The sequence below is a fragment of the Variovorax sp. Soil_C_33 genome, from assembly GCF_057656935.1.
Genome location: NZ_JBDGJK010000006.1, coordinates 222099 through 275038 on the forward strand (window position 1 = coordinate 222099; position 52940 = coordinate 275038).

The 52940-nt window shown below is 67.9% G+C and carries 60 protein-coding genes and 1 tRNA gene (1 of these 61 only partly in view); 38 read left to right on the forward strand and 23 right to left on the reverse strand.

Going from position 1 to position 52940, the window contains the following annotated elements; all coding sequences use genetic code 11:
- Positions 1 to 498, reverse strand: the 5' portion of a protein-coding gene (locus tag AC3A6B_RS11920; RefSeq protein ID WP_487836906.1) for a Smr/MutS family protein. Its footprint begins 159 nt before the window's first position; 498 of the gene's 657 nt are visible here — the first part of the coding sequence; its start codon is at positions 496 to 498; its stop codon lies beyond the left edge, outside the window.
- Between the two features lie 32 nt (positions 499 to 530).
- Positions 531 to 1208 (reverse strand): RadC family protein, encoded by a 678-nt coding sequence (radC, locus tag AC3A6B_RS11925; protein ID WP_487836907.1) that lies wholly within the window; start codon positions 1206 to 1208, stop codon positions 531 to 533.
- 63 nt (positions 1209 to 1271) lie between these two features.
- On the opposite strand from radC, the gene AC3A6B_RS11930 reads away from it, so the two are divergent.
- Genes AC3A6B_RS11930 through AC3A6B_RS11940 form a run of 3 tightly spaced genes read left to right on the forward strand, consistent with a single transcriptional unit; the run spans position 1272 to position 3660 of the window.
- Positions 1272 to 1727 (forward strand): FKBP-type peptidyl-prolyl cis-trans isomerase, encoded by a 456-nt coding sequence (locus AC3A6B_RS11930; RefSeq protein WP_487836908.1) that lies wholly within the window; start codon positions 1272 to 1274, stop codon positions 1725 to 1727.
- Positions 1728 to 1729: 2 nt separating this feature from the next.
- On the forward strand, positions 1730 to 2698 hold the full coding sequence (ispH, locus tag AC3A6B_RS11935; RefSeq protein ID WP_487836909.1) for a 4-hydroxy-3-methylbut-2-enyl diphosphate reductase: 969 nt from the start codon (positions 1730 to 1732) through the stop codon (positions 2696 to 2698).
- A complete protein-coding gene (locus AC3A6B_RS11940; protein WP_487836910.1) occupies positions 2695 to 3660 on the forward strand; it encodes a threonine/serine dehydratase in 966 nt (321 codons plus the stop codon). Before ispH ends, AC3A6B_RS11940 begins: the two co-directional genes overlap by 4 nt.
- Here AC3A6B_RS11940 and AC3A6B_RS11945 read toward each other — a convergent pair whose 3' ends face one another.
- Positions 3661 to 4071 (reverse strand): VOC family protein, encoded by a 411-nt coding sequence (locus tag AC3A6B_RS11945; RefSeq protein WP_487836911.1) that lies wholly within the window; start codon positions 4069 to 4071, stop codon positions 3661 to 3663. It abuts the gene before it with no gap.
- Between the two features lie 59 nt (positions 4072 to 4130).
- Between AC3A6B_RS11945 and serS the strand changes: the two genes are divergently transcribed.
- From serS to AC3A6B_RS11960, 3 genes are all read left to right on the forward strand, one after another.
- Positions 4131 to 5462 carry a serine--tRNA ligase gene (gene serS, locus AC3A6B_RS11950; protein WP_487836912.1) on the forward strand — a complete coding sequence of 444 codons (1332 nt, stop codon included), beginning with the start codon at positions 4131 to 4133 and terminating at the stop codon, positions 5460 to 5462.
- 45 nt (positions 5463 to 5507) lie between these two features.
- Positions 5508 to 5597, forward strand: a tRNA-Ser gene (locus AC3A6B_RS11955).
- Positions 5598 to 5779: 182 nt separating this feature from the next.
- Complete coding sequence (locus AC3A6B_RS11960; protein ID WP_487836913.1) at positions 5780 to 6073, forward strand: hypothetical protein; 294 nt, start codon at positions 5780 to 5782, stop codon at positions 6071 to 6073.
- On the opposite strand, the gene AC3A6B_RS11965 is transcribed toward AC3A6B_RS11960, so the two are convergent.
- A complete protein-coding gene (locus AC3A6B_RS11965; RefSeq protein WP_487836914.1) occupies positions 6070 to 6429 on the reverse strand; it encodes a hypothetical protein in 360 nt (119 codons plus the stop codon). The two genes, AC3A6B_RS11960 and AC3A6B_RS11965, sit on opposite strands and share 4 nt — an antisense overlap.
- Before the next feature lie 470 nt (positions 6430 to 6899).
- Between AC3A6B_RS11965 and AC3A6B_RS11970 the strand changes: the two genes are divergently transcribed.
- Together AC3A6B_RS11970 and AC3A6B_RS11975 are read left to right on the forward strand one after the other, a co-directional pair.
- On the forward strand, positions 6900 to 7334 hold the full coding sequence (locus tag AC3A6B_RS11970) for a hypothetical protein (protein ID WP_487836915.1): 435 nt from the start codon (positions 6900 to 6902) through the stop codon (positions 7332 to 7334).
- 148 nt (positions 7335 to 7482) lie between these two features.
- Positions 7483 to 7689 (forward strand): hypothetical protein, encoded by a 207-nt coding sequence (locus AC3A6B_RS11975; protein ID WP_487836916.1) that lies wholly within the window; start codon positions 7483 to 7485, stop codon positions 7687 to 7689.
- 19 nt (positions 7690 to 7708) lie between these two features.
- Here AC3A6B_RS11975 and AC3A6B_RS11980 read toward each other — a convergent pair whose 3' ends face one another.
- The gene (locus tag AC3A6B_RS11980; protein ID WP_487836917.1) at positions 7709 to 7837 is read right to left on the reverse strand and encodes a hypothetical protein; all 129 of its coding nucleotides are present in this window, start codon (positions 7835 to 7837) and stop codon (positions 7709 to 7711) included.
- Positions 7838 to 7893: 56 nt separating this feature from the next.
- On the opposite strand from AC3A6B_RS11980, the gene AC3A6B_RS11985 reads away from it, so the two are divergent.
- Positions 7894 to 8334 (forward strand): CBS domain-containing protein, encoded by a 441-nt coding sequence (locus AC3A6B_RS11985; RefSeq protein WP_487836918.1) that lies wholly within the window; start codon positions 7894 to 7896, stop codon positions 8332 to 8334.
- A 22-nt stretch (positions 8335 to 8356) separates the two neighbouring features.
- Positions 8357 to 8983 (forward strand): class I SAM-dependent methyltransferase, encoded by a 627-nt coding sequence (locus tag AC3A6B_RS11990; protein ID WP_487836919.1) that lies wholly within the window; start codon positions 8357 to 8359, stop codon positions 8981 to 8983.
- Here the strand turns inward: AC3A6B_RS11990 and AC3A6B_RS11995 are convergent.
- Complete coding sequence (locus AC3A6B_RS11995; RefSeq protein ID WP_487836920.1) at positions 8980 to 9996, reverse strand: class I fructose-bisphosphate aldolase; 1017 nt, start codon at positions 9994 to 9996, stop codon at positions 8980 to 8982. The genes AC3A6B_RS11990 and AC3A6B_RS11995 overlap by 4 nt on opposite strands.
- 117 nt (positions 9997 to 10113) lie before the next feature.
- Here AC3A6B_RS11995 and AC3A6B_RS12000 point away from each other — a divergent pair, with 117 nt between their 5' ends.
- From AC3A6B_RS12000 to shkS, 3 genes are all read left to right on the forward strand, one after another.
- Entirely contained in the window at positions 10114 to 14937 is a 4824-nt protein-coding gene (locus AC3A6B_RS12000; RefSeq protein ID WP_487837005.1) for an NAD-glutamate dehydrogenase, read from the forward strand.
- A gap of 111 nt (positions 14938 to 15048) precedes the next feature.
- The gene (locus tag AC3A6B_RS12005; RefSeq protein ID WP_487836921.1) at positions 15049 to 15252 is read left to right on the forward strand and encodes a hypothetical protein; all 204 of its coding nucleotides are present in this window, start codon (positions 15049 to 15051) and stop codon (positions 15250 to 15252) included.
- A 125-nt stretch (positions 15253 to 15377) separates the two neighbouring features.
- Entirely contained in the window at positions 15378 to 16814 is a 1437-nt protein-coding gene (shkS, locus tag AC3A6B_RS12010) for a surface-behavior sensor histidine kinase ShkS (protein WP_487836922.1), read from the forward strand.
- A gap of 126 nt (positions 16815 to 16940) precedes the next feature.
- On the opposite strand, the gene AC3A6B_RS12015 is transcribed toward shkS, so the two are convergent.
- The 7 genes from AC3A6B_RS12015 to AC3A6B_RS12045 all read right to left on the reverse strand — a co-directional run bounded on the left by AC3A6B_RS12015 (position 16941) and on the right by AC3A6B_RS12045 (position 23153).
- Positions 16941 to 17543, reverse strand: coding sequence for a response regulator transcription factor (locus AC3A6B_RS12015; protein ID WP_487836923.1), 603 nt, complete (start codon positions 17541 to 17543; stop codon positions 16941 to 16943).
- A 63-nt stretch (positions 17544 to 17606) separates the two neighbouring features.
- Positions 17607 to 18932, reverse strand: coding sequence for a tryptophan--tRNA ligase (locus AC3A6B_RS12020; RefSeq protein ID WP_487836924.1), 1326 nt, complete (start codon positions 18930 to 18932; stop codon positions 17607 to 17609).
- 10 nt (positions 18933 to 18942) lie between these two features.
- A complete protein-coding gene (locus AC3A6B_RS12025) occupies positions 18943 to 19614 on the reverse strand; it encodes a site-2 protease family protein (protein WP_487836925.1) in 672 nt (223 codons plus the stop codon).
- Between the two features lie 36 nt (positions 19615 to 19650).
- The gene (locus AC3A6B_RS12030; RefSeq protein ID WP_487836926.1) at positions 19651 to 20286 is read right to left on the reverse strand and encodes an L-threonylcarbamoyladenylate synthase; all 636 of its coding nucleotides are present in this window, start codon (positions 20284 to 20286) and stop codon (positions 19651 to 19653) included.
- 16 nt (positions 20287 to 20302) lie between these two features.
- A complete protein-coding gene (locus tag AC3A6B_RS12035; protein ID WP_487836927.1) occupies positions 20303 to 21247 on the reverse strand; it encodes a DMT family transporter in 945 nt (314 codons plus the stop codon).
- Positions 21244 to 22098 carry a 3',5'-nucleoside bisphosphate phosphatase gene (locus AC3A6B_RS12040; protein WP_487836928.1) on the reverse strand — a complete coding sequence of 285 codons (855 nt, stop codon included), beginning with the start codon at positions 22096 to 22098 and terminating at the stop codon, positions 21244 to 21246. The genes AC3A6B_RS12035 and AC3A6B_RS12040 overlap by 4 nt, the downstream gene beginning before the upstream one ends.
- A 26-nt stretch (positions 22099 to 22124) precedes the next feature.
- The gene (locus AC3A6B_RS12045) at positions 22125 to 23153 is read right to left on the reverse strand and encodes a transporter (protein ID WP_487836929.1); all 1029 of its coding nucleotides are present in this window, start codon (positions 23151 to 23153) and stop codon (positions 22125 to 22127) included.
- Between the two features lie 162 nt (positions 23154 to 23315).
- On the opposite strand from AC3A6B_RS12045, the gene ppk2 reads away from it, so the two are divergent.
- From ppk2 to AC3A6B_RS12090, 9 genes are all read left to right on the forward strand, one after another.
- The gene (gene ppk2 / locus AC3A6B_RS12050) at positions 23316 to 24233 is read left to right on the forward strand and encodes a polyphosphate kinase 2 (RefSeq protein ID WP_487836930.1); all 918 of its coding nucleotides are present in this window, start codon (positions 23316 to 23318) and stop codon (positions 24231 to 24233) included.
- A 59-nt stretch (positions 24234 to 24292) separates the two neighbouring features.
- Complete coding sequence (locus tag AC3A6B_RS12055; protein WP_487836931.1) at positions 24293 to 25339, forward strand: extracellular catalytic domain type 1 short-chain-length polyhydroxyalkanoate depolymerase; 1047 nt, start codon at positions 24293 to 24295, stop codon at positions 25337 to 25339.
- Between the two features lie 4 nt (positions 25340 to 25343).
- Positions 25344 to 26195, forward strand: a complete 852-nt coding sequence (locus AC3A6B_RS12060; protein ID WP_487836932.1) for a lipase family protein — start codon at positions 25344 to 25346, stop codon at positions 26193 to 26195.
- An 89-nt stretch (positions 26196 to 26284) separates the two neighbouring features.
- Positions 26285 to 27556 carry an urea ABC transporter substrate-binding protein gene (gene urtA, locus AC3A6B_RS12065; RefSeq protein WP_487836933.1) on the forward strand — a complete coding sequence of 424 codons (1272 nt, stop codon included), beginning with the start codon at positions 26285 to 26287 and terminating at the stop codon, positions 27554 to 27556.
- Positions 27557 to 27674: 118 nt separating this feature from the next.
- Positions 27675 to 29255, forward strand: coding sequence for an urea ABC transporter permease subunit UrtB (urtB, locus tag AC3A6B_RS12070; RefSeq protein ID WP_487836934.1), 1581 nt, complete (start codon positions 27675 to 27677; stop codon positions 29253 to 29255).
- Positions 29252 to 30463: an urea ABC transporter permease subunit UrtC gene (gene urtC / locus AC3A6B_RS12075; RefSeq protein ID WP_487836935.1), complete on the forward strand. Its 1212-nt coding sequence runs from the start codon at positions 29252 to 29254 to the stop codon at positions 30461 to 30463. Before urtB ends, urtC begins: the two co-directional genes overlap by 4 nt.
- Positions 30460 to 31335, forward strand: coding sequence for an urea ABC transporter ATP-binding protein UrtD (gene urtD / locus AC3A6B_RS12080; RefSeq protein ID WP_487836936.1), 876 nt, complete (start codon positions 30460 to 30462; stop codon positions 31333 to 31335). The genes urtC and urtD overlap by 4 nt, the downstream gene beginning before the upstream one ends.
- A gap of 2 nt (positions 31336 to 31337) precedes the next feature.
- Complete coding sequence (gene urtE, locus AC3A6B_RS12085) at positions 31338 to 32030, forward strand: urea ABC transporter ATP-binding subunit UrtE (RefSeq protein WP_487836937.1); 693 nt, start codon at positions 31338 to 31340, stop codon at positions 32028 to 32030.
- Positions 32031 to 32073: 43 nt separating this feature from the next.
- Positions 32074 to 33063: a rhodanese-like domain-containing protein gene (locus AC3A6B_RS12090; RefSeq protein WP_487836938.1), complete on the forward strand. Its 990-nt coding sequence runs from the start codon at positions 32074 to 32076 to the stop codon at positions 33061 to 33063.
- On the opposite strand, the gene AC3A6B_RS12095 is transcribed toward AC3A6B_RS12090, so the two are convergent.
- From AC3A6B_RS12095 to AC3A6B_RS12110, 4 genes are read right to left on the reverse strand one after another with little or no spacing between them, the layout of a single operon-like run.
- Positions 33037 to 34488: an MFS transporter gene (locus AC3A6B_RS12095; protein WP_487836939.1), complete on the reverse strand. Its 1452-nt coding sequence runs from the start codon at positions 34486 to 34488 to the stop codon at positions 33037 to 33039. The genes AC3A6B_RS12090 and AC3A6B_RS12095 overlap by 27 nt on opposite strands.
- Before the next feature lie 50 nt (positions 34489 to 34538).
- Positions 34539 to 35369, reverse strand: a complete 831-nt coding sequence (locus tag AC3A6B_RS12100) for an urease accessory protein UreD (RefSeq protein WP_487836940.1) — start codon at positions 35367 to 35369, stop codon at positions 34539 to 34541.
- Between the two features lie 30 nt (positions 35370 to 35399).
- On the reverse strand, positions 35400 to 35618 hold the full coding sequence (locus tag AC3A6B_RS12105; protein ID WP_487837006.1) for a SlyX family protein: 219 nt from the start codon (positions 35616 to 35618) through the stop codon (positions 35400 to 35402).
- A gap of 26 nt (positions 35619 to 35644) precedes the next feature.
- On the reverse strand, positions 35645 to 36157 hold the full coding sequence (locus tag AC3A6B_RS12110; protein ID WP_487836941.1) for a nucleoside deaminase: 513 nt from the start codon (positions 36155 to 36157) through the stop codon (positions 35645 to 35647).
- Positions 36158 to 36389: 232 nt separating this feature from the next.
- Here AC3A6B_RS12110 and AC3A6B_RS12115 point away from each other — a divergent pair, with 232 nt between their 5' ends.
- The 10 genes from AC3A6B_RS12115 (at position 36390) to AC3A6B_RS12160 (ending at position 44229) form a co-directional block, all read left to right on the forward strand.
- On the forward strand, positions 36390 to 37517 hold the full coding sequence (locus AC3A6B_RS12115; RefSeq protein ID WP_487836942.1) for an aromatic ring-hydroxylating dioxygenase subunit alpha: 1128 nt from the start codon (positions 36390 to 36392) through the stop codon (positions 37515 to 37517).
- 83 nt (positions 37518 to 37600) lie between these two features.
- Positions 37601 to 37963 (forward strand): Zn-ribbon domain-containing OB-fold protein, encoded by a 363-nt coding sequence (locus tag AC3A6B_RS12120; RefSeq protein WP_487836943.1) that lies wholly within the window; start codon positions 37601 to 37603, stop codon positions 37961 to 37963.
- Positions 37960 to 39105, forward strand: a complete 1146-nt coding sequence (locus AC3A6B_RS12125) for a thiolase family protein (RefSeq protein WP_487836944.1) — start codon at positions 37960 to 37962, stop codon at positions 39103 to 39105. The genes AC3A6B_RS12120 and AC3A6B_RS12125 overlap by 4 nt, the downstream gene beginning before the upstream one ends.
- Before the next feature lies 1 nt (position 39106).
- On the forward strand, positions 39107 to 39871 hold the full coding sequence (locus tag AC3A6B_RS12130; RefSeq protein ID WP_487836945.1) for an SDR family NAD(P)-dependent oxidoreductase: 765 nt from the start codon (positions 39107 to 39109) through the stop codon (positions 39869 to 39871).
- A gap of 9 nt (positions 39872 to 39880) precedes the next feature.
- Positions 39881 to 40687 (forward strand): enoyl-CoA hydratase/isomerase family protein, encoded by an 807-nt coding sequence (locus AC3A6B_RS12135; protein WP_487836946.1) that lies wholly within the window; start codon positions 39881 to 39883, stop codon positions 40685 to 40687.
- 22 nt (positions 40688 to 40709) lie between these two features.
- Entirely contained in the window at positions 40710 to 41705 is a 996-nt protein-coding gene (locus tag AC3A6B_RS12140) for a tripartite tricarboxylate transporter substrate binding protein (RefSeq protein ID WP_487836947.1), read from the forward strand.
- Positions 41702 to 42103 carry a PaaI family thioesterase gene (locus AC3A6B_RS12145; RefSeq protein WP_487836948.1) on the forward strand — a complete coding sequence of 134 codons (402 nt, stop codon included), beginning with the start codon at positions 41702 to 41704 and terminating at the stop codon, positions 42101 to 42103. Before AC3A6B_RS12140 ends, AC3A6B_RS12145 begins: the two co-directional genes overlap by 4 nt.
- Positions 42104 to 42123: 20 nt before the next feature.
- Complete coding sequence (locus AC3A6B_RS12150) at positions 42124 to 43347, forward strand: CaiB/BaiF CoA transferase family protein (protein WP_487836949.1); 1224 nt, start codon at positions 42124 to 42126, stop codon at positions 43345 to 43347.
- 29 nt (positions 43348 to 43376) lie between these two features.
- On the forward strand, positions 43377 to 43643 hold the full coding sequence (locus tag AC3A6B_RS12155; RefSeq protein WP_487836950.1) for a hypothetical protein: 267 nt from the start codon (positions 43377 to 43379) through the stop codon (positions 43641 to 43643).
- Between the two features lie 127 nt (positions 43644 to 43770).
- Positions 43771 to 44229, forward strand: coding sequence for a GAF domain-containing protein (locus AC3A6B_RS12160; RefSeq protein ID WP_487836951.1), 459 nt, complete (start codon positions 43771 to 43773; stop codon positions 44227 to 44229).
- Positions 44230 to 44253: 24 nt separating this feature from the next.
- Here the strand turns inward: AC3A6B_RS12160 and gcvA are convergent, their stop codons facing one another.
- Positions 44254 to 45150: a transcriptional regulator GcvA gene (gene gcvA / locus AC3A6B_RS12165; protein ID WP_487836952.1), complete on the reverse strand. Its 897-nt coding sequence runs from the start codon at positions 45148 to 45150 to the stop codon at positions 44254 to 44256.
- A 110-nt stretch (positions 45151 to 45260) separates the two neighbouring features.
- On the opposite strand from gcvA, the gene AC3A6B_RS12170 reads away from it, so the two are divergent.
- From AC3A6B_RS12170 to AC3A6B_RS12195, 6 genes are all read left to right on the forward strand, one after another.
- A complete protein-coding gene (locus tag AC3A6B_RS12170; protein WP_487836953.1) occupies positions 45261 to 46133 on the forward strand; it encodes a helix-turn-helix domain-containing protein in 873 nt (290 codons plus the stop codon).
- 51 nt (positions 46134 to 46184) lie between these two features.
- Positions 46185 to 47066, forward strand: a complete 882-nt coding sequence (locus AC3A6B_RS12175; protein ID WP_487836954.1) for an SDR family oxidoreductase — start codon at positions 46185 to 46187, stop codon at positions 47064 to 47066.
- Between the two features lie 33 nt (positions 47067 to 47099).
- Positions 47100 to 47708: a sulfite oxidase-like oxidoreductase gene (locus AC3A6B_RS12180; protein WP_487836955.1), complete on the forward strand. Its 609-nt coding sequence runs from the start codon at positions 47100 to 47102 to the stop codon at positions 47706 to 47708.
- A gap of 61 nt (positions 47709 to 47769) precedes the next feature.
- Positions 47770 to 48495 (forward strand): FAD-binding oxidoreductase, encoded by a 726-nt coding sequence (locus tag AC3A6B_RS12185; protein ID WP_487836956.1) that lies wholly within the window; start codon positions 47770 to 47772, stop codon positions 48493 to 48495.
- Positions 48496 to 48521: 26 nt separating this feature from the next.
- Positions 48522 to 48920: an OsmC family protein gene (locus tag AC3A6B_RS12190; protein ID WP_487836957.1), complete on the forward strand. Its 399-nt coding sequence runs from the start codon at positions 48522 to 48524 to the stop codon at positions 48918 to 48920.
- Positions 48921 to 49024: 104 nt separating this feature from the next.
- Positions 49025 to 49291: a hypothetical protein gene (locus AC3A6B_RS12195; protein WP_487836958.1), complete on the forward strand. Its 267-nt coding sequence runs from the start codon at positions 49025 to 49027 to the stop codon at positions 49289 to 49291.
- A 10-nt stretch (positions 49292 to 49301) separates the two neighbouring features.
- Here AC3A6B_RS12195 and AC3A6B_RS12200 read toward each other — a convergent pair whose 3' ends face one another.
- From AC3A6B_RS12200 to AC3A6B_RS12220, 5 genes are all read right to left on the reverse strand, one after another.
- Positions 49302 to 49616, reverse strand: a complete 315-nt coding sequence (locus tag AC3A6B_RS12200) for an EthD family reductase (RefSeq protein ID WP_487836959.1) — start codon at positions 49614 to 49616, stop codon at positions 49302 to 49304.
- A 72-nt stretch (positions 49617 to 49688) separates the two neighbouring features.
- Positions 49689 to 50186: a nucleoside deaminase gene (locus tag AC3A6B_RS12205; protein WP_487836960.1), complete on the reverse strand. Its 498-nt coding sequence runs from the start codon at positions 50184 to 50186 to the stop codon at positions 49689 to 49691.
- Positions 50179 to 50949, reverse strand: a complete 771-nt coding sequence (locus AC3A6B_RS12210; RefSeq protein WP_487836961.1) for an ABC transporter permease — start codon at positions 50947 to 50949, stop codon at positions 50179 to 50181. The genes AC3A6B_RS12205 and AC3A6B_RS12210 overlap by 8 nt, the downstream gene beginning before the upstream one ends.
- Positions 50946 to 51788: an ABC transporter ATP-binding protein gene (locus AC3A6B_RS12215; protein WP_487837007.1), complete on the reverse strand. Its 843-nt coding sequence runs from the start codon at positions 51786 to 51788 to the stop codon at positions 50946 to 50948. Before AC3A6B_RS12215 ends, AC3A6B_RS12210 begins: the two co-directional genes overlap by 4 nt.
- Positions 51788 to 52819: an ABC transporter substrate-binding protein gene (locus tag AC3A6B_RS12220; protein ID WP_487836962.1), complete on the reverse strand. Its 1032-nt coding sequence runs from the start codon at positions 52817 to 52819 to the stop codon at positions 51788 to 51790. Before AC3A6B_RS12220 ends, AC3A6B_RS12215 begins: the two co-directional genes overlap by 1 nt.
- Between the last annotated feature and the right edge of the window lie 121 nt (positions 52820 to 52940).

The window sequence follows — 52940 nt, forward strand, 5'->3', positions numbered from 1 at the left end:
GTGCACCACGCGCACGCAGCGCAGGCCCTGCTTGTAGGCATCGCGGATGAAGGCGCCGAGCGCCTCGCGCGCCTCGTCGCTGCGCATGCCGTGCAGGTCGATCTGGCGCTGGATCGCCCATTCGCCGGCGCGCAGCTTGCGCGTCACGTCGGTGCGGATGCCGGGGCGGCGGAAGCTCATCGCATCGTCGGCATCGAGCAGGGTCGTGACGTCGAACTCGTCGGACAGCGATTCGCGCAGCACGCGCTCTTCGTCCAGTTGATGCTGCACGGGAATCGGCGCCGGTGGCTCGGGCGCCAGCGGCACGGCGGCCTTGCGGCGCAGCGGCTGGGTGGCGCCGATCGCGCGCGTGAACAGGTCCTGTTCGGCCAATCGCTTCTTCTCGGCGGCTGCACGCGCAGCGGCAGCGGCGGCTTCGCGCTCGCGCTGTTCGGCCAGCCTGTGCTGCAGCGTCTTCAGGTCGGCGAGGCTCTTGATGGCTTTGGGTGGGAGCGGCATGGCGCTCAGGATAAGGCTTCGTCGCCTCGCGCTCAGACCAGGCCGCGCTCGGCCATCGACAGGGTCTGGCCGCGGGTGACGATCATGTGGTCCAGCACCCGCACGTCGATCAGCGCCAGCGCGGTCTTGAGCGTCTGCGTCAGCGCCTCGTCGGCGCGCGAAGGCTCGGCGCAGCCGCTCGGATGGTTGTGCGCCAGCACCACGGCCGCTGCGTGATGATGCAGCGCGCGCATGACCACTTCGCGCGGATACACGCTGGTCTGTGTCAGCGTGCCCCGAAAAAGTTCTTCCAGCGCGATCAGTCGGTGCTGTGCATCGAGGAAGAGGGCGGCGAACACCTCGTGCGGCCGCGCGGCGATGTGCAGCTGCAGGTAGTGCTTGACGGCCTCGGGCGAGTCGAACACCGCGCGCTCTTTCAGGCGCTCGGCCAGCGCGCGGCGGGCCAGCTCGAGCACGGCCGTCAACTCGGCGCGCTTGGCAGTGCCGCCCAGGCCCTTGATGCGTTTGAGGTCGTCGAGCCCCGCATGGAGCAGGCCCGCCAGCCCGCCGAAGCCGTCGAGCAGTTCCTGGGCCAGCTGCAGCACGTTCTTGCCGGCCACGCCGGTACGCAGCAGCAGGGCCAGCAGTTCGGCATCGCCGAGCGCTGCGGCGCCCTGCGCCATGAGCTTCTCGCGCGGGCGCGCCCCGGCCGGCAGATCCTTGAAAGACATGATTCATGCGGGCTCAAGGGCCCCTCCCTAAAATACCGGTCCAGACTATAGCGATCGCCCATCTTGTCCTCCACTACCACCGCCGTCGTCACGCCCGGCTCCTTTCTCACGCTGCACTACCGGCTGGCCGGGCCGGCGGGCGACATCATCAACACCTTCAACGACAAGCCCGCCACGCTGTCGCTGGGCACCGGCGAGCTCTCGCCCGCGGTCGAGCAGCGTCTGCTGGGGCTGGAAGAAGGCACGCACGCCACCTTCGAGCTGCCGGCAGGCGATGCCTTCGGCGAGCGCAACCCCGAGATGCAGCAATGGGTGGCGCGCAAGCTGCTCGCTCAGATGGGCGACCCCGACGAGCAATACGCGGTCGGCGACGTGGTGCAGTTCCCCACGCCCGACGGCACCGGCAGCTATGCTGGCGCGGTGATCGAGGCGAACGAGACCGCGGTGCGCTTCGACTTCAATCATCCGCTCGCAGGTCAGCCCGTGACCTTCGAGGTGCAGCTGATCGGCGTGTTGTGAGCATGAGCACCAAGGTCCAGGAAGTGATCCTCGCCGAACCGCGCGGCTTCTGCGCCGGCGTCGACCGCGCGATCGAGATCGTCGAGCGCGCGCTCGCCAAGTTCGGCGCGCCGATCTATGTGCGCCACGAGATCGTGCACAACACTTATGTGGTCAACGAGCTCAAGGCCAAGGGCGCGATCTTCATCGAGGACCTGGCCGAGGTGCCGCCGGGCTCTACGCTGGTGTTCAGCGCGCACGGCGTCAGCAAGGCGGTGCAGGCCGAAGCGCGCGAGCGCGGCTTCGAAGTCTTCGATGCCACCTGCCCGCTCGTAACCAAGGTGCATGTCGAGGTCGCCAAGCTCGCGAAGGAAGGCTACGAATTCATCATGATCGGCCACAAGGGGCATCCCGAGGTCGAAGGCACGATGGGGCAGCTGTCGAGCGGCATCCACCTGGTGGAGGACGTGGGAGACGTCGCGCACGTCTCGCCCGGGCAGACGGCCAAGCTCGCCGTCGTCACGCAAACCACGCTGTCGGTCGACGATGCGGCCGAGATCTCGGCCGCGGTGCGCGCGCGTTTTCCGCACGTGCGCGAGCCGAAGCAGCAGGACATCTGCTATGCCACCCAGAATCGGCAGGATGCCGTGAAGCTGCTGAGCCCGCAGGTCGACCTGGTGATCGTGGTCGGCAGTCCGACCAGCTCCAACAGCAACCGGTTGCGCGAGCTGGCGCAACGGCTGGGCACGGAAAGCCACATGGTCGATTCAGCCGCCGAGCTGCGGCCCGAATGGTTCGAGGGCAAGAGCCGCGTGGGCCTGACCGCCGGCGCCTCGGCGCCCGAGGTGCTGGTGCGCGAGGTGATCGAGCGCGTCAAGGCGCTCGGCGCCGTGTCGGTGCGCAAGATGGACGGCATCGAGGAAACGCTCAAGTTCCCGTTGCCCAAGGGCCTGAAGCTCGACGACATTCCCGCACCGGGCCATATCTCGTGAGCGGCGCCGCAAGCATCGACTGGCGCCGCGACATCGAGGCCGCAGCCCGTCGCCTTCACGAGCGTGCGCCGCATTTCCTGCGCGAGACGCCGCTGTGGAAGCTGTCGGGCCGGGCTTTGGGTGTGGAAGTGCCGGGCGTCGAGGTCTGGCTCAAGCTCGAGCATCTGCAGGCCAGCGGCAGCTTCAAGGCGCGCGGCATGATGAACCGGCTGCTGGCCAACGAGATTCCCGAAAGCGGCGCGATCGTCGCCTCGGGCGGCAATGCCGGCATTGCCACCGCGGCGGCTGCGCACGCGCTCGGCGTGCATTGCGAGGTGTTCCTGCCCGTGGTGTCGCCCGAGGCCAAGCGCGCGCGCCTGCGTGCGCTGGGCGCGACGGTGGTGGTGGGCGGCGAGATGTACGGCGACGCGCTCGCCGCTTGCCTGGAACGGCAGCGCGAGAGCGGTGCGCTGCTCACCCATGCCTACGACCAGCCCGAGGTGGTGGCCGGCGCCGGCACGCTCGGCCGCGAAATCGAAGAGCAGGGCGGCCTGCCGGATGCGGTGCTGGTCAGCGTCGGCGGCGGCGGGCTGATCGGCGGGCTCGCGGCCTGGTTCGAAGGGCGCAGCCGCGTGGTGGCGCTCGAGCCTGAGCGTGCGCCGACGCTGTACAGGGCGCGCGAAGCGGGCGAGCCGGTCGATGTCGAAGTCGGTGGCGTCGCGGCCGACTCGCTCGGCGCGCGGCGCATCGGTGCGATCGCCTGGGACATCACGCAGCGACATGTGCGCGATGCGCTGCTCTTGCCCGACGAGGCGATCCGCGCGGCGCAGCTGTGGCTGTGGAAGGAGCTCAAGCTGGCGGTGGAGCCGGCGGCCGCGCTGCCATTGGCCGCGCTGCAGAGCGGCGCCTACGCGCCGCGCGAAGGCGAGAGGCTGTGCCTGATCGTCTGCGGCGCGAACGTGGACCCGGGCAGCCTGAACTGATCAGGCAGGCTGCTGGTCGACGTTGACCATCCACGGCACGCCGAACTTGTCTTCCAGCATGCCGAAGCCGGGCGACCAGAATGTGGCGGCGTAGGGCATGGTGACTTTCCCGCCTTCCGACAGCGCCTTGAAGAGCTGTTCGCCTTCCTTCACATCCTTGGCCTGCACCGAGAGCGAAAAGCCCTTGTAGCCGTCGAAGGCCATGCCGGGCGGCAGGTCGGAGGCCATGATCTGCTTGCCGCGCGCTTCGAGGGTGGCATGCATGATCTTGTTCTTGTGGTCGGCCGGCGTTTCGGCGCCCATCGGGCTCTCGCCGAAGGTCATGCTGAAGAGGATCTTGCCGCCCAGGCTCTTGGCGTAGAAGGCCAGCGCTTCGGCCGCGTTTCCGTTGAAGGACAGATAGGCTTCCATCGATTCAATCTCCTTGGGTTAGGGGGGAAGGCGATCCTACGCCCGCCTAAAATCGCGCGATGCTCGATATCACTCTGTTACGCAAGGACCTCGCGTCGGTCGTTGCGCGCCTCGAAACCCGCAAGAAAAACCAGACCTTTCTCGACGTGGCCAGCTTCAGCGCACTCGAGGCCGAGCGCAAGACCCTGCAGACCCGCACCGAGGAACTGCAGGCGCGCCGCAATGCGCTCAACAAGCAGATCGGGCCGCTCAAGGCCAAGGGCGAATCGGTCGATGCGCTGATGACCGAGGTCAACGCGCTCAAGGCCGAACAGGAGTCGTCGGCCGTGCGGCTGGAAGCCATCCAGCCCGAATTGCAGGGCCTGCTGCTCGCGGTGCCCAATCTGCCGCATGCGAGTGTGCCGGTCGGAGATGACGAAACGGCGAATCTCGAAGTCCGTCGCTGGAGCCCGAAGGGCGGCAACGGCGCCGATGCGCCCGCGCTCGGCTTCGAAGCCAGGGACCATGTGGACCTCGGTACTCCGCTGGGCCTGGACTTCGAGACCGGCGTCAAGCTCGCGGGCTCGCGCTTCACCGTGATGAAAGGGCCGATCGCGCGCCTGCACCGCGCGCTCGCCCAGTTCATGCTCGACATCCAGACCGAGCAGCACGGCTACACCGAGTGCTACGTGCCCTACATCGTCAACGCCGACACGCTGCGCGGCACCGGCCAGCTGCCCAAGTTCGAAGGCGACCTGTTCGCCGCCAAGAAGGGCGGGCAGGACGGCGAGCCGGCGCCCGACCATTCGGCGCTCTATCTCATCCCGACCAGCGAAGTGCCGCTCACGAACTTCATGCGCGACGAGATCGTGGCCGAGTCGCAACTGCCCATCAAGCTCACCGCGCACACGCCGTGCTTTCGGTCCGAGGCCGGCAGCGCGGGCCGCGACACGCGCGGCATGATCCGCCAGCACCAGTTCGACAAGGTCGAGATGGTGCAGATCACGCATCCCGAAAAAAGCTACGACGCGCTCGAAACCATGACCGGCCACGCCGAGGCCGTGCTGCAAGCGCTGGAACTGCCTTACCGGGTGGTGCTGCTGTGCACCGGCGACATGGGTTTCGGTTCCAGCAAGACCTACGACCTCGAGGTCTGGCTGCCGGCGCAGAACACCTATCGCGAGATCAGCTCGGTCTCGAACTGCGAGGCCTTCCAGGCCCGCCGCCTGCAGGCACGCTTCAAGAACGCGCAGGGCAAGAACGAGCTGGTGCACACCCTCAACGGCTCGGGCCTGGCCGTCGGTCGCACGCTGGTCGCAGTGCTCGAAAACCACCAGAACGCGGACGGCTCGATCACCGTGCCGGAGGCCCTTCGGCCCTATCTGGGCGGATTGGGGGTGCTGCGGGCCTGAAAAGCGTCCAAAGCCTCTGCTAGAATCGCGGGCTCGACAGACACCGGAGAGGTGGCAGAGTGGTCGAATGTACCTGACTCGAAATCAGGCGTCCGTGCGAACGGACCGAGGGTTCGAATCCCTCCCTCTCCTCCAAGATAGCCCCAGCAAGGGGCTATTTTTTTGCCCCGCGGATGCCCACGCGGCATTCGCCGCATTGCTCCTACATCGTGCGCCCTTCGGTGCTGACATCCGGCCCGAGTCGATTCGTAACGATTCATTCACCAGCCCCATTTGCGTGGCAGGTCATGCCCGCAATTCCAAGCGAGAGGCGATTGATGAGTCCCAACAATTTCGATGACCCCACCCCGACGGTGGCCGACGAACTCAGCACCGTGGTTGACGACGCGGAGGTGATATCAAAGACGCTGCCTTCCACGCGGCGGCCGGCATGGCTGACGGATCAAGCCTGTCACGTGCTGAACGTGACTCGCGGTCATGTGGTTGAGCACCCAGCCCAGGCGGTATTGATCGCCGCTGCAGGGGGCGCTGCACTGTCCGCCCTGATCGCGTGGATGCATGACGATCGTTCTTCGGGCGGCCGGAGAGAACGACGCGCTCGAAACCATTAGGGTTTCGCAGGAAGACCGATGTCCTGCGAGCCGTAGGCGCTGTCGGCAACCGATGAACGAGAGGCCTTCCGCGACTCCTGGCGAAGGCTCGTCACCCAAAGTCGAGCATGGCGTTGCTCGCGGTTTTCGAAGCGCTCGGTGAAGCGACGGATGGCGGGGCGCTCGATCGCAGCGATCGTCATCCAGTCGGTGGTTCCGAAAGACTGAGATTCGGTGCACCGTTCGACCAGGGCAGGACGCAGCGCCAGGATGGATTCGACGGAAATGTTCGGGTCGGCGTCCAGTATCCGCAATGCGATCTTTGCCGCCTTGGGGCTGAGCTCCTGTACTTTGCGAAGATGAAAATCCGAGTCCATCGTGGCTCCTTAATGGCTTTGGCGTACAGCGACGTGTCAATATACAAGAAGTCGTAAAAAAATGTGAATATTTCACAGGCCTTGCTGTCGATCCGCGGGAGCGGGGAAAAAGGCCCGCCGAAGCGGGTCAAGGTCAGCCCTTCACAGATGAAAGGAGGGTTTGGAGGAACCAGGGCGACAGGGCCAATGTAGGTCCCGAGTTGGGAGCAATTTTGGAGAAAGGCAGGGGCCGTTTTCCACAGTCTTGTCCACTGCCGCGGCGGAGCACCTTCCGTCTCGATTTCATGCGACCAGCACGCCGCGCTGCAAAGTTGTACACATTTTGTAGTACATGTGGCGACGTCCTCCCAAGCGGCTACCGTCGCGATCTTGAGTCGACGCGGTCCGGCGGCTGGTGCTTACTTTGTCCGACAGCATCCGCCTACCCAACTCGCAGCATCGAGTTTTCCGTCGAGATCCCGGAGATCGCAATGGATTCACCTGTGGTGGTGCGCAAGAGGTACCAGCATTTTTTCGCCTGGACGTTCGTGTTCGCGACGGTCCTGGCGCTCGGCTTGTTCTGGGCGGAACTCGCCTTCCCGCCACCACCCGTGCCCGCCGCCGCGCCGGCCGCAGCTGCGGCGGGGACCGCGAATCCCAACGCCTTCGACCTGCACGACCTGCAACTGCTGGTGATGGTCGCCGCGCTGGTCGCAGCGCTCGCATCCTTCGCGGGCCTGGTCATCGCGACGCCGCTGGCATGGCTCGAAATTCGCAGAGAGCGCACACGGGCCGCGATCGAGTCCGCACTGAAGCGGCAGGACCGGATCGACCGGTTGGCCGCGGCGCGCATCGCGAGCTGGCCGGGCGGCATGGCCTCGCGCACCATCGGGCACCTGCACGGCCGCCTCTCCGGCGGCAGATGAGAGTGGCCTTCCAAAAAGTCACATCTTGCGGCTTGGCGTCCGGGCGGGCTTCCGCTATCGTTGCGCCTCGCCAGGGAGATCCCAGCCCCGCAACCCGTTAATCGGGTTGTCGTGTACGCAAGCGTCGAAAGCCAGGACGGAGATACACATGCGATTCCCCTATCTGGGCGCAGCACGCGTCAAGTACCTGCTCTCCATGTTCGAACACCGTCGTCTGATGAGCCGGAGCCCCACTTGGCCGGCGGTGCCGATGGCTGATTTCGCAGACACGCGCAAGGCCGGCGAGCCGGTCGACTGGCTTATCGAGACCCGGCCCGCGAACAAGGACTCCGGATCCTTCCAGGCGCAGCCCTAGTCGCCGCGGCCCTTCTTCTTCAAACCACCATCGGCGTCGCTGCGCCGTCCATCGAAACGATGGCGCCGGCGACGTAGCCCGCGCGCGGCGCACAGACGAAGACGACGGCGTTGGCGATGTCTCCGCCATCCTTGAAGCCTCCGTGCATTGATCCCGAGCTTGGAGTAGGCTGAAGGCGCAATGGCCCCTGCGGAGACATGACCTATGAAGACCGTGGCAGAAATCCTCAAAGAAAAAGGCGACCGGACGGTTCATACCATCGAACCCACGGCGTCGGTGTTGGAAGCCGTCGAGCGGATGGCACAGAAGAACATCGGCGCGCTGCTGGTCCTGGAGCAGGGCCGCATCGTCGGCATGCTGACCGAGCGCGACTACGCGCGCAAGGTCGTGCTGATGGCGCGCTCGTCCAAGGACACGCCGCTGCGCGAGATCATGACGACCTCGGTCATCTACGTGCGTCCCGACCAGACCAGCGAGGAGTGCATGGCCCTGATGACCCAGAGCCGCGTGCGCCATCTGCCGGTCATCGACGAAGGCAAGCTCGCCGGCCTGATCTCGATCGGCGACCTGGTCAAGGGCATCATTTCGGAGCAGAAGTTCATCATCGAACAGCTGCAGCACTACATCACCGGGGAGCGCGCCTGATCGCCGGCTGCGCTGCGATGCCGTGACCCTGACGGCCGAAGACCTCGAGCGGATCGCCGCGTCGACGCTCTCGCACTATGACCTGCGGGCCGAGGATTTCTGGGCCGCCACGCGCGATCACGACGTGAGCCAGAACATCGCGGCGCTGCTCGGGGCGATCGAGGCGCCGCCGCCGTTCGAGATCCTGGACTTCGGCTGCGGGCCCGGGCGCGATCTGCTGGCCTTCAGGCGGCTTGGGCATCTGGCGGTCGGGCTGGAGGGCGCGCCGCGGCTGGCGGAGATGGCGCGCGTCCACAGCGGCTGCGAGGTGCTCCAGCAGAATTTCCTCGAGCTGGATTTGCCGGCCGGCCGCTTCGACGGCGTGTTCGCGAATGCGGCGCTGTTCCACGTCCCGACGCAGGAGCTCCCGCGCGTGCTGCGGGAATTGCACGCGACGCTGAAGCCGCGGGGCGTGCTCTTCAGCTCGAACCCGCGGGGCGTTGGCCAGGAAGGCTGGAGCGGTGCGCGCTACAGCGCATTTCACGACCTGGAGGGCTGGCAGGGCTACATGTCGGCAGCCGGATTCATGGCGATCGACCACTACTACCGCCCCGCCGGCCTGCCGCGCGAGCAGCAGCCCTGGCTGGCGAGCGTGTGGCGCAAGCCCTAGTCGATGCTTTCCATCGACGCGCTGTACATCCCCATGGATGCGGCACCGTTCAATCGCGCGCGCTGGATCAGCGCATCCTGAGCCCGGCGCGCATTGGCCGGCTGTCCCTGCCAGGCCTGCATCGCCGTGTCCTGCAGCGCGCGCCCGTACGAGAAGCTCAGATGCCAGGGCTGGGCGCCCAGGCGGTTCATCGCGTCCAGGTTGGCGGTGGCTTCGGCCGGCGACTGGCCTCCGGAAAGGAAATTGATGCCAGGCACCGCCGCCGGCACCGCGCGCCGCAGGACGCGAAGCGTCTCGGCAGCCACGAGCTCCGGCCCGGCCTGCTGGGCGTGGGCCTTGCCCGGCACCACCATGCTCGGCTTCAGCAGCATGTGCTCGAGCGCCACCTCGTGGCGGTGGAGCGCGCCGAAGACCTCGTGCAGCACGGCCTGCGTGACCTGGGCGCAGCGCGCCAGCGTGTGATCGCCGTCGATCAGCACTTCGGGTTCGACGATGGGCACCACGTCCTCGGCCTGGCAGATCGCCGCATAGCGCGCGAGCGCTTCGGCGTTGGCCTCGATCGCGGCCCGGCTCGGCAACACGTCGGAAACGTTGTACACCGCACGCCACTTGGCGAAGCGCGCGCCATACTGCTTGTAGCCGTCGAGGCGCTGCGCAAGCCCATCCAGGCCCTGCGTGATCTCGTCGCCCGGCGCCAGCGCCAATGGAATCTTGCCGGCATCGACCTTGATGCCCGGCACGATCCCTTGGCGGGCGGCCAGCTGCGGCAGCGCTTCGCCTTCGTCGCTGCGCTGGCTCAGCGTCTCCTCGTACAGGATGACGCCGCTGATGAATTGGCCCAGCCCCGGCGCCGACAGGATCAGGCTGCGCCAGGCGCGCCGGTTCTCCTCGGTCGACTCGACGCCGATCGCCTTGAAGCGCTTGGCGATCGTCGGGCCGCTCTCGTCGGCGGCAAGAATGCCCTTGCCCTTCTGGACCAGCGCGTCCACAGTGGCTTGAAGTTCGGTGCTCATGGCGTGGCCCTCCGTTCGAGCTCTCCAGTCTCCGACGCCGGCCGCGGCAGCGCAAGTCATCCTTTTGCCCGTATTGCGATGTAGATTTAAGACGCCAACCCGGAGACAAGCATGCTGATGACCACCCAGACAGTCGAAACGGGGCGCAGGGACGAGCGCCTCGAAGAAGTGGTGCAACTGATTCGGGCCAAGGTCGCCGCCGAGTCGGCGGACGAACTCGCCGCCTTCGCGCGCCAGTATTTCGGCCAGGTGGACCCGGAAGACCTGGCCGAGCGCCAGGTGGCCGACCTGTACGGCGCGGCGCTTTCGCATTGGAGCTTCGCGCGCAAGCGCGAGCCGGGGCGTGCGAAGCTCAGGGTCTTCAACCCGACGATCGCGGAACACGGCTGGCAGTCCACGCACACCATCATCGAGATCGTCAATGACGACATGCCCTTCCTCGTCGATTCGGTGACGATGGAGGTCAACCGCAACGGGCTCACGCTGCACCTGATCATCCATCCGCTGGTGGCGGTGCGTCGCGGCGACGACGGCGTCCTGCAGGGCCTCGCGGGCGAGGGCGGCGCATCGTCCGCCGCCCGCCGCGAATCCTTCATCCATGTCGAAGTCGACCGCGTGCCCGAGCCGGCCCGGCTCGAGGCGCTGGCCGCCGACCTGACGCGCGTGCTCGGCGACGTGCGGCTGGCCGTGGTCGACTGGAAGAAGATGCAGGAGCGCGTGCTGGACATCGTCCGCGGCCTCGACGAGCGCGCGCCGCCGATTCCGCCGCAGGAGCTGGCCGAGGGCCAGGCCTTCCTGCGCTGGCTGGCCGACAACCACTTCACCTTTCTCGGCTGCCGCAGCCATGAGCTGGACAAGGTCGACGGCGAGGACGTGCTGAAGATCGTGCCCGATTCGAGCCTGGGCATCCTGCGCGACGGCCCGACGCCGAGCGCCAATGCCGCCTTCGCCGCGCTGCCGCCCGAGGTGCGTGCCCATGCGCGCCGTCCCGACCTGCTGGTGGTGACCAAGTCCACCTCGCGCTCCACCGTGCATCGCCCCGGCCACCTCGACTATGTGGCCGTCAAGCGTTTCGACGACGCGGGCCAGGTGTGCGGCGAGGACCGCTTCCTGGGCCTGTTCACCTCCACCGCCTACAGCGCGAACCCGGCCGAGATTCCGCTCCTGCGGCGCAAGGTCGCCAACGTGGTCGAGCGCGCCGGCCTGGCCGCAGGGAGCCACTCGGGCAAGGCGCTGATCAACATTCTCGAGACCTATCCGCGCGACGAGCTGTTCCAGACCAGCGACGACGAACTGCTGCACACCGCGACCGGCATCCTGCACCTGGGCGAGCGCCAGCGCTTCCGGCTGTTCGTGCGGCGCGATCCCTTCGAGAGATTTCTCTCCTGCCTGATCTACGCGCCGCGCGAGAACTACACCACCGAGCTGCGGCAGAAGTGGCAGGACATCCTGATGCGCGAGTTCAACGGCATCAGCTCCGAGTTCAACGTGCATCTGTCCGAGTCGGTGCTGGCACGCATCCACATCACCGTGCGCACCAAGCCCGGCAGCATCCCGCCCTTCGACGTGCGCGAGGTCGAGCAGCGCCTGGTGGCCGCCGCGCGGCGCTGGGACGACGACCTGAAGTCGGCCTTGATCGAGTTGGCCGGCGAGGCGCGCGGCAACGAGCTGCTGCGCCGCTTCGGCGGCGCCTTCCCGGCCGGCTACCGCGACGAGTTCGCCGCGCGCGCCGCCGTGCACGACATCGAGCTGATGGCACAGTTGAGCGATGCGCAGCCCCTCGGCATGAACCTCTACCGCCCGCTCGAGGCGCCGCCCGGCATGCTGCGCTTCAAGCTGCTGCGGCGCGGCGAGCCGCTCACCCTGTCGGCCAGCCTGCCGATGCTCGAGCACCTGGGCATGAAGGTGCTCGACGAGCATCCGCACCGGCTCGCGCCGCAGGGTGCGGCGCCGATCTGGATCCATGATTTCGGGTTGCAGAGCGCGATCGGCGATGCCGACATCGAAGTCGATGCGCTGCGACCGGTGTTCGAGGAAGCCTTCGGCGCGGTGCTGAACGGCGAGGTCGAGAACGACGACTTCAACCGCCTGGTGCTGGCAGCGCGCCTGCCGGCGCACGAGATCGTGGTGCTGCGCGCTTATGCCAAGTACATGCGGCAGATCGGCTTCGCGCTTTCGCAGTCCTTCATCGAAAGCACGCTGGTGGGCAATGGACCGATCGCGCGCGCGCTGGTCGAGCTGTTCAAGCTGCGCTTCGATCCGGCGCAGGCCGCCGGCGCCGACGACAAGGTGCGCGAGATCGAGGCCGCGCTCGAGCAGGTAGCCAATCTCTCGGAGGACCGCGTGCTGCGCCAGTACCTGGCGCTGATCCTGGCCACCACGCGCACCAGCTTCTGGCGCCGCGACGCGGCCGGCAAGCGGCGCAGTTTCGTCTCGTTCAAGTTCGACTCGCCGAAAGTGCCCGACCTGCCGGCGCCGAAGCCGATGTTCGAGATCTTCGTCTACTCGACGCGCTTCGAGGGCGTGCATCTGCGCGGCGGCCGCGTGGCGCGCGGCGGGCTGCGCTGGTCCGATCGGCCGGAAGACTTTCGCACCGAGGTGCTGGGCCTGGTGAAGGCGCAGATGGTCAAGAACACGGTGATCGTGCCGGTGGGCTCCAAGGGCGGCTTCGTGCTCAAGCGCGCACCCGCCGCGAGCGACCGCGATGCCTTCATGCGCGAAGGCGTGGCCTGCTACCAGGACTACTTGCGCGGGCTGCTCGACATCACCGACAACCGCGTCGGCGATGCGATCGTGCCGCCGCCGCAGGTGCGCCGGCACGACGAGGACGACCCCTACCTGGTGGTCGCGGCCGACAAGGGCACGGCCACCTTCAGCGACTATGCCAACGGCATCAGCAAGGAATACGGCTTCTGGCTCGGCGACGCCTTCGCCTCCGGCGGCTCGGTGGGCTACGACCACAAGGTCATGGGCATCACGGCGCGCGGCGCCTGGGAGTCGGTGAAGCGGCACTTCCGCGAGATGGGCATCGACACGCAATCGACCGAGTTCACCGTCGCCGGCATCGGCGACATGTCGGGCGACGTGTTCGGCAACGGCATGCTGCTGTCGCCGCACATCCTGCTGGTGGCGGCTTTCGATCACCGGCACATCTTTCTCGATCCGAGCCCCGACGCGGCGAAAAGCTTCGTCGAACGCGAGCGCCTGTTCAAGCTTGCGCGCTCCTCGTGGGCCGACTACGACGCCAGGCTGATCTCCGAGGGCGGCGGCATCCATGCGCGCAGCGCCAAGTCGATTCCGATCACGGCGCAGGTGAAGCAGGCGCTCGACATCAAGGCCGATGCCCTCACGCCCACCGAGCTCGTCAACGCGATCCTCAAGGCGCCGGTGGCGCTGATCTACAACGGCGGCATCGGCACCTACGTGAAGGCGACGAGCGAGAGCCACGCGCAGGTCGGCGACCGCGCCAACGACGCGCTGCGCGTCAACGGCCGCGAGCTGCGCTGCAAGGTCTTCGCCGAGGGCGGCAACCTCGGCTGCACGCAGCTCGGACGCATCGAGTACGCGCTCGCCGGCGGGCGCATCAACACCGACGCGATCGACAACTCCGCCGGCGTCGACACCTCCGACCACGAGGTCAACATCAAGATCCTGCTCGGCCTGCCGGTCACCGAGGGCGAGCTCACCGAGAAGCAGCGCAATGCGCTCTTGCCCGAGATGACCGACGACGTGGCCGCGCTGGTGCTGCGCGACAACATCTTCCAGACCCAGGTGCTGTCGGTCACCGGCCGCATCGCACCGCAGCTGCTCGATGCGCAGACGCGCTTCATGCAGTACCTCGAGAAGGCCGGACGCCTGAACCGCGCGATCGAGTACCTGCCTTCCGACGAGGAACTGGCCGAGCGCCGCGCGCAGGGCCAGGGCCTGGCCAGCCCCGAGCGCGCGGTGCTGCTCGCCTACAGCAAGATCTGGCTCTACGACGAGCTGCTGGCCTCGCCGCTGCCCGACGACCCCTGGGTCGCGACGGCGCTCGCGCGCTACTTCCCGGCGCTCTTGCGTGAAAAGTTCGCAAGCTACATGCCGCGCCATCCGCTCAGGCGCGAGATCATCGCCACGCACGTGACCAACAGCACGATCAACCGCGTCGGCAGCACCTTCGTGCACCGCCTGGCCGAGACCACCGGCGCGCGCGCCTTCGAGATCGTGCGCGCCTACCTGATGAGCCGCGAGATCTTCGGCATGGTGCCGCTGTGGCTGGCGATCGAGGCGCTGGACAACCAGGTCGACGACGAGGTGCAGTCGAGCATGCTGATCGACACCAGCCGGCAGCTCGAGCGCGGCACCATGTGGTTCCTGCGCTCGCGGCGCTTGACCGAGGACATGGCCGCGACGATCGAGCACTTCAAGCCTAACGTCGATGCGCTGTCGGCGCGCCTTGCGCAGCTGCTCGATGCCGAAGAGCGCAGCCGCGTCGATGCGGCGATGGCGCACTACGTCGCCAAGGGCGTGCCGCACGAACTGGCCGAGCGCGTGGTCACCTTCGGCACGCTCTATGCCACGCTCGACATCGCCGAGATCGCCGGCAGCGCGCGCTGGCCGGTGGAACTGGTGGCGGCCATCTACTTCGACCTCGCCAACCGGCTCGGCATGCCCTGGCTGCGCGACCGGATTGCTGCGCTGCCCGGCGACCAGCATTGGCAGGCCTTGGCCAAGGGTGCGATGCAGGACGACCTGTCGGGGCTGCAGCGCTCGATCACCGGCGCGGTGCTGGCCGGCGGCGGCGAGAGCGAGTCGCCGGCGGCGCTGGTCGAGGCTTGGCAGGCCAGCAACGGCCGCACGCTCGAGCGCGCGGCGCAGCTGCTGGGCGAACTGCGCGCCGTGGCGGCGCCCGATGCGGCGATGCTGGCGGTGGCGCTGCGCGAATTGCGGGCGCTCGGATAGCCGCGGGCCTCGCTGCTCAGGGTAAGGCCCGATCCTGCCCGTGCCGTTCCATGCCTTGCCATACGCCACAATTCCGGCAAGAAGACCGCTACAAGCGGGCAAGGAGGAGAAATGGCGTACGAGCTGCTGAGGCGGATCATCGCGGGCGCATTGCCGATGAGGGTCACGCACGAGGAGGACATCGAACACCTGCGCATCCTGCGCGACGCGGGTTACGTCAAGGCGGACATTCCGCTGGACGACGGAACGGCCGCAGTCGTCAACGCAGTCACGCCGCTGGGGCGCACGGCGATGCGCTACTTCGGCGGCGGATAGGGGGTCCTCCTTCGTGCGCAGTTAAGATCGCCTCGTCGCCGCCGCAGGCGCGGTGGGATGCAGGGCCCCTCGCGAGGGGCTTTTTTTTTAATGGCCGGGCTGACAGTGGGAGAGGGCAGTGAGCCATGATCGGTAATTCGTCATTCGCAGGCTTGGGCAACTCGTCCTTTGCGAGCCTCACGCCGGCGCCGGCATCCGCCGACGAGGCCGAACCGTGGGTGCGCGGCGAGCTGATCCGCAGCCTGATGCGGGCATCGCGCGGCTCGTACCTGCTGGCTGCGGCCCTGATGCCGGCCATGGTCGGCCTGAGCTGGGGCCATGTGCCGCCGTGGCAGCTGTTCGCCTGGCTCGCCATCGGCATCGGCGCCACCGCTTGCCGCATCTGGGGCGAGCAGCTCTACGGCCGGCACTACGCAGACCGCGACTCGGCCGCCCAGCAGTATTTCGTCGAGCGCTACCGCTTTCTCTGGAGCGCCAGCGCCTTCGCCTGGGGCCTGTCGATCCTGATCTTTTTCGAGCGCACGCCGCTTGTGAACCAGTTCATGAGCTGGCTGATCGTCGCCGGGGTGGCGACTTTTCCGCTCAACGGACTGGCGCTGCATCCGCCGCTGCTCAAGCGCTACGTCAACACCCTGTTCGTCACGATGCTGTTGGCAATCGTCTTCCGCGTGATCGAGCTCAAGTTCGAACGGCCGCACTTCCATTACGGCTTCCTGCTGCTGCCGGGTCTGCACTGGTGGCTGCTGCTGCGCGCGGGGCGGCGCATCCACGAGACGGCGCGCAACAGCTTCGAGCTGCTGTTCCACAACCACATCCTGATCAACTCGCTCACGCAGCAGCGGCAGGCGGCGGTGTCGGCGGTGGCGATGAAGAACCGATTTCTGGCGAGCGCGGCGCACGATATGCGCCAGCCCGTGCTGGCGCTCTCGCTCTACGCCGACTGGCTGCGCAACGAGCCCGAGCTGGTGGCCGAGATCGCACCCAAGATCGTGCGTGCCACCCACGCGGTCAATGCGCTCTTCGATTCGCTGTTCGACCTCGCGCGCATCGATTCGGGCCAGGTGCGGCTGCACATCGAGCGGGTGGACGTCGCCCAGCTGCTGCACGACCTCGAGCTGCAGTACCGGCCGGTGGCCGAGGCCAAGGGATTGACCTTTCGCATGCACGTGAGCTCCGGCACCGTGCTGACCGACCCGATCCGCGTGCGCCGCATGATCGGCAACCTGCTGGCCAACGCGATCAAGTACACCGCCGAGGGCGGCGTCCTGCTGGCCTCGCGGCACACGCGCGACGGCCTGCGCGTGGAGGTGTGGGACACCGGCATCGGCATCGCGCGCGAGCACTTGCGCGACGTGTTCCTGGAGTTCTACAAGGTGGCCGACCATGCCGGCACCTCCGACGGCTTCGGCCTGGGCCTGGCCATCGTGGCGCGGCTGTCGCATGCGCTCGGGCATCCGGTCAGCGTGCGCTCCAGGCTGGGTCGCGGGAGCGTGTTCCGGGTGGCGCTGCACGATGCCGACGAATCCCAGGCCCAGACGCGCATTTCGGGCGCTGTGGGCTAGTAAAAAGGCCGCGTTCAGCGGCCTTTTTGTTCCAGGAACACCGCGGAACCGGCTTTGCCGGGCCACTGGTGTTGCCCCCGGTCAGGGGGTTGGCGGCTACACGAAGTGAGCAAGCCTGGGGGAGAGCTAACTGTTGCTCGAAAGCAGACCGTTGGTGCGTGCGTGGTGCAGCGCCTGGGTGCGGCTCTTCACGCCGAGTCGCCGGAACAGGCGCCACAGGTGGACCTTCACCGTGTGCTCGCTGATGTCGAGCTCGGTCGCGATGTCGCGGTTGCTCATGCCCTGGTCGAGCATGGCGATCAGCTGGGTCTGGCGCTTCGAGAGCTTGCTGTTGGCGGCGGCCACCGGCTCTTCGGCGTCGGTGTCGGCCATCAGGAGGCCGCGCAGCGCGGCCGTGAGCTCCGCGGAACTGGCCGACTTCTCGATGTAGGTGTCGGCGCCGGCCTCGATGCAGGCCTCTTCCATGTCGGCTGCCGGCGAAGCCGAGTAGACCGCGACCGGAACGTCGGGGTAGATCTGCTTCACCGCGATCACGCCTGAAACGCCTGTCACATCGGGCAGTTTCAGGTCGAGGCAGAACAGGCCCGGCGCGCCGTGCTGCTTGACGGCGCTGGCCAGTTTGTCGAGCCGTTCCAGCTCCACGATGTTCTCGGCCGGCCGCAGGCGCCGCAGCACCATCACGATGGCGTCGCGCATCAAGGGGTGATCGTCGATGACATAAATACTCATAACTTTTTTCTCACTGTGTGCGCGCTGGCCGGCGGTGCCGGTCGTCATCGCGCGGGATCTTCCCTAGTTCTTCTCGTTTGCAGCCTCGGATGCAAGCGCTTCCAGGGCCTCCGTTGCCGTTCGCATGCCTGCATTGTCGATCGGTTCGAGCTGTGCGGCGATCAGGGCCAGTCCGGCGCCGCGCTGCTCGCGCAGCATGGCGATGGCCCGACCCGCCTCCTGCGGCGACGCGAAACCCAGACTTTGTATCAGTTGTACGCCGGTCGCGTCGAGCAGCTTGAAATAAAAAAGCCCATCTTTTTCGCGGTATTGCTTGAAGCTCGGCCGTGCGGCCTTGGCCGCCTTGCGGGCCGTGCCCTGGCTCCCGGCCCCCAGATTGCGTAAGCCGACGGCATGGCGCAGCTCGGCCATGAAGGGGCGGGAAAGCGCTCGCGCCTTCTCGGCGCCGGCCAGCAGGATCTTCTCGATCTGCGCCGGATCATTGAGCAGGGCATCGTAGTGTTCGCGCATCGGTGCGATCTCGCGGTCGATGCGCTCGAACAGGATCTGCTTGGCATCGCCCCAGCCGATGCCGTCGGCGTAGGCTTTGCGCAACGCTTCGGTTTCCTCGCTGTCGGCGAAGGCCTGGTAGATCTGGAACAGCGCCGAGCCCTCGGTGTCCTTGGGCTCGCCGGGCGCGCGCGAATCGGTCACGATGCCCGCGATGAGCTTCTGCAGCTGGGCGCGTGGGGTGAAGAGCGGGATTGTGTTGTCGTAGCTCTTGCTCATCTTGCGGCCGTCGAGGCCGGGCAGCGTGGCCACCGCGTCGTCGATCTCGGCTTCGGGCAGCGTGAAGTGCTCGCCGTAGAGGTGGTTGAAGCGCTGCGCCATGTCGCGCGCCATCTCGATGTGCTGCACCTGGTCGCGGCCCACCGGCACCTTGTGGGCGTTGAACAACAGGATGTCGGCGCCCATCAGCACCGGGTACATGAAGAGGCCGGCGTTCACGTCGGCATCCGGGTCCTCGCCGCGCGCGATGTTCTTGTCCATCTGCGCCTTGTAGGCATGGGCGCGGTTCAGCATGCCCTTGCCGGTGACGCAGGTCAGGAACCAGGTGAGCTCCGGAATCTCGACGATGTCGGACTGGCGGTAGAAGGTGACGCGCTCCGGGTCGAGTCCGCAGGCCAGCCAGCTGGCGGCGATCTCGAGGGTCGAGCGCTGGATGCGCGCCGGCTCGTCGACCTTGATCAGCGCGTGGTAGTCGGCCAGGAAGTAGAAGCTCTGCACATGGGCCTGGCGGCTGAAGCGCACCGAATGGCGCACCGAGCCGACGTAGTTGCCCAGATGCGGCGTGCCGCTGGTGGTGATGCCGGTGAGGAAGCGGACGGGAGCGGTGGAAGACGTTGCCATGGAAGAAAGCTCAGCGCAGCAGGGCCGTGAGGGGCGAGATCAGCAGGTTGATGGCCTGGTAGCCGAAGCCCATCAGCGGACGCAGCCACCAGGTGCTGACGATGCCGGCGATGACCAGGCCCATCACGATGAAGAAACCGTAGGGCTCGATGCGCGCGAGGAAGTCCTGCGCGCCGCCGCGCGGCAAGAGGCCGGCCAGTACCCGGCCGCCGTCGAGCGGCGGCAGCGGAAACAGGTTGAAGGCCCACATCACGAGATTCACCAGCACGCCGCCTTGCGCCATCTTGATGAAAAAGGTTTCATCGACGCCGGTGGCGACCAGGCCGACCAGCAACAGCGCCCACAGGATGGCCTGGATGAAATTCGAAGCCGGCCCGGCCAGCGCCACCCAGATCATGTCGCGCTTCGGGTTGCGCAGCTGGCCGAAATTGACCGGCACCGGCTTGGCATAGCCGAACAGGAAGGCGCCGGAGGTCGCGAAATACAGCAGGAGCGGCATCAGGATGGTGCCGACGGGGTCGATGTGCTTGACCGGGTTGAGCGTCACGCGCCCCATCACGTAGGCCGTGTTGTCGCCGAGGTAGCGTGCCACGTAGCCGTGGGCCGCCTCGTGCACCGTGATCGCGAAGACCACGGGCAGTGCGTAGATCAGCACGGTTTGAATCAGGTTTGAAATATCCACCAACCCATTGTCTCAGACCGGCCAGGGAGGTCGGGCTCAAAGGCCAAGCACCGCCAGCGTGCCGCGGCCCTGGCGCACCAGGACCGGATCGCCGCCCGTGCCCATGGGCGTGAGGTCGACCACCGTGGTCGGCTCCGAAGGGCAGGCGCCGGCGTCGATCACGGCGCCGATCTGCTTTTCGAAGCGCTCGCGGATCAGCTGTGCATCGTTGAGCGCCTCGGTTTCGCCGGGCGGGATCAGCGTGGTGGCCAGCAGCGGCTCGCCGTGCAGCATGAGCAGTTCGCCCAGCACCCGGTGGTCTGGCACGCGCAGGCCGATGGTCTTGCGCTGCGGATGGCTGACGCGCCGCGGCACTTCCTTGGTGGCTTCGAGCAGGAAGGTGTAGGGCCCGGGCGTGGCCGCCTTGAGCAGCCGGTACTGCTTGTTGTCGACTCGCGCGTAGTTGGAAAGCTCGCTCAGGTCGCGGCAGATCAGCGTCAGGTGGTGCTTCTCGTCGACCTGGCGGATGCGGCGCAGCTGGTCCACCGCGTCCTTGTCGTCCAGGTGACAGGCCAGCGCATAGCTCGAATCGGTCGGCACCGCGACGATTTCTCCGCGCGCCAGCAAGGCTGCCGCCTGCTTGAGCAGGCGCTGCTGCGGGTTGTCGGGGTGGAGTTCGAAGTACTGGGCCATGATTCATTCTGCCGGTTCAAGATTCCGCAGGCTCTATGGGCACCCGGCGCTCGCGCACCGTGAGCCAGGCGCCGGCCGCGCCGCAGATCGCGATCATCGAGATGCCGATCAGCGACAGCCGGTCCGGCACCTGCGAGAACATGAGCCAGCCGCCCAGCATCGCAAACGCGATCTGCGCGTAAAGGTAGGGCGTGAGCGTGGAGGCGGGCGCGCGCTGGTAGGCCAGGATCAGGATGAAATGGCCGACCGTGCCCATGAAGCCCATCAGGCACAGCAGCGCCCACCATTGCCATCCCGGCAGCGCCGTCCAGGCGAAAGGCACGACGACCGAAGCGATCAGCGTGCCGACCCAGCCGGTATAGAAGTGCATCGTGAGCGGATTCTCGGTTTGCGCCAGCTTGCTGGTCAGCACCTGGAACCAGGCATTGGTGAGCACCAGTCCGATCGGCAGCAGCACCGCCCAGCTGAAGGCCTCTCCGCCCGGCCGCAGGATGACCAGCGTGCCGGCGAAGCCGCCCGCCACCAGCGCCCAGCGCAGCGGCGAGACCTGTTCCTTGAGCGTGGTGGCGGCCAGGAGCGTGATGACCAGCGGCGCGATCAGCACCACCGAGGTGAATTCGGCCAGCGGCATGTAGCGCAGACTGACGAAGGCCAGCACGCTCGACGTGAGCAGCAGGGCGCCGCGCAGCAGTTGGTACTTGGGATGCTGGGTGCGCAGCAGCGCGGTGCCGTGCTTCGGCAGCAGCACGACCGTGGTCGCCACCGCCTGGAAGGCGTAGCGGAACCACACGCCCATCAGGATCGGCACACCCGCGGTCGAGAGCTTGGTGGCGGTGTCAAGCGTCGCGAAGCAGGCCACGGCCAGGATCACGAGCCCGATGCCGGCCAGGATGCGCTCGGATGCGATGTCGCGCGTGCTCTTCCGGGCAGCCAGGCCGCCGCTCGTGGACGGCCCGGTCACTGGATGCGGTGCTCCAGCAGCTCCCACACCGGCGTGAGCTTGCCGGGGAGCCAGGGAAGTTTGCCCAGGTCGCAATGACTCTCGTCGGGGCTGTGGAAGTCGCTGCCCCGCGAGGCGGCGAAGCCGAACTCCAGCGCCTTGTCGGCGTATTCAACGTATTCGGCCGGCGAATGGCTGCCGGTGACGACCTCGATCGCGCGGCCGCCGTGCTCCTTGAATTCGAGGAAGAGGGCGTACTCCTCGTTGGCCGTGAACTTGTAGCGGCCGGGATGGGCGATGACGGCCAGGCCCTTCGCACCGGTGATCCATCGCACCGCATCCTTCAGCGTGGCCCAGCGATGCGGTACGTAGCCGGGCTTGCCTTCGGTGAGGAATTTGCGGAACACCTCGTTGGTGTCGCGGCAGTGGCCCTGCTCGACCAGGAAGCGGGCGAAATGCGTGCGCGAGATGAGCTCGGGATTGCCGACGAACTTGAGCGCGCCTTCGTAGGCACCATGGATGCCGACCTTGGCCAGGCCTTCGGACATCTCCATCGCGCGTTTGCCGCGGCCGCCGCGCGTGTCGTAGAGGCCCTCGCTCATCGCCGCGTCGTCGGGGTCGAAGCCCAGGCCCACGATGTGCACCGTTTCGTCGGCGAAAGTGACCGAGATCTCGGTGCCGGTGAGGTACTTCATGCCCTGCGCGCGGGCTGCCGCGGCGGCGCGGTGCTGGCCGCCGATTTCGTCATGGTCGGTCAGGGCCCAGAGCTCGACGCCATTGGCGGCGGCGCGTGCCGCCAACTCTTCGGGGGTCAGGGTGCCGTCGGACACCACGGAGTGGCAGTGCAGGTCTGCATTGAGGATGGAAGACACGCCACGATCTTATTCTTTTCGTCCTTTCAGCGTTTCTTGCGGAATGCGACCCAGGCGGCGATCACGGTGAAGCTCAGCACGATCGCCACCACCAACCAGAAACCGTGCTTGTCCTCGGCCAGCGGGATGCCGCCCACGTTCATGCCGAACAGGCCGGCCAGGATGTTGATCGGCAGCGCCAGCACGGTCACCACCGTCAGCACGAACAGGCTGCGGTTGTTGTCCTCGTTGACATTGGCCGCGATCTCTTCCTGCAGCAGCTTGATGCGCTCCTGCAGCGCCCCCATGTCGCGCAGCACCACCGAGAACTCCTCGGTCGAGCCGCGCAGTTCCTGGGCATCGGCCTCGGCTATCCAGGCCGGCGGGCGCTGCAGCAGCCGGAACAGCGCCGCCGGTTCGGGCGCCAGCAGGCGCTGCAGCCGCACCAGCAGGCGGCGCATCGCGCCGAGCCGGGCGCGCTTGTGGTCGAGGCGGCCGGCCAGGAGTTCGTCCTCGATCGTGTCGATGCGCGCTGTCACGCCGCGCACGATGTTCACCAGCACCTCGGCCTGCACGCGCAGCAGGTGTTCGAGCAGCTCGGTGGTGGAGCGCGGCGCATCGCCGGCCTTCACCGCCGTGCGTAGCGCGTCGACCGAGCGCAGCGGCTTGGCGCGCGCCGTCACCACCAGGCGCGGCCCGACGCTGATCCACAGGGTGGAGATGTCCGAGGGCTCGAAACTGAATTCGAAATGCACATCGTTGATGACCGCGATCAGCGAATCGTCGGCGCGCTCGATGCGGGTCGAGTGCAGGCCGTCCTTCAGCGTCTCGAAGAAGGTGTCGGACAGGTCCGCGTGCCGCTGCAGCCACCGCTCGGCCTGCGCGTGGCTCAGGTTGAAGTGCAGCCACAGGAAGGCGCCGCTCGGCTGCTCGGCCTGCTGCAGCCAGGCGGCCGCGGCGGCCGAATCGATGGCGCGCGCCGGCTCTTCGGCCGCCGCGTCGAAGAGATAGCCGCAGATCAGGCCCGCTTCGTCTCCGCCATACGATGCGGTGGCGATATCCCGGGGTGAGGGCAAGGCGGAGCGGTTCAGAACGTCAAGGGTCGGAAGGCAGGCGAATCCCTCGAATGCTGTGCGCCTCATATGTCAGTATCGTGACGACACGCCGAATGCGCCTTTTCTGTCACGTGTTCGTCATGCAGGCGGGGCAGCATGGGGTTTTCCCGTTTCGAGCCGACCATGACGCTTCCCAGCCACCTCAGCGACCAGGAAGAACTGATGCAGCGCATCGCACGCGACCTGGTCGACAGCTACGATGAGGAGTTCGAGCTCGAGATCGAGGACCGCAACCTCGATGAGCTCGAATCGGGCCGCACCGCCGACAAGGCGGCGCGCCAGGCCTATTTCAAGGAGCTCTTCCGCCTGCAGGGCGAGCTCGTCAAGCTGCAGGACTGGGTGCAGCACAGCCGGCAGAAGGTCGTGATCCTGTTCGAGGGCCGCGACGCGGCGGGCAAGGGCGGCGTGATCAAGCGCATCACCCAGCGGCTCAATCCGCGCGTGGCCCGCGTGGCGGCGCTGCCGGCGCCCAACGACCGCGAGCGCACGCAGTGGTACTTCCAGCGCTACGTGGCCCATCTGCCGGCCGCGGGCGAGATCGTGCTGTTCGACCGCAGCTGGTACAACCGCGCCGGCGTCGAGCGCGTGATGGGCTTCTGCACCGACGACGAGTACGAGGAGTTCTTCCGCACCGTGCCGGACTTCGAACGCATGCTGGTGCGTTCGGGCATCAAGCTCATCAAGTATTGGTTCTCGATCACCGACGAGGAGCAGCACATGCGCTTCCTGGGCCGCATCCACGACCCGCTCAAGCAGTGGAAACTGAGCCCGATGGACCTGGAATCCCGCCGCCGCTGGGAGGAATACACCAAGGCCAAGGAGACCATGCTCGAGCGCACCCATATTCCCGAGGCGCCCTGGTGGGTGGTGCAGGCGGTCGACAAGAAGAAGGCGCGCCTGAACTGCATCAGCCACCTGCTGGGCCAACTGCCCTACCACGAAGTGCCGCACCCGCCCATCGAACTGCCTGCGCGGGTGCGCAATGCCGACTACCTGCGCCAGCCGGTGCCGGAGTCGATGTACGTGCCCGAGCTGTACTAGGCTGGGCGCAGAAGCTGCTAAGGTGTGCTGGGCCGGTGGATCCGGCCTATGCATGCACCATGGCCCGTCGTCCCCCGACCTTCGCTTCTTCGGCATTCAGTCGCGCCTACCAGCGCAGCCTGAAAGCGCTCACCAATGCCACGCTGCGCAGCGGCACGCGCATCGCGGGAGAGGTGACGCGCGCCGCCGCCAAGCAGCTCAAGCCGCCGCGCGGTCCCGGCGACTGGCTTTCCGGCATGGCCCTCGGCCCCGGCGGCGCGCGCCGCTATCACTTGTACCGGCCGCCCGATCTCCAGAGCGGTGAACGCTTGCCGCTGCTGGTGATGCTGCACGGCTGCGGACAGACCGGGCGCGACTTTGCGGTCAGCACGCGCATGAACCTGCTCGCGGCGCGCGAGCGCTTCTTCGTGCTCTACCCCGAACAGGACCGGCTGGCCCATCCGCAGGGCTGCTGGAACTGGTACGACCGGCGCTCCGGCAAGGCCGACGCTGAAGCCGCGACCCTGATGGCCGCGCTCGACCAGGCGTGCACGCTCTATCCGGTGGATCGCGAGCGCGTCGCCGTGGCCGGCCTCTCCGCCGGCGCCAGCATGGCCGCCCTGCTGGCGACGCGCTATCCGGTGCGCTTCAAGGCGCTGGCCATGCACTCCGGCGTGGCGCCAGGCGCCGCCCGCTCGCCGGCCACCGCGCTGGGCGCGATGCGCGGGCGCCACGTGCCGCCCATGCCCGCGACCGCGGTCGGCAAGGCGATGGGCGCCGCGGCTGTCTTCACCACGCTGCCGCCCCTGCTGGTGCTGCATGGCGACGCGGACGTCGTGGTTTCGGCCAGCAATGCGGGCAGCACGGCGGAGGTCTGGGCCACGGCCACCGCCGCCAAGCCCGGCGCCGAACGCACGCTGCAGCGCGGCAAGCGGCATGCGATGCGCGTGACCGAGTTCAAGCGCAGCGGCCGCACCTTCGTGATGCTGTGCCAAGTGGCCGGCCTCGGCCATGCGTGGAGCGGCGGGGCGCCGCGGCTGCCCTTCAGCGACGCCGCCGGGCCGAACGCCACGCGCCTGATCTGGGCTTTTGCGGCCAAGCAGTTCAAGGCGGCCGCGACGGCCTGACGCCATGCCCGGCGTTTCTTACGACCCCAGTCGTACCGCGCTCTACTCGCCCGAGCGGCGCGAGACGCTGTTCGAGCCCGGCGGGAGCTACACGCCCACGCAATGGGCTGTCGAGGCCGCGCGGCTCGCCTACTACCGCGCCGAGACTTCCGAGGCCGAGCGGCGGCGTTTGACCGAGGCGCTGCGCCACGCCGGCTTCAGTGCGCCGACGCTCATCGCGCACGCCGAGACCCACGGCTTCGCCTTTGCCGCGCTGCATGCCGACGGCAGCGCGCTGGTCGCATTCCGCGGCACGCAGCCCGACGAGATTCGCGATCACGCGACCAACCTGCAGGCGCACCAGGTCGACTGGCCCGAAGCCGGCGGCCGCGTGCACGCGGGCTTCGCGCGTTCGGCGCGCGCCCTGTGGCCCGCGGTGCGCGAGTGGGCGGAAGGCGAGGCTGCAGGCCGCAGCGCCTTGATCCTCGCCGGCCACAGCCTTGGCGGCGCGCTCGCGACGCTGATCGCGACCCTGCTGCCGCCGACCCTGCTGGTCACGCTGGGCTCGCCGCGCGTGGGCAATACCGAGTTCGTCGCGTCCCTCGCCGGGGTCGAGATCGTGCGCCTGGTCGACGGCTGCGATCTCGTGACCCAACTGCCGCCCGCGTTCTCGCTCTATGCGCATGCGGGGGCCACCAGCTACATCACCTGCGCCGGCGAGTGCCTGCAAAACCCGGACGCCGGCTTCATCGAGGCCGACCGCACCCAGGGCCGCACCCGCTATGTGGTCGACCATGCCTGGCGCCACGGCGCGGTGCTGCTGCGCGACCTGGCGGACCATGCGCCGATCAACTATGCGAGGGCGTTCTTCAACTGAGGCCCCGTACGCCACCCGGCGTATTCCCGCTCTGTGACCGATTCCGCAGACTCCCTCCATCGTTCCAACCAACAGGAGAAGGAGTCTTCATGCAACAACGTCGTTTCACCCTCAAGGCGCTCACCGCCGCCGTGGCGCTTGCCAGCTTGTCCGCCGTGCCGGCCTTCGCGGCCGACACCATCAAGGTCGGCGTGCTGCACTCGCTGTCGGGCACCATGGCGATCTCGGAAACCGTGCTCAAGGACACCGTGCTCATGGCGATCGACGAGATCAACGCCAAGGGCGGCGTGCTTGGCAAGAAGCTCGAGCCCGTGGTGGTCGACCCGGCCTCCAACTGGCCGCTCTTCGCCGAGAAGACCAAGCAGTTGCTCGGCCAGGACAAGGTCTCGGTGATCTTCGGCTGCTGGACCTCGGTGTCGCGCAAGTCGGTGCTGCCGGTGGTCGAGGAAATGAACGGCCTCCTGTTCTACCCCGTGCAGTACGAGGGTGAAGAGCTCAGCAAGAACGTGTTCTATACCGGCGCGGCGCCCAACCAGCAGGCCATCCCGGCGGTCGACTACCTGATGAGCAAGGACGGCGGCGGCGCCAAGCGCTGGGTGCTGCTGGGCACCGACTACGTCTATCCGCGCACCACCAACAAGATCCTGCGCGCCTACCTCAAGAGCAAGGGCGTGAAGGACACCGACATCGACGAGAAATACACGCCCTTCGGCCACAGCGACTACCAGACCATCGTGGCGGACATCAAGAAGTTCTCCTCCGGCGGCAAGACGGCCGTGGTGTCGACCATCAACGGCGACTCCAACGTGCCCTTCTACAAGGAACTCGGCAACGCCGGCCTGAAGGCCAAGGACGTGCCGGTGGTCGCCTTCTCGGTCGGCGAAGAGGAACTGCGCGGCGTCGACACCAAGCCGCTGGTGGGCCACCTGGCCGCGTGGAACTACTTCATGTCGATCAAGAACCCGACCAACACGGCTTTCATCAAGCAGTGGAGCGACTACGCCAAGGCCAAGAACATCGCCGGCCACAAGGACAAGCCGCTGACCAACGACCCGATGGAAGCCACCTACATCGGCATCCACATGTGGAAGCAGGCGGTCGAGAAGGCCAAGAGCACCGACACCGACAAGGTGATCGCGGCGATGGCCGGCCAGACCTTCACCGCGCCTTCGGGCATCGTCTCGAAGATGGACGAGAAGAACCACCACCTGCACAAGAGCGTGTTCATCGGCGAGATCAAGGCCGACGGCCAGTTCAACGTGGTGTGGAAGACGCCGGGCCCGGTCAAGGCCAAGCCGTGGAGCCCGTACATCGAAGGCAACGACAAGAAGCCGGACCAGCCGGCCGGGAAATCTCTCTAACCCCCAGCCTCGCCCACTTCGTGTGGCTCAGACACCCCCTTTCAGGGGGCAACACCAGCGGACCGGCAAAGCCGGATCCGCGGTGTTCCTGGAATTGAAGAACGCCGTGCACCCTTTTATGCGCTCTATCTGTTCATGCGTGGCGGCGATCTTCCTGCTGGCCGCGCTCCCCGCCCACGCGCTGACCGCCGACGAGGCGAAGGCCATCGCTTCGGGCGATTCCGAATCCCGCATCGCCGCACTCAACAAGGCCGTCGCCACGGCCGACGAGAAGACTTCGGCCTTCATCCAGGCGATGGCCGACGATGCGGTCAAGTACACCGAAGACCGCGTGTTCGTCATCAAGGACGACAAGGCCTACGACCCGGTCACCGGCGCCGAGCAGAAGCTGCCCGAGAACGCCGAGGACGTGGTCAACAACAACCTGATGCGCGGCGCACTCGATGCCGCGCAGGCCGCGCTCAAGCTCACGAGCAAGGACGAAGCGGTGCGTGCTGAAGCCGCGCAGGCCCTCTTCAAGGAACCCGACGAGTCGCGCCTCCCATTGGTCGAGAAGGCGCTGGCCGCCGAGACCAACACCAGGATCAAGGCCCAGCTCGAACTGGTGCGCGCCGCCAGCATGCTGAGCAGCGCCGACAAGGCCAAGCGCATCGCCGCGGCCAAGGCGCTCGGCGAGAGCCGCAATCCCGACACCAAGCTGCTGCTCAACCAGCGCCTTGTCGACGAGACCGACCCCGAGGTCAAGGCTGTCATCGATGCGTCCATCCGCAGCATCGACGGCGCGCTGGTCTGGGGCGACCGCATCAACGCCGTCTTCAGCGGCATCAGCCTCGGCTCGGTGCTGCTGCTCGCCGCGCTGGGCCTCGCCATCACCTACGGGCTGATGGGCGTGATCAACATGGCGCACGGCGAGCTGATGATGATCGGCGCCTACGCCACCTACGTGATGCAGGGCATCTTCCAGCGCTACATGCCCGAAGCCGCCTTCGGCTGGTACCTGGTGGCCGCGATTCCCGTCGCCTTCCTGGCCTCGGCGCTGGTCGGCGCGGTGCTGGAACGCGGCGTGATCCGCTTCCTCTACGGCCGCCCGCTCGAGACCCTGCTCGCCACCTGGGGCATCAGCCTGATGCTGCAGCAGCTGGTGCGTTCGCTCTTCGGCGCGCAGAACGTCGGCGTCGAGAACCCGGCCTGGATGAGCGGCGGCTTCACGATGCTGAGCAATGTGACGCTGCCCTGGAACCGCATCTGCATCGTCATCTTCGCCGGGCTGGTGCTCTTGGCGATGGCCTGGCTCATCGGCCGCACGCGCCTCGGCCTCTTCGTGCGCGGCGTCACCCAGAACCGGCCGATCGCCTCCTGCATGGGCGTGAACACGGCACGCATCGACACCTACGCCTTCGCGCTCGGCTCCGGCATCGCGGGGCTCGCGGGCTGCGCGCTCTCGCAGATCGGCAACGTCGGCCCCGACCTCGGCCAGAGCTACATCGTCGATTCCTTCATGGTGGTGGTGATGGGTGGCGTCGGCCAGCTCGCCGGCACCGTGTATGCGGCCATGGGCCTGGGCGTGCTCAACAAGTTCATCGAAGGCTGGGCCGGCGCAGTGCTCGCGAAGATCGCGGTGCTGGTCTTCATCATCATCTTCATCCAGAAGCGGCCGCAGGGCATCTTCGCTGTCAAAGGCCGGAGTGCCGAGGCATGACCCGAGTCGCACTTCCTTCCAAGGGCCCGCTCCTGAGCGGCAGGGGCTGGACCGCCTTCTTCGTCGCATTGATCGCCGTCTGCGCGCTGGCGCCGGTGCTCAACCTGCTGGTGCCCGCGGGCAGCCCGCTGCACATGAGCGACTACGCGGTGGCGCTGGTCGGCAAGATCATGTGCTACGCCATCTGCGCGCTGGCCATGGACCTGATCTGGGGCTACACCGGCATCCTCTCGCTGGGCCACGGCCTCTTCTTCGCACTGGGCGGCTACATGATGGGCATGTACCTCATGCGCCAGATCGGCCGCGACGGCAACTACAAGAGCGAGCTGCCGGACTTCATGGTCTTCCTCGACTGGAAAACGCTGCCCTGGCACTGGAGCTTGAGCGACAGCTTCGTTGCCACGCTGGTGCTGATCGTCGCGGTTCCGGGCCTGATCGCCTTCGTGTTCGGCTTCTTCGCCTTCCGCTCGCGCATCAAGGGCGTGTACTTCTCGATCATCACGCAGGCCATGACCTTCGCGGCGATGCTGCTGTTCTTCCGCAACGAGACCGGCTTCGGCGGCAACAACGGCTTTACCGACTTCAAGCGCATCCTCGGCGTGCCGATCGCGACGCAGGAGATGCGCATGACGCTCTTCGCTCTCACCGGCCTCACGCTGCTCGGCTTCTTCCTGTTCGCCAAGTGGCTGATCGCCAGCAAGTTCGGCCGCGTGCTGCAGGCGATTCGCGATGCCGAGTCGCGCGTGATGTTCTCGGGCTACAACCCGCTGCCCTACAAGCTCACGATCTGGGTCATCTCGGCCGTCATGTGCGGCGTGGCCGGTGCGCTCTACGTGCCGCAGGTGGGCATCATCAATCCGGGCGAGATGAGCGCCGCCAACTCGATCGAGATCGCGATCTGGGCCGCGGTCGGCGGCCGGGCCACGCTGATCGGCCCGATCCTCGGCGCCTTCATCGTCAACGGCGCCAAGAGCTGGCTCACGGTCGCCTACCCCGAGTACTGGCTCTACTTCCTGGGTGCGCTTTTCATTGCTGTCACGCTGTTCCTGCCGAACGGCATCGTGGGCTTGGTCAAGAAATGGGCATCCAGGGAGAAGGCGCCGAGCGAAGGGCGGCGCGAGGCGCAGCGCGCCATGGCCGCCGGTCAGGGCGTCGAGCCTTCTGCGCTCGCGCCGCTGGCGGTGGAAGCGAAGGGAGCCCGCGCATGACGCCCGATCTGATGGAAGCGGGCGCGGAGCGCATCGCGCGGCACAGCCACGGCGACCACGCCAGGCTGACCGAATCGGGCGGACGCGAAGCCGGCTACGGCCGCCATGCGACGGCGGGCGAGGTCGACACCACGCACGGCCGCATCCTCTACCTCGAGGACGTGAGCGTGAGCTTCGACGGCTTCAAGGCCATCAACAAGCTCTCGCTCGACATCGCGCCGGGCGAGCTGCGCTGCATCATCGGCCCCAATGGCGCGGGCAAGACCACGATGATGGACATCATCACCGGCAAGACGCGGCCCGACGAAGGCACCGTGTTCTTCGGCAGCACCATCGACCTGCTGCGCCACAAGGAGGCCGAGATCGCTCAGCTCGGCATCGGCCGCAAGTTCCAGAAGCCGACCGTGTTCGAACACCTCACCGTGTTCGAGAACCTCGAGCTCGCGCTCAAGACCGACAAGGGCGTGAAGGCCTCGATGCTGTTCAGGCTCGATTCCGCGCAGAGCGACCGGCTGGCCGAGGTGCTGCGCACCATCCACCTGGAAAGCAGCGTGCTGCGGCTGGCGGGCAACCTGAGCCACGGGCAGAAGCAGTGGCTCGAGATCGGCATGCTCCTGATGCAGGACCCGAAACTGCTGCTCTTGGACGAGCCGGTGGCGGGCATGACGGACGAGGAGACCGCGCGCACCGCGGAGCTCTTCCTCAAGCTCAAGGGCCAGCACTCGCTGATGGTGGTGGAGCACGACATGAGCTTCATCCGCACCATCTCCGAAATCGTGACCGTGCTGTGCGACGGCTCGGTGCTGGCGCAGGGGACGCTGGACGAGGTGCAGGCGGACGAGCGCGTCATCGAGGTCTATCTGGGAAGGTGAGCATGCTTTCAGTCAAGAACATCCACCAGTACTATGGCGGCTCCCACATCCTTCGCGACGTGAGTTTCGAGGCCCGTCCCGGCAAGGTCACCGTGCTGCTCGGCCGCAACGGCGTCGGCAAGACCACGTTGCTCAAGTGCCTGATGGGCCTGGTCCCGATCAAGAGCGGCAGCATCGAATTCGACGGCGTGCCGATCCAGAAGAAAACGCCGTACGACCGCGCCCGCGCCGGCATGGGCTTCGTGCCGCAGGGCCGCGAGATCTTCGCCCGCCTCACGGTCGAGGAGAACCTGCGCATGGGCCTGGCCTACAGGCCGGGCTCGACGCCCGTGCCGCCCGAGCTCTACGAAGTCTTCCCGGTCCTCAAGCAGATGCGGGGCCGCCGCGGCGGCGATCTCTCGGGCGGGCAGCAGCAGCAGCTCGCCATCGCGCGTGCGCTTGCGCCCAACCCCAAGCTGCTGATCCTCGACGAGCCGACCGAAGGCATCCAGCCCAGCATCATCAAGGACATCGGCCGCGTGATCCGCATGCTGGCCGAGCGCGGCGACATGGCGATCGTGCTGTGCGAGCAGTACTACGATTTCGCGCAGGAACTGGCCGACGACTACCTCGTGATGGAGCGCGGCGAGGTGATCGCACGCGGTCTCGGCAAGGACATGGAAGCGCAGGGCGTGCGGCAGCTGGTCGCGATCTGAGCGCGCGCAGGCCGGCCGTGTCCGATGGCGGTACGCTCCGGGCATGCAGCAACTGATCGCTCTGATGGTCGACCACGCGATCGCCGTGGTGTTCGTCGTGAGCTTCGCGGCCCGCGTCGGCTTGCCGGTGCCGGCCGCCCCGGTGCTGGTGGTGGCGGGCGGGTTGGCGGCCGTGTCGGAGCCGGCACTGCTGGCGGCCATGGTGCTGGCCGCGGTGCTCGCGAACGTGCTGGGCGACGGCGTCTGGTTCTACACCGGGCGCACTTACGGCTACCGCTTCATGCGGCTGCTCTGCAAGATCTCGATCTCGCCGGACTCCTGCGTGCGGCGCAGCGAAACGCTGATCGGCCGCTGGGGCGGCCTGTCGCTGGTGGCCGCCAAGTTCGTGCCCGGCGTTTCGGTGGTGGCGCCGCCGATGGCCGGAGCGCTGGGCATGTCCACGCCGCGCTTCCTGGTCTTCGAGACAGCCGCCGCACTGCTGTGGGCCGGCGTGTTCCTTGGCCTGGGTTGGCTGTTCCGCGAGCAGATCGAGGCGGTGCTGGAGGCGCTGGCCAATGCCGGCAGCGCCGCGACCGCGGCCTTGGTGCTCGTGCTGGCCGCCATGCTGGCGCTGCGCTGGTGGCGCCGCCGCGCCATGCTCCGCATCACCCGCATGCCGCGCGCCACCATCGACGAACTGCTTGCTCTGATGGAAGGCGAGGCACCGCCGCTCGTGGTCGACGTGCGCGGCGAGGCCGGCGTGCAGGTCGATCCGCGTCGCATCCCGGGCGCGTTGCCGATCCCGCTGAAGGCCTTGCAGCAGCGGCGAGCGGAACTGCCTTTCGAGGACAGGGGGCGCGAAATCATCCTGTACTGCAACTGCCCCAACGAGGTGTCGGCCGCGTTGGCCGCGCAGGCCTTGATGGCGCGTGGCTTCGTGCGCGCGCGGCCGCTGGCCGGCGGGCTCGAAGCGTGGGTGGAGGCCGGCCATCCGACCTTGTCGCACGACATGGCCAAGCCGCCGCTCTCAGCCGTCGCCCCTGCCGGGCATTGAGCCCAGCGGCGGCGCCACGTCCTCCAGCGGCCTGCGCTCCGCATTCACCGCCCAGCGCAGCGCGAGCAGCCCGGCCACGATGACCAGGGCCGCGCCGATCGCATAGCCCACGGCGACGGCGCCGCGGCTGCCGGTTTCGATCAAGGCGCCGAACAGCACCGGCGCCACGAAGCCGCCGGCGCCGGTGCCCACGGCATAGAAGATCGCGATCGCGATCGCGCGCATCTCCAGCGGAAACACCTCGCTCACCGTGAGATAGGCCGAGCTGGCCGCGGCCGATGCGAGAAAGAACACGGCCGACCAGCACAGCGCCTGGCTGCGCGCATCGAGCCAGCCCTGCATGAAGGCCCAGCCGGTCAGCGCCAGGCCCACGCCCGAGAGCACATAGGTCAGCGCGATCATGCGGCGCCGGCCCACGCGGTCGAACAGCGGCCCCAAGAGCAACGGCCCCAGCACGTTGCCGAGCGCGAACGGAAAGATGTAGAGGGCCACCTTGCCCTCGGCCACGCCGTGGAAGCGCGTTAGCACCAGCGCGTAGGTGAAGAAGATCGCGTTGTAGAAGAAGGCCTGCGAAATCATCAGTGCCAGCGCCACCATGCTGCGCTGCGGGTAGCGCGAGAGCAGCACGTGCGCGACCTCGCGCCAGCCGGGGCTTGCGCGGCTGCCATAGTGCACGCTGCCGACGGCGGGTGCGAGCGGCCCCTGCTGCGCAGCGATCTCGGCCTCGATGCCCGCAACGATGAGCTCGGCCTCTTCGGCCCGGCCATGCGCCATCAGCCAACGCGGGCTCTCGGGCACGTTGCGCCGCACCAGCAGGATCGCCACGGCCAGCAGCGCGCCGAGGCCGAAGCCCACGCGCCAGCCCCAGACCGGACCCAGCACCTGCGGATCGAGCAGCCACAGGCTCAACCCGGCGCCGAGCGCCGCGCCGATCCAGAAGCTGCCGTTGATGGCCAGGTTCACGCGCCCGCGCACACGTGCCGGGATCAGCTCGTCGATGGCCGAGTTGATGGCCGCGTACTCGCCGCCGATGCCTAGGCCGGTGAGAAAGCGGCACAGCGCGAAGAAGGCGAAGTCGGGCGAGAAGGCGGTCGCCAGCGTGGCCAGCGCATAGACCGCGAGCGTGGTCAGGAACAGCTTCTTGCGGCCCAGCCGGTCGGTGAGCCGGCCGAACAGCAGCGCGCCGATCACCGCGCCGCCGACGTAGAGCGAGCCCGACCAGCCGATCTGCGCGGCGCTCAAGCCCAGCGTGTCGGGCCGCTCGAGCACGCCGCCGATCGAGCCCACCAGCGTGACCTCGAGCCCGTCGAGCACCCAGGCCACGCCGAGCGCGATCACCACGCGCCAGTGCCAGCGCGACCAGGGCAGGCGGTCGAGACGGGCCGGGATGTCGCTGCCGGCCGGGGTCGTGCTTTGTTCTTGCATCGCCCGGCAGTCTAGGCAGACCTGCCGGGCCGCCTCGTCGGACGAGGCCCCTACATCGCCCAGATGCGCGGCGGCGTACCCGTCATCTGCCAGAGCTCGGCGCGCCATGCCTGCCACACCTGCCGCAGCAGCTGCATGGCCGGCTCGACCACCGGCGCGAGCGCGCGCAGCACGATGATTTCGGCATGCGGGCTCGTCGCACCGGTGCTTTCGCGCAAGGGGTGCGCATCGATGAGCGCGCGCGCGACCTCGAGCGCCGCGTCGCGCCGCGCACGCGCGATCGGCGAGCCCGCGACGAAGAAGATCGACGCGATGCAGCGGTGCCCGGCCAGGCCGATCGGGCTCTGCAGCAGGCGCCGGTCGGCCGCATCGACGCGGCCGCGTTCCAGCCACACGCCCGGCGCCTCGATGTGCTGCTGCAGGCTGCCGAGCTCGAAAGGCTTGCCGGCGCCGGGCAGGCCCAGCGCCGTCACGTCCCAGCCGATCAGCTCCGCGCCTTCCGCGGCGCGCAGGATCAGGCGGTTCTCGGCGCGGCAGCCGCTGTAGCAGATGGCTTCGAGCGGCAGCCATTCGAGCCGCGCGCCGGCTTCGAGCGCGAGCTCGGTGCGCTGCAGCGCGAGCTCGCCCTCGGAGCGATAGAAGCGCGTGGCGCCCGGCGTGGTGATGAGCCCATGGCTGCCGGCGGCGGCACGCACCGCGATGTCGAGCGTGTCGCCGCCCACCAGCCCGCCGGGCGGATGCACCAGCACGTTGTGGCAGACCGCATCGCCCTCGGGATAGAGGCTTTGCAGGATGCGCAGCGGGCCTTCATGGCGAAAGCGTGCGACGCTGCGCGGGTGTTCGAGGTTGTAGGCGAGGTCCAGTCGCGCGTGCCATGGCATGGGGCTAGTGTAGGGATGCGGATCGGGCCTTCAGTAGTGAGGCGGCAACTCGTCGCGCAGGTTGCGTGCTGCGCCGGCTCCGGGGTCGGGACTCTGCTGCCGAAGCTGTGTGACCTGAAGGATCAGGCTGTCGATCTGCTGCTGTTGCCGGTAGAGGGTCAGGTTCAACTGGTCCAGCAGGTCTTCGGTGAAACTGGCCTTGATCTCCAGTTCGTTGAGGCGGTGTTCTGCGTCGTGCGGGCTTTGCATGCCGGTATTGGACAGCAAGAGCAGGCTCAGGTCTTCCACGCTCCCACGTGCGCTGCAATGGCTTCGTCGAGCAGCGCCGGGCCGATGCATTCGATGGGATGCGACGAGGCCTGGAACACATCGCGGCACGAGAGCTCGGCATCGCGCTGCTCGGGGCGCTCGCCGCGGAACACGCGCAGCCGCTCGGCGTCGATGCCGAACACCACGCGGCCGATGTTGGACCAGAAGATCGCGCCGGCGCACATCACGCAAGGCTCGGCCGACGAATAGAGCGTGGCGCCGGCCAGTTCCTCGCGCGACAGCCCGCGTTCGCCGAGCGCGCGCACGGCGTTGGTCTCGGCATGGCCGGTGACGTCGCCGGTCTCGGCCGTGTTGCAGTAGGCCTCGGCCAGCACCTCGCCGGCGGCCGAAACCACCACCGCGCCGAAGGGCCGGTTGCCGCGGCGGCGCGCCGCATGCGACCAGACGATGGCCTTGCGCAGGTAGCGGCCGTCGCGCTCGTCGAGTTCGACTTCGCTGGAAAGGGAAAGGGGACTCATGTTGGGATATTAAGTGCGGTGCACTGCGGCGGGGCGAGCGCCCCGAAATGCTTACCGCTTTGGTATGACAAATGCATGACGCATGCCAGTGTCTGCGAGACAATCCGGGCGCGCAACTTGCATCCAGGTCTGCGCAGAGTAGAAGCGTTCAGTCCGACCTCGCCATCAGCGAGGGCCGCGGCGGGAAATTGCTCTTTCATGTGCCCCCACACGCCACCGAAGGAGTTTTTTCATGCTCGTCACGCAGCAACCCGTTTTCCGCAAGTTCTGGCATGCCGTCATGCCGCTCGCCGATCTTCGGCAGGGGCCCAGACCCTTCACGCTGCTGGGCGAGAACATCGTTCTTTTTCTCGATGCCGATGGGCAACCTGCCGCTCTGCGCGACCGCTGCTGCCATCGCACCGCCCGGTTGTCGAAGGGCTGGTGCGTCGACGCCGAAGGCAAGGCCTGCGCGCAGGGCGCCATCCAGTGCGGCTACCACGGCTGGACCTACGACCGCAGCGGCCAGGTGATCCGCATCCCGCAATACGAGGCCGAGCGCAAGATCTCGCCCGAGTACAAAACCACGGCCTATCACTGCAGCGCGCGCTACGGCTATGTCTGGGTCGCGCTGGAACACCCGATCGCGGAGATTCCGCAGATTCCCGAGTTCGGCGATCCCGCCTACCGCACCATCTTCCAGTTCTACGAGGAGTGGCAGACCAGCCCGATGCGCGCGCTCGAGAACTCCTTCGACAACTCGCATTTCAGCTTCGTGCACCGCGCCACCTTCGGCGTGGCCGCGAGCCCGAAGCCGAGCAGGTACGAGCTGGTCGAGAACGAGAGCGGCTTCCACGCCGAGACCGTGATCGAGGCGACCAACCCGGCCAGGTTCCACGCCGTCAGCGGCGTCGCCGACCCGATCACCACGCGCCACATGCGCAACGCCTACTTCCTGCCCTTCTCGCGCCGGCTCGACATCGAATATCCCTCCGGCATCCGCCACATCATCATCAACTGCTTCACGCCCATCGACGACGGCCGCATGCAGCTGTGCCAATGGCTGTTCCGCAACGACGCCGAGGCCGACTGCCCGGCACAGATGCTGATCGACTTCGACGCGCAGATCACGCGCGAGGACAAGGACATCCTCGAATCGACCGACCCCGACGCGCTGGTCGACACGCGTCGCCGCGGCGTCGAGTACTCGATGGAGTCCGACCGGCCCGGCATGCTGATCCGCAAGCACCTGATGCAGCTGCTGGCGAAGCACGGCGAATCGGAGGTGCACCGGGGGGATGCGGGTGGTGCCGCCGGTGCAAGCGGCTTGGGGCCGGTTCGCGCCGTTCAGTTGAGATTTTCTCAAGCGGTCAGGCCATAGAAGTCGTTTGTCGGCGCGGGCGCAAAAGACAACCATAGCTCCATCCCGACGCCATCTCCGCGGCGTCGGTCACAAGGAGACCTATGTACACCGCCCCCTTCCCGCTGTGGAGTCCTGACCCCGATCCCAGCCTGCTTGCATCGCGCGCCGTCGATTCCGGCGAACTGATTTTTCCTGCACTGCCGGATGCTTCCCCGCTGGCAACACGTCACGCGCCGGTCGCGCTGGACTCGATCGGCGAGGTCTACAGCTTCACCGTCATCCATCCGGGCGCCAAGAGCGGGCTGGCGCCTTACGCGCTCGGCTACGTGGACCTGCCCGGTCCCGTGCGCATCTTCGGCCGGCTGCAGGGCAAGGCCCGCCCCGCCATCGGCGAGCGCTATCGCGCCGTGCCGGACGAGCAGTTCGGCTACGTGTTCGAGGCGGTCGAAGGAGCCTCGGCATGAACGACATCTTCATCACCGGCGGCGCCATGACGCCCTTCGGCCGCCACACCGGCGTGCTCGCGCCCGAGCTTGCGCAGCAGGCCATCCTGAAGGCCATGGACGATGCGGGCGTCGAGGCGCGCGACATCCAGGCCATCTACTGCGCCAACGTGCTCGGGGGCATGATCCTGGGCCAGCTCATCGTCCGCGACCTGGGCTTCGGCGGGATTCCGGTCTACAACGTCGAGAACGCCTGCGCCAGCGGTGCCACGGCGGTGCATCTGGCGCGGCACGCCATGCTGGCCGAGCAGTACGACACGGTGCTGGTGTTCGGCATCGAGCAACTCACCGCGCTCGGCGGCGGCACCATCCCGCTGCAGCGCAACGACCACAAGACCGAGCTTTACGCGAAGGCCGGCATGGTGCTGCCGGCGGTATACGCGATGCGCGGCACGCGCTTCCTGCATGAGCGATCTGCCACGCCGGCCGACCTGGCGGCCGTCGCGGTGAAGAACCGCCGCCACGGTTCGCTGAACGAGTACGCCCAGCAGCGCACCGAGACCACGGTCGAGGAGGTGCTGGCCTCGCGCATGATCGCCGACCCGCTGACGCTGCTGCAGTGCTGCCCTTCGCAGGTCGATGGCGCGGCCGCCGTGGTGCTGCGCACACGTCGCCCGGCAGGGCGCACGCCGGTGAAGCTGCTGTCTTCCGTGGTGGTGTCGGGCATTCGCGAACGGGCAGAGGACGACATCCTCGATGCCGAGATCACCGCACGCGCGGCCCGCCAAGCCTACGAACAGGCCGGCCTCGGCCCCCAGGACCTCGACGTGGTGGAACTGCACGACGCCTTCACCATCGCCGAACTGCTGTACTACGAGGCCCTGGGTCTCGCGCCGCGCGGAGAGGCCGTTGCCTTGCTGCAATCCGGCGCCACGCGATTGGGCGGCCGCGTGCCGGTGAACCCCAGCGGCGGTCTGCTCGCCAAGGGCCACCCGCTCGGCGCCACCGGCGTCGCGCAGATGGTCGAGCTGATGTGGCAGCTGCAAGGCTGCGCCGGCGCGCGCCAGGTCGAAGGTGCGAAGGTCGGCCTCGCGCAGTGCACCGGCGGCGGCATTGCCGGCGTCGACCATGCGGCGTCCTCCGTTCACCTGCTGGGAGCGTGAGATGAGCGAAAGCAGATTCAACCCCGAACACGTGGCCGTGGTCACCGGCGCCGCCCGCGGCATTGGCCTCGGCATCGCGAGCCGGCTCGCTGCCCAAGGCCTTGCCGTCGCCTTGCTCGACCGCGATGGCGCAGCCCTCGACGCCGCGGTGTCCGCCCTGCAGCAAGGCGGGCACAAGGCCATGGGCGTTGCGGTGGACCTGACCGACTCCAGGGCCGTCGATGCGGCCTTCGCCAGGATTCTCGCCAGCGCCGGCCGCGTCGACTTCCTCGTCAACAACGCGGGTGCGGTGCGCGACACGCGCTTCCTGAAGATGACCGACGAGGACTGGGACATCGTCATCGACTCCAACCTGCGGTCGCAGTTCGTCTGCTGCCGCGCGGCGCTGCCGGGCATGGTGGAGCGCGGCTTCGGCCGCATCGTCAACCTGTCCTCGCGCGCCTGGCTCGGCGGCTTCGGCCAGGCCAACTACTCGGCGGCCAAGGGCGGCGTGGTGAGCCTGACGCGCAGCCTGGCCATCGAGTTCGCCGCCAAGGGCGTGACCGTCAACGCGGTGGCGCCCGGCATCGTCGACACGCCGCTGTTCCGCAACTTCGCGCCGGAGGTGCAGGCGCGGCTCAAGGATTCGGTGCCGGTGCGCCGCATCGGCACGGCGGACGACATCGCGCTGGCGGTCGAGTTCTTCCTCGATCCGGCGGCGTCCTATGTGACCGGCCAGACCCTCTATGTCTGCGGCGGCCGCAGCCTGTCCTCGCCCAGCGTCTAGGAGCACCGTATGACCGTTCGTCTGGACGTCGAAGACCAGGTGGCGCTGATCACGCTGGACCGCCCCGAGGCGCTGAATGCGCTGGACCTTTCGGCGCTGCGCGAACTGCGCCGCTGCCTGGTCGAGGTGCGCGACCGCGACGACCTGCGCGTCGCGATCCTCACCGGCGCGGGAAGCAAGGCCTTCTGCGCCGGCGCCGATCTCAAGGGCACGCAGACATCGCCTGCACCTTATGCCGAAGCATTGTTCCGCGCGTCCGCGCCGGCAGCCGACATGGGCCTGTACATCCGGCTCATGGACCTGGGCGAGCTCTGCCTGTTCAAGCCGCTCATTGCGGCCGTCAACGGCCATTGCCTGGGCGCCGGGCTAGAGCTGGCGCTGCAGTGCGACCTGCGCATCGCTTCGGCCCGCGCGAGCTTCGGCTTGCCGGAGACGGCCGTCGGCTCGATCCCGGCAGTGTCCGGCCTGCACCGCCTGCTCAAGGCAGTCCCTTCCGCGCACGCGATGCAGATGGTGCTGACGGCGCAGCGCATCGATGCGAGCACCGCCGCGCGCATCGGGCTGGTGTCGGAGCTCGTGGAAGAACCCGCCGCGCTGCTCGACCGCGCCTTCGCGCTGGCGCGGCGCATCGCCGGCAACGCGCCGCTCGCGGTGCAGGCCGTGAAGAAGCTGGCGCGCCAGACGGCGCACCTCGCCGAAGCCGACGCGCAGCAGCTCACCGAGCTGTACTGGGGCGTGCTGCGAGATACGCAAGACCGCATCGAGGGCCGAAGGGCTTTCGCCGAGAAACGCACGCCTCGCTATGTGGGGCGCTGAACATCGATCCCAGGAGACACGCATGAAGACTCATCCCACGCACCGCCGTTCGTTGCTGGCGCTCGCGGCCGTGGCCGCCGCGTTCTGCAGCTGGCCGCTCGCCCATGCGCAGCAGCCACCGTATCCGGCGAAGGCGATCACGCTCGTGGTGCCGTTCGCGCCCGGCGGCGGCAACGACATCCTGGCGCGCGCCGTCGCTCCGCGCCTGGCGGAAATCCTCGGCCAGGCCGTGGTGGTCGACAACCGGCCGGGGGCGGGCGGCAACCTCGGCACCGACATCGTGGCGCGTGCGCCGGCCGATGGCCATACCTTGCTGCTGGCTTCCAACCAGGTGACGATCAATCCGGCCATCGGCGTCAAGACGCCTTTCAAGCTGGAAAGGGACTTCGCGCCGGTCAGCCTGCTGGCCTCGGTGCCGATCGTGCTGGTGGCCCATCCGGCCGAGCCCTACCGGACGCTCGCCGAGTTCGTTCAGTACGCCAAGGCCCACAGCGGCAAGCTGACCTACAGCAGCCCCGGCAACGGCACGCCGCAGCACCTGGCGGGCGAGGTGTTCGCCAACATGGCGAAGACGCAGCTGGTCCACGTGCCTTACCGCGGCACCGCGCCGGCCATCGCCGACGTGATCGGCGGGCAGGTGCAGCTGGCCTTCGGCACCATGGCCTCGGTGCTCCCCTTCATCGAGAGCGGCAAGCTGCGCGCGCTCGGCATCGCGGGGCAGGCCAAGTCGGCCGCGTTGCCGCAGCTTCCGACCTTCGGCGAGGTTGGTTTCAAGAACTACGAGGCCTCGCTCTGGTACAGCCTGCTCGCGCCGGCGCGAACGCCGAAGCCGGTCGTCGACAAGCTCAATGCCGCGGTGGTGGAAGCGCTCAAGACCCCCGAGCTCCAGGCGCGCCTGGCCAAGCAGGGCTTCGAGACCCGCTCGTCCAGTCCCGCAGAGGCCAGGCAACTGCTCGACCAGGATCTGCTTCGCTGGGCGCGCCTGGTCAGCGAACTCAAGCTGAAGATCGAGCAATGAGCGCCGATCCTGCGTTGCAGCTCGACAACCCGCTGCTCGAGCACCTGGGCATCCGGCTCGTCGAATGGCACCCCGGCCGATGCAGCCTGGCGCTCGCGCTCGAAGCCCGGCATCTCAACCGCCAGGCCAGCCTTCAGGGCGGCGTGACCGCCACCCTGCTCGATGCGGCCTGCGGCTACGCCGGACTGATGACGCACGGCGAAGCGGCGCCGGTCAATGCGCTGACCTTGACGCTCTCGATCAGCTATCTCGCCCGCGCGAATCGGGGCGAAGTCCAGGCGCGCGGGCGCGTGACGGGCGGCGGCAGGCGCGTCTACTTCGCGAGCGCCGAGCTGGTCGCCGACGACGGCACCGTCATCGCCACGGCCCAAGGGGCTTTCAGGCGCCAGTCGAACTGAACCATGAAGGAGACATCGCCATGCTGCGCACTGCACTCGAGAACCTGAAGGTCGTCGACTTCACGCAGATCGGCGCCGGACCCACCTGCTCGATGCTGCTGGCCGACATGGGCGCCCGCGTGATCAAGGTCGAGGCGCCCGAGGGCGAACTCGGGCGCACGCTCGGCCCGCCGTGGATCGGCGAGGACAGCGCGCTGTTCCACGCCTTTAACCGCAACAAGCTCGGGCTGTGCCTGGACCTCAAGGCCCCCGAAGGCATGGCTGTCGCCCGCACGCTGATCGCGCAAGCCGATGTCGTGATCGAAAGCATGCGGCCCGGTGTCATGGAACGGCTCGGCCTCGGCTACGCGCAGCTCGCGGCCGACCATCCGCGCCTGGTGTACTGCTCCATTTCCGCCTACGGGCAGAGCGGACCGTATGCCGACCGCGCCGGCGTCGACGGCATCCTGCAGGCCGACAGCGGCCTGATGAGCCTGATCGGATCGCCGGGCGCCGAGCCGGGCAAGGTGCAGGCGCCGGTGGTCGACGTCGTCACCGGCTACGTGGCCTGCGTGGGCGTGCTGGCCCAACTGCAGCAACGCACACAAAGCGGGCAGGGCGGCTATCTCGACGTGAACCTGATGAACGCGGCCCTTGCATTGCAGCAGTCCTCGTTCACCAGCTATCTCTCGGATGGCGAGCTCCCGCAGCGCATGGGCAGCGCGGCGCCGTACTCCGCGCCCAACGAAGCTTTCGAAACCGCCGACGGCTGGATCATGGTGGCCGCGTACAACGGCGGGCGCTGGGACCGGCTGTGCGAAGCGCTGGCATTGCCGCAACTGATCGGCGACGAACGCTTTGCCAGCTCGCCCCTGCGCGTGGCCCACCGCGGCGCGATGCGTGCCGCCCTGGCCGAGGCATTCCGCTCCCGCTCCACCGGCCATTGGCTCGCCGAGCTCAACGCCGCCGACATCCTGTGTGCGCGCGTCGCGAACTACGCCGACGTCGAGCGGCATCCGCAGGTGGCCGCCAACCAGATGATCGCCACGCTCGACGATCCGGCCGCAGGCGCGGTCCGGACGCCGGGCTTCCCGATCAACAGCGCCGAGACCAACCGTCTGCCGCACGCACCGGCGCCGCGCCGAGGTCAGCACACGCGCGAGATCCTGGCGGCGGCGGGCTACGACGCGATGCACATCGAGCGCCTGCTCGCGGAGCGCGTCGTGTCCTCTGCGGACGTCCGTATTGCTAACATGCTCGGCTGAAAGCCCAACCGATAGAGAGCAGAAGCCGCATGGCGAACGAGTCCAACCGAAGAGACGAACTGAAGAGGATGACACTGTGCGCCTCGTGCGCGGGCATCCAGAGGAACTGGCGCCGCGCATCGGGGCACGCCGAACTCGTGCAGGTGTCCAGCCGCAAGGTCGAGCGCAGCGATGGCGACCGCGGCGGCCGCACCGTCAACGTCACCAGCTACAGGTGCGACGCATGCGGTACGCGGTGGGAATACGAGAACGACAAGGCGAACCAGCAAGCGGGCTGGTCGGTCGTGGGGCAGTAGGCTCGCGCGAAGCCATCTGCGGGACTGCGCAGCCTCGGCGGGAGTGCGCGAAGGCGCCACGCCCGGCGACCTGGACTTCGGGTATCCATCATGTCCGCCACCTCCCTCGAGGCGAAAAAATCGAGGGATGGCATTGCCCCGCAATCTGGAGACGCTCTCGGCCATCCTGCATGCAGAGGGGCCGGCTGCGGCACTCGCCTACCTGAACGAGGGCGTCCCGCACCGGTACAGCGCCGTCTACCGCTTCGCCGGCCCCATGCTGCGAAACGTCCTGCTGCACGACAAGGCGGGTGAGATGCGGCCCGAATACCTTGCGGCAGTGCCCTTCGACAAGAGCTTCTGCCAGTTCGTTCTTCGGGACAGTTCGTTCCGTACCGATGACTCGGCGGCTGACCCAAGGCTTGAAGGTCACCCTTACCAGGGCGTCGTCGTCTCGTATCACAGCGTTCCGCTGGTGAGCAATGCCGGCGAGCTGTGGGGCACGCTGAGTCATTTCGACATGGCACCTCTGCCGCTCTCCGACGACGAGTTCGAGCTTCTGCAGGGCGCAGCCAGGCTGCTGCCAGGCTTCCTCGTCGAGGATTGAATGGATCCTCGTTGCCGAAAGCGACTATGGCTGCAGCGCGAACTGCGCGAGCATCCAGGTCCGGAACTGCGTCATCGATGCGCTTTCCGGCCGCCCGGCCGGCGTCAGCAGGTAGTAGGTGAAGCTGCCCATGTCGAGCGTCTTCTTGAAGGGCATGACCAGCTTGCCGTCGCGCAGGTCGTCCTCGACCAGGAAGAGCTGCGCCATGGCCAGCCCTTGCCCTTCGATGGCGGCGGCGTAGGCCATCGCGGAGCTTTGGTAGGTCATGCCCGATCCGCTGTCGACCTGCTGCGCCACGCGGTTCGCTTCGAGCCAGTAGCGCCAGTCGTCGGGGCGGGCAATCGAGTGCAGCAAGGTGAAGTGGCGCAGGTCGGCCGGCTTGCGCAGCTTGGTGCGGCCTTTCAGAAGCTCCGGGCTGCACACCGGCGCGAGGAGGTTGGCGACCAGCATATGGCTGTTCGCGCCCGGCCACTTGCCGTCGCCCAGGCGGATCGCCGCGTCGAGGTCCTCCTTGCGGAAGTCGACTTCGTCCAGCGAGGCGGTCAGCAGCACCTCGATGTCCGGATGGGCCTGGTGGAATCCGGAAAGCCGCGGAATGAGCCAGCGCATCGCGAAGGTCGTGTACGAGCGCACCTTGAGCTGCTTGCGCTGCGTGCGTCGCGTGAGGCGCCGAGTGGCCTCGCGCAGCGCATCGACGGCCTTGGTCACGGCACGGAAGTAGTCCGCGCCGGCCCGCGTCAGCGAGATCTGGCGGTGCCCGCGGTGCAGCAGCTGCAGGCCCAGCGTCTCTTCCAGCAGCTTGATCTGGCGGCTCACCGCGCCGGGCGTGACATGCAGTTCGTTCGCGGCGACGGTGATGCTCAGGTGCCGCGCCGCGGCCTCGAAGGCGCGCAGGGCATTCAGCGGGGGCAGGCGGTCCATGACGCCAGCCTAGCCTCGATTGCAAAGAACTCAAATACGCTTCCCATGCCTCGCTCTGTCTCGGGCGCCTGCGATGGCGCGAACACGGTGGAGGCGCTTAGCATTGGCGGATGGGCGAGCGCCTCTACCTCCGCCTCGACGACGATCCGCTTCACGGGCCGGAAGCGGGCGTTCCCGCGGGCACGCTGAAATCCTTCGAAGTGGCTGCGCCGCTGCGCAGGCACGTTTCGCACATCCTCCTGTGCCGCGAGACGATCCCCGAGGGGCACGAGGTGCTGGAGCGGGTGTTGCCGGACGGCGCGGTGCGCCTGGTCTTCAACCTCGGTGCGGCGCCGTCGGCAGGCGAGGGCGCCGGTGAGCCCGTCGAGGCGATAGGCGCATCGGCGGCACCGGCCCTGGTGCGCCTGCGCGGCAGGATCGAAGGCCTGTGCGTCACGCTGCGCCCCGGCGCGGCGGCGGCCCTGCTGGGTATGCCGGTCGGCGAGATCGGCGGCACCGCCGTGCCCCTGGACGCGCTGTGGCGCGGCGAGGGCGCCGAACTGCTCGCGCGCATCGCCGAAGCGCGCGACGATGCCGCGCGGGTGGCGCTGCTCGGCGCCGCGCTGCAACGCCGCCTGCGCGCAAGCGAGGCATCGCCGCAGCTCCCGGCCGCCATGCATGCGGCGCAGCGCATCGCCGCTTCGGGCGGCCGGCTTGCGCTGCGCGAAGCGGCCGCTGCGCTGGGCATCGGCGAGCGCCGCCTGCAGCAGCTCTTCCACGAGCACGTGGGGCTCTCGCCGCGCGCCTGGCGCCGGCTGGCGCGGCTTCATGCGTGCCTGCGCGCGCTGCGGTCGCAGGAGGCGCCTGCGTGGGCGGAGGTCGCGGTCGAAGGCGGGTTCTACGACCAGTCGCACCTGGTGAACGAGTTCCGGGCGCTTTGCGGCCTCACGCCGACCGAGTTCCTCGGCCACCGCGTTTCGGTTTCTTCCAAGACTTCGGGCTGAGCGGGCAGTACCTTCGGCGCATCGGCTGAGAAGAGCCACGAAAGGAGACGAATGCAAGCAACGCTGAAGAACTGTGTGGCCGTGGTCAGCGGCGCCAGCCGCGGCGCCGGGCGCGGCATCGCGATCGAGCTGGGCGCCGCGGGGGCCACGGTGTACGTCACTGGGCGCAGTACGCGGGCGCAGCCCGCCGACACCTACGCCGATATCCTCGCGCTCTCGGGGCTCGACGCGGTGCCGGGCAGCATCGACGCGACCGCCGAAGAGGTCACGCAGGCCGGCGGCCGCGGCATCGCCGTGCGCTGCGATCACACGCGCGAAGACGAGGTGGCGAAACTGTTCGCACAGGTGCAGCGCGACAAGGGCAAGCTCGATTTGCTGGTGAACAATGCCTGGGGCGGCCACGAGACTTTCAACGGCGTGTTCGAAGCGCCGTTCTGGGAGCATTCGCTCGCGCAATGGGATTCGATGTTCGACCGCGGCGTGCGCAACCACCTGCTGGCCAGCCGCGTTGCCGCGCCGATCATGGTCGCCCAGGGCCGCGGGCTGATCGTGACCACCACCTTCTGGGACCGCGATCGCTACCTGCGCGGCAATCTTTTCTACGATCTGGCCAAGGCCGCGATGAACCGCCTCGCCTTCGGCATGGCGCAGGAGCTGCGCCCGCACGGCGTCGCTTCGCTGGCCGTATCGCCGGGCTGGATGCGCACCGAATTCGTCCTCGTCGGCCACAAGACCGACGAGGCGCACTGGACCGAGCGCCCGGCACTGGCACGCACCGAGTCGCCGCGCTACCTGGGCCGCGCGGTCGCCGCGCTGGCGGGCGACCCGAAGGTGCTGGACAAGAGCGGCGCGGTGCACCGCGTGGCGGACCTGGCGCGCGAATACGGCTTCACCGACATCGACGGCCGGCAGGTCGAGGCCTTCGAGATGTGACACCATCGGGCGCTCTCACCAGCAGGAGCCCCGATGGCAACGCGTGGATTCACAGGACGACGCCCGACCGCGGCCTTGGCGCGCCGCCTGCCGCCGGGCCAGTATGAAACCGAGGACTTCCCGGTACTGGCCAAGGGGCCGACGCCGCGCGTCGACCTGGCGAGCTGGCGCTTCACGCTGAGCAACGGGCCGCGGCCGCTCGCGAGCTGGAGCTGGGCCGAGTTCGAGGCCCTGCCGCGCACGCAGTGGCAGGGCGACATCCATTGCGTCACCAAGTGGTCGAAGTTCGACACCGTGTGGGAAGGCGTCTCCATCGACGACCTGCTGGCCGCGGCGGGCGTCGCGCCGCCGAGCGCCTGGCTGCTCGCGCTCTCGCACGACGACTACGACACCAACGTGCCGGTGGCCGATCTGCTGGGCGGCCGAGCGATGATCGCCACGCGCTACGGCGGCCGGCCGCTCGCGCCCGAGCACGGCGGGCCGGCGCGCCTCCTGGTGCCGCACCTGTACTTCTGGAAGAGCGCCAAGTGGATCAAGGGGCTGCGCTTCACCGCGCGCGACGAGGCCGGCTTCTGGGAACTGCGCGGCTATCACATGTACGGCGATCCATGGCGGCAGCAACGCTACTCGGACGATCCATGAGCGCAGCGCCGGGCCGCCCCAAGCAAGCTCGCACCGCAGTGCGAAGCACGGAGGTACGCCAATGAGCCTTTGGCAGGAGGCGGTGATCGATCGGATCGAAGCGGCGACGCCGCGCATTGCCCGCATCTTCCTGAAGGCGGACATCGCGCGCCACATCGCCGGCCAGCACCTCGATGTGCGTCTCACGGCGCCCGACGGCTACGAGGCCCAGCGCGCCTATTCGATCGCCTCGGCGCCGGGCGAAGCGCTGATCGAACTCATCATCGAGAAGCTGGACGACGGCGAGGTCTCGCCCTATTTCCACGAGGTGGCGCAGGCCGGCGACCGCATCGAGGTGCGCGGCCCGCTGGGCGGGCATTTCATCTGGCGCGCCGAAGACGGCGGACCTTTGCTGCTGCTGGCCGGCGGCTCCGGCATCGCGCCGCTGATGGCCATGGTGCGCGACTGGGCACGCGGCGGCGGGCAGACGCCGCTGCTTTTGGTCTGCTCGGCGCGCACCTGGGAAGAGCTCGCCTTTCGCGACGAGCTGCTGCAGCTCGAAGCGCAGCATCCGGCGTTTCGTTTCATCGCGACCGTCACGCGCGGGCCAACGCAGCGCGCCGGCGACAGCGAGCGCCGCATCGACGCCGCCTCGCTGCGGCAGATGCTGGCCGGCTGGCGGCATCTGCCGCGCCATGTCTATGTCTGCGGCTCCAACCGCTTCGTCGAAGGCGTGACGCGCGGGCTGCCCGACGCTTCGCTGCCGGCAGGCATCATCCGCACCGAGCGCTACGGCGGCGCCGATTGAACCCACCACTTCCCCAGGGAAATTCCATGAGCATCACGGTCAGACGCGACGGCAGCACCGGTACCCGCCACATCCTCAAGGTCCGCGCCCACGAGATCGCGGTCGACGCCTCGCCCGATGCGGGCGGCCAGGACGCAGGCCCCACGCCGCACGACCTCTACGATTCCGCGCTGGCCGCCTGCAAGGCATTGACCGTGCTGGTCTATGCCCAGCGCAAGGGCATCCCGGTGGAAGACATCGAAGTCGTCGTGAACCGCGACGACAGCGAGGAACGCAAGGGCGTCTACAGGCTGGATTCCACCCTGCACGTCACCGGCCCGCTCAGCGACGAACAGCGCGCCGAGCTGCTGCGCGTGGCGGGCAAGTGCCCGCTGCATCGGCTGATGACCGAAGTCAAGACGGAGATCGAGACGCGGCTGGTCTGAGGCGGCGGCAAGAGGCGCCGTCCGACCCCGGATCGAGAACGCAACCCGCGCCACGCCTTCTCGCCGACGGCAAAGCTGGCTTCTCCATGCAGAAGGAGTACGCCATGAAGCCGCAAGAGAACACCGCCTCTCCCCCGGCCGGGCCGAAGCCGTCGGAGCCGTTCGAGGAATCGATCGCGGGCGAAGAGGATCCCGGCGCAGCCGTCGAGGTTCCGCCCATGCGGCCCGGCGACGAGGCGCCTGCCGGCACGCCGGGAACCGGCGAGACCCTGTGCCGCAGTTGCGGCGGCACCGGCCGCAGCGACGACGGCAAGCCATGTCCGGAGTGCGGCGGCACGGGCAAGATCACCGCCGGCATCGGCGGCGCGTGATGGGCTCGCCTCAGCCCACCACCACCTCGCTGATCTGCATCACCGGCTTCAGGTCGGTGTAGTTGCGGATGTCGCCGAGGATCTCCTTGGCGTGCGGGCCGAAGGCCGCCTGGAAGGCCTCCACCGAGTCGCAGAAGATGTGACAGGACGCGACATACGTGGGCGGCTCGCCCGGCGCCCCGCCGGCCAGCCCCTTGTCGATCGTGTAGGACTTGCAGGCGTCGCCCATCCTGCTCTTGAGCAGCGGCATGTGCTTGTCGCGGTAGTAGTCGTGGTCGAATCGCGCTCCGGGCGTGTGGGGGTACATCACGCTGACCTTGATCATTGCTTATCTCCTTGTTGGGGGCCGCCAGCATAGGAGAAGGCACGGCGGGAAACAACCCGGCCGTATGGCCTGCTACGCGCCCGCCGCGCGTGGGCCCCGGCTTTCCCAGAAGCCGCGGTGCGTGGCGATCATCTCGTGCGCCACTTCCGGCACCGGCCCGATGACCTCGATCTTCTTCTGCCCGCGTGCGAAGACTTCGCGGCAGGGCAGCGAGAGCGTCGGGTTCTCGGGATGGGCGCCGGTGAGCGCGAGAAGCGCACTCTCTTCGGCGCCGTACACCACGCGCCCGATGTTGGCCCAGTAGATGGTGCCGGCGCACATCGCGCAGGGCTCGAAGGTGGTGACCAGCGTGCACTGGGCGAGATACTCGGCCGGGTAGCTGAGCGAGGCGTTTCGCGCCAGCGTGGCCTCTGCGTGCTGCACGGTGTCGATGTTGCCCTGCTCGGCCAGCACCGTTTCGCCGTCGGGCGCGACGAGCACCGCGCCGAAGGGATGGCGGCCCATCGCCATCGCGCGCAGCGCGGCCTCGTTCGCGCGGCGCAGGGCGCGAAGGACCTGCTCCCTATTCATTTTGCGATCCTCGGTGCGCCCAGCCGGTCGTGTGCTTCTCGATCGCGCTGAAGAGCTCGTACATCCCCATCGCCATTGCGCCAACCACCATCAGGCCCGCGAAGGCCAGGCCCATCTGCATGGCCGAACCGGCCGAGATCAGCAGGTAGCCGATGCCTTCGTTGGCGGCCGTCATCTCGCTCACCGTGGTGCCGACGAAAGCCAGCGTGATCGCGACCTTGAGCGAGCCGTAGAAATAGGGCATGGAGCGCGGCAGGCCGATCTTGACGAGCACGTCCCAGCGCTTGGCGCCCAGCACGCGCAGCACGTCCTCGAGCTCGGGCTCGAGCGTGGCCAGGCCGGTCGCGATGTTGACCATGATCGGGAAGAAGCTGATCAGGAAGGCCGTGAGGATCGCCGGCCCGATGCCGATGCCGAACCACACCACGAGGATGGGCACGAAGGCCGCCTTGGGCAGCGCGTTGAAAGCCGTCATCAGCGGGTACACCGCCGCGTAGGCCAGCCGCGAACTGCCGATCACGAAGCCCAGCAGCACGCCGACCACGATGGCGAGGCCGAAGCCCGCCATCGTGACCCAGAAGGTGCGCCAGGCGTGGCCCGCGATGATTTCCTTGAATTCCCAGAACTGGGTCCAGATGCGCCACGGGCTCGGAAAGATGAATTCCGACACGCCGAAGCCCGCGCAGATGATCTGCCACAGCACGAGCACCGCGACCAGCAGCAGCCACGGCGACCAGCGTTCGATCTGTTTGCCGTTCTTCATCCGTGGCTCGCTGCGGCGGCGGCCGCGATGGCGTTGCTCCGGATGGCGCCGATGTGGCCGCGCAGCTCCAGCACGATGTCGGTGAATTCCTTGGTGTAGGTCAACTCCAGCTCGCGCGGGCGCGGCAGCTCGATCTCGCGCCGGACCACGAAGCGGCCCGGGCTCTTGCTCATCACGTAGACCGTGTCGGCCAGGAAGACCGATTCGCGCAGGTCGTGCGTGACCAGGATCACGTTGAAGCGCTGCTCGCTCCAGAGGTCGCGCAGGATGCACCAGAGCTCCTCGCGCGTGAAGGCGTCGAGCGCGCCGAAGGGCTCGTCGAGCAGCAGCATCTTGGGCTCGTGGATCAGCGCGCGGCAGATGCTGGCGCGCTGCTGCATGCCGCCAGAGAGCTGCCACGGGAACTTGTCTTCATAGCCGCCGAGGCCCACCTTCTGAAGCAGCTTGCGCGCGCGTTCGACGTATTCCTTGCGCTTCGATTTGAAGGTGGAGCGGTAGGGCTCGACGATCTCCAGCGGCAACAGCACGTTGTCGACCGTGGTGCGCCATGGCAACAGCGAGGGCGCCTGGAAGGCCATGCCCGAGATCTTGACCGGCCCGGTCACGGGCTGGCCGTCGATGCGGATCTTGCCCATCGAGGGCATCCTCAGGCCCGTGGTGAGCTTCATGAAGGTCGACTTGCCGCAACCCGAGGGCCCGACGATGGCGATGAATTCTCCCTGCTTCACCTTGAGGTCGATGGCTTCGACCGCGAAGTGGTTGGCCGCGAGCAGTTCTTCGTTGTAGGCGAGCCAGACGTCCTGGAAGTCGACGAAGGGCGGGGTCTCAGCGACCGCCATCACTTCTTGAGGATGTTCAGTTCAGAGGCCGGTGGCAGCAGCGCCGCGGTCCATACCGCTTCCGGGCTCACGCGCGTCTTGGTGTTGAAGGCATCGGAGACTTGCGAGGCCATCAGCGAGAGCCGGCCGGCATTCACCGCGCCGAAGCCTTCGGCGCGCGCGTCGGGGCTGTTGATCACGGTATCGATCGCGAGCTTGAGGCGGCGCGTCTCGAGCGCGCTGTCGATGATGCCGTCGCGCTTCTTGACCGACTCGATCGCCACCGCCGGATTGGCGATCACTTCCTTTGCGCCCTTGGCGAAGGCCGAAAGAAAGGCCTTGACGGCAGCCGGGTTCTCCTTGATCAGCTTGGGCGAGGCGATGATCACGTTGCCGTAGAGCTTCACGCCGTAGTCGGGGTAGGGCAGCACCACGATGTCGGCCGCCTTGGCGCCGCGCGCCTCGAGGTTGAGCAGCGAGGTGAAGGTGAAGCCGGTGATGGCGTCGATGTCGCCGCGGACCAGCATGGTCTCGCGCAGCGTCGGGTCCATCGCGGTCCAGTTGACCGCGCCGATGTTGTTGGCCTTGGCGAAGATCGGGAAGGCGCGGCGGCCGGCGTCGAACACCGGCGCGCCGAGCTTCTTGCCGGCCAGGTCGGCCGGCTTCGCGATGCCGCTCTTCTTGAGCGCCATGACCGAGGCCGGCGTGTTGTTGTAGACCATCATCACCGCGACCGGCTTGTTCGGGCTGTCGGGGTTGTTGGCGTGGAACTCCATCAGCGCGGCCAGGTCGGCGAAGCCCATGTCGTAGGCGCCCGAGGCCACGCGCGTGACCGTGCCGCCCGAACCGTTGCCGGCGTCGATCGTCACATCGAGCTTGGCATCCTTGAAGTAGCCCTTGGCGGCCGGATGGAGGAACAGCGCGGCCGGCCCTTCGAAACGCCAGTCGAGCTGGAACTTGATGGGCGTGAGCGCCTGGGCGTGGACACTGCCGAGGCCGAAGCTGAGCGCCGAGGCGGCAAGAAAGGACTGGATCAGTTGGCGCTTGTTCATGAAGTTCCGTAAGAGGGTGAATGCACGGGATTCAAGCAAAAACGGTGCCGGCACGCACTTGGTGCGAACCCTCCCGATGAGCCAATAGGGTGCGCGGTCAATGGCCATCGCCATTCGGAAA

Excerpts from the sequence above, each read along its gene's own strand:
- AC3A6B_RS12170 (WP_487836953.1), top strand. The coding sequence starts at position 45,261 with ATGGGCGAGCGCCTCTACCTCCGCCTCGACGACGATCCGCTTCACGGG.
- AC3A6B_RS11980 (WP_487836917.1), bottom strand. The coding sequence starts at position 7,837 with ATGCACGGAGGCTTCAAGGATGGCGGAGACATCGCCAACGCCGTCGTC.
- AC3A6B_RS11975 (WP_487836916.1), top strand. The coding sequence starts at position 7,483 with ATGCGATTCCCCTATCTGGGCGCAGCACGCGTCAAGTACCTGCTCTCC.
- AC3A6B_RS12100 (WP_487836940.1), bottom strand. The coding sequence starts at position 35,369 with ATGCCATGGCACGCGCGACTGGACCTCGCCTACAACCTCGAACACCCG.
- AC3A6B_RS12055 (WP_487836931.1), top strand. The coding sequence starts at position 24,293 with ATGGCCCGTCGTCCCCCGACCTTCGCTTCTTCGGCATTCAGTCGCGCC.
- urtC (WP_487836935.1), top strand. The coding sequence starts at position 29,252 with ATGACCCGAGTCGCACTTCCTTCCAAGGGCCCGCTCCTGAGCGGCAGG.
- urtE (WP_487836937.1), top strand. The coding sequence starts at position 31,338 with ATGCTTTCAGTCAAGAACATCCACCAGTACTATGGCGGCTCCCACATC.
- AC3A6B_RS12095 (WP_487836939.1), bottom strand. The coding sequence starts at position 34,488 with ATGCAAGAACAAAGCACGACCCCGGCCGGCAGCGACATCCCGGCCCGT.
- urtB (WP_487836934.1), top strand. The coding sequence starts at position 27,675 with ATGCGCTCTATCTGTTCATGCGTGGCGGCGATCTTCCTGCTGGCCGCG.
- AC3A6B_RS12115 (WP_487836942.1), top strand. The coding sequence starts at position 36,390 with ATGCTCGTCACGCAGCAACCCGTTTTCCGCAAGTTCTGGCATGCCGTC.
- AC3A6B_RS11995 (WP_487836920.1), bottom strand. The coding sequence starts at position 9,996 with ATGAGCACCGAACTTCAAGCCACTGTGGACGCGCTGGTCCAGAAGGGC.
- AC3A6B_RS11970 (WP_487836915.1), top strand. The coding sequence starts at position 6,900 with ATGGATTCACCTGTGGTGGTGCGCAAGAGGTACCAGCATTTTTTCGCC.
- AC3A6B_RS12125 (WP_487836944.1), top strand. The coding sequence starts at position 37,960 with ATGAACGACATCTTCATCACCGGCGGCGCCATGACGCCCTTCGGCCGC.
- radC (WP_487836907.1), bottom strand. The coding sequence starts at position 1,208 with ATGTCTTTCAAGGATCTGCCGGCCGGGGCGCGCCCGCGCGAGAAGCTC.
- AC3A6B_RS12105 (WP_487837006.1), bottom strand. The coding sequence starts at position 35,618 with ATGCAAAGCCCGCACGACGCAGAACACCGCCTCAACGAACTGGAGATC.
- AC3A6B_RS12145 (WP_487836948.1), top strand. The coding sequence starts at position 41,702 with ATGAGCGCCGATCCTGCGTTGCAGCTCGACAACCCGCTGCTCGAGCAC.
- AC3A6B_RS12220 (WP_487836962.1), bottom strand. The coding sequence starts at position 52,819 with ATGAACAAGCGCCAACTGATCCAGTCCTTTCTTGCCGCCTCGGCGCTC.
- AC3A6B_RS12160 (WP_487836951.1), top strand. The coding sequence starts at position 43,771 with ATGGCATTGCCCCGCAATCTGGAGACGCTCTCGGCCATCCTGCATGCA.
- AC3A6B_RS12110 (WP_487836941.1), bottom strand. The coding sequence starts at position 36,157 with ATGAGTCCCCTTTCCCTTTCCAGCGAAGTCGAACTCGACGAGCGCGAC.
- AC3A6B_RS12030 (WP_487836926.1), bottom strand. The coding sequence starts at position 20,286 with ATGGCCCAGTACTTCGAACTCCACCCCGACAACCCGCAGCAGCGCCTG.
- AC3A6B_RS12155 (WP_487836950.1), top strand. The coding sequence starts at position 43,377 with ATGGCGAACGAGTCCAACCGAAGAGACGAACTGAAGAGGATGACACTG.
- urtD (WP_487836936.1), top strand. The coding sequence starts at position 30,460 with ATGACGCCCGATCTGATGGAAGCGGGCGCGGAGCGCATCGCGCGGCAC.
- AC3A6B_RS11985 (WP_487836918.1), top strand. The coding sequence starts at position 7,894 with ATGAAGACCGTGGCAGAAATCCTCAAAGAAAAAGGCGACCGGACGGTT.
- AC3A6B_RS12175 (WP_487836954.1), top strand. The coding sequence starts at position 46,185 with ATGCAAGCAACGCTGAAGAACTGTGTGGCCGTGGTCAGCGGCGCCAGC.
- AC3A6B_RS11965 (WP_487836914.1), bottom strand. The coding sequence starts at position 6,429 with ATGGACTCGGATTTTCATCTTCGCAAAGTACAGGAGCTCAGCCCCAAG.
- AC3A6B_RS12195 (WP_487836958.1), top strand. The coding sequence starts at position 49,025 with ATGAAGCCGCAAGAGAACACCGCCTCTCCCCCGGCCGGGCCGAAGCCG.
- AC3A6B_RS12180 (WP_487836955.1), top strand. The coding sequence starts at position 47,100 with ATGGCAACGCGTGGATTCACAGGACGACGCCCGACCGCGGCCTTGGCG.
- AC3A6B_RS12185 (WP_487836956.1), top strand. The coding sequence starts at position 47,770 with ATGAGCCTTTGGCAGGAGGCGGTGATCGATCGGATCGAAGCGGCGACG.
- AC3A6B_RS12215 (WP_487837007.1), bottom strand. The coding sequence starts at position 51,788 with ATGGCGGTCGCTGAGACCCCGCCCTTCGTCGACTTCCAGGACGTCTGG.
- ispH (WP_487836909.1), top strand. The coding sequence starts at position 1,730 with ATGAGCACCAAGGTCCAGGAAGTGATCCTCGCCGAACCGCGCGGCTTC.
- AC3A6B_RS12120 (WP_487836943.1), top strand. The coding sequence starts at position 37,601 with ATGTACACCGCCCCCTTCCCGCTGTGGAGTCCTGACCCCGATCCCAGC.
- AC3A6B_RS12130 (WP_487836945.1), top strand. The coding sequence starts at position 39,107 with ATGAGCGAAAGCAGATTCAACCCCGAACACGTGGCCGTGGTCACCGGC.
- AC3A6B_RS12020 (WP_487836924.1), bottom strand. The coding sequence starts at position 18,932 with ATGGCAACGTCTTCCACCGCTCCCGTCCGCTTCCTCACCGGCATCACC.
- AC3A6B_RS12200 (WP_487836959.1), bottom strand. The coding sequence starts at position 49,616 with ATGATCAAGGTCAGCGTGATGTACCCCCACACGCCCGGAGCGCGATTC.
- AC3A6B_RS12135 (WP_487836946.1), top strand. The coding sequence starts at position 39,881 with ATGACCGTTCGTCTGGACGTCGAAGACCAGGTGGCGCTGATCACGCTG.
- shkS (WP_487836922.1), top strand. The coding sequence starts at position 15,378 with ATGATCGGTAATTCGTCATTCGCAGGCTTGGGCAACTCGTCCTTTGCG.
- ppk2 (WP_487836930.1), top strand. The coding sequence starts at position 23,316 with ATGACGCTTCCCAGCCACCTCAGCGACCAGGAAGAACTGATGCAGCGC.
- AC3A6B_RS12090 (WP_487836938.1), top strand. The coding sequence starts at position 32,074 with ATGCAGCAACTGATCGCTCTGATGGTCGACCACGCGATCGCCGTGGTG.
- serS (WP_487836912.1), top strand. The coding sequence starts at position 4,131 with ATGCTCGATATCACTCTGTTACGCAAGGACCTCGCGTCGGTCGTTGCG.
- AC3A6B_RS12150 (WP_487836949.1), top strand. The coding sequence starts at position 42,124 with ATGCTGCGCACTGCACTCGAGAACCTGAAGGTCGTCGACTTCACGCAG.
- AC3A6B_RS12190 (WP_487836957.1), top strand. The coding sequence starts at position 48,522 with ATGAGCATCACGGTCAGACGCGACGGCAGCACCGGTACCCGCCACATC.
- AC3A6B_RS12000 (WP_487837005.1), top strand. The coding sequence starts at position 10,114 with ATGACCACCCAGACAGTCGAAACGGGGCGCAGGGACGAGCGCCTCGAA.
- AC3A6B_RS12005 (WP_487836921.1), top strand. The coding sequence starts at position 15,049 with ATGGCGTACGAGCTGCTGAGGCGGATCATCGCGGGCGCATTGCCGATG.
- AC3A6B_RS12015 (WP_487836923.1), bottom strand. The coding sequence starts at position 17,543 with ATGAGTATTTATGTCATCGACGATCACCCCTTGATGCGCGACGCCATC.
- gcvA (WP_487836952.1), bottom strand. The coding sequence starts at position 45,150 with ATGGACCGCCTGCCCCCGCTGAATGCCCTGCGCGCCTTCGAGGCCGCG.
- AC3A6B_RS12140 (WP_487836947.1), top strand. The coding sequence starts at position 40,710 with ATGAAGACTCATCCCACGCACCGCCGTTCGTTGCTGGCGCTCGCGGCC.
- AC3A6B_RS11960 (WP_487836913.1), top strand. The coding sequence starts at position 5,780 with ATGAGTCCCAACAATTTCGATGACCCCACCCCGACGGTGGCCGACGAA.
- AC3A6B_RS11945 (WP_487836911.1), bottom strand. The coding sequence starts at position 4,071 with ATGGAAGCCTATCTGTCCTTCAACGGAAACGCGGCCGAAGCGCTGGCC.
- AC3A6B_RS12205 (WP_487836960.1), bottom strand. The coding sequence starts at position 50,186 with ATGAATAGGGAGCAGGTCCTTCGCGCCCTGCGCCGCGCGAACGAGGCC.
- AC3A6B_RS12060 (WP_487836932.1), top strand. The coding sequence starts at position 25,344 with ATGCCCGGCGTTTCTTACGACCCCAGTCGTACCGCGCTCTACTCGCCC.
- urtA (WP_487836933.1), top strand. The coding sequence starts at position 26,285 with ATGCAACAACGTCGTTTCACCCTCAAGGCGCTCACCGCCGCCGTGGCG.
- AC3A6B_RS12210 (WP_487836961.1), bottom strand. The coding sequence starts at position 50,949 with ATGAAGAACGGCAAACAGATCGAACGCTGGTCGCCGTGGCTGCTGCTG.